Here is a 45,290-nt window from a genome sequence, read left to right as displayed (position 1 = left end):
GTCAAGATCGCCACCGTGATGTCGGTGACGCTGTCGACCGACCATCGTGCGGTTGACGGAGCGCTGGGGGCCGAACTCTTGGTCGCCTTCAAGAAGTTGATCGAGAACCCGATGGGCATGCTGGTCTGAACGGTTTTCCGCGCTGCCTTCGGAGTATGCCGGCAGCGGAAAGCGGGTTGACAGCAGGAGCCCGCCTCCCGCTCCGTTGAGGCTGTTCGTTGCGATGTGCCCGGGGCCTTCCCGGCCCCACTCGAGGCTGCCAGACAGCCTCTCTTTCCTGATGAATGCGATCTGATCCGGACGCTGACACTCAGTGTCATCCACCAGTCATATGGGCCGTGCAGGGAGAATATGGAAACCGGCCAGGATGCCGGTCGCTCATGCACAGACAGGATCAGGAGGTCTCATGAAGACGCTATTCATCAAGCTGCTGGCCAGCCAACTGGCGCTCGCCGCAACTTTGTTTGCCGGCGTGGCAAATGCCGAAACGCTGACGCTCTACACATCCCAACCCGAGGCGGACGCGGCCAAGACCGTGGATGCCTTCAAGAAGGCGCAGCCCGGCATCGACGTTACCATCTATCGCTCGGGAACCAGCGACATCCTGACCAAGATGGCGGCCGAATTCGCCGCGGGCAGCCCGCAGCCCGACGTGCTCCTGATCGCCGACGCGGTCTCGATGGAGCTGCTGAAGAAGGATGACCGGTTGATGGCCTATCCCGGGGCCAAGCTCGACGGTATCGATGCGGATGCCTATGACGCCGACAAGACCTATTTCGGCAGCAAGCTGATCACCACCGGCATCGTCTACAACACCGCGGCCGCGCAAAAGCCGGAGCATTGGGCAGACCTTGCCAAGCCGGCCTATGCCGACGGCCTGGTCATGCCGAGCCCGCTCTATTCGGGCGCTGCCGCCTACCTGCTTTCGGGCTTTGTCGGCGACGCTAACTATGGCTGGGATTTCTTCCGGAAGCTGAAGACCAACAGCACCGTCAGCGTGCGCGGCAATGGCGCGGTGCTGAAGTCGGTGGCATCGGGCGAGAAGCCCTATGGCATCCTCGTCGACTTCATGGCGATGAACGCCAAGAAGAAGGGCTCGCCGGTCGAGTTCGTTTTCCCCAGCGAAGGCGTGCCTGCCGTGACCGAGCCGGTCGCCATCATGAAGACCGCCAAGAACGTCGATGGCGCGAAAAAATTCGTCGACTTCATTTTGTCCGATGAAGGCCAGAAGCTGGCGCTGTCGATGGGCTATCTGCCGGCGCGCGCCTCGGTCGGCCGTCCCGACTGGCTGCCGGAAGGCGTCAAAATCAAGGTGATGCCGTTCGACACCAAGGCCATTGTTGCCAAGACTGACGCCGACAAGGCAAAGTTCTCGGAACTGTTCGGCGGCTGAGCCGACAGTCAGGCGAGATGCCGTTTCCACGGCATCTCGCCAGTTCCGGCGAAACGTGATCGAATCGATCGACCGATCCCAGGAAACCAATCATGTCGGCACGAATCAGGGAAAGCCGGGGCCAGGAAATGGCCCTGACGGCGGCGGTTGCCGTCGTCATTGTGCTGCTTTCGCTGCTGCCCATGCTGCGCCTCGTCAAGGAGATCGCGGCACCCGGCGGCGTCTTGACGACCGTGGCCGTGGAGGCCGGGCTGAGAAGCCCGGCAACCTGGATCGCGACCTGGCACACGCTGGTCGTCGGCATTGGCGGCACTCTTCTGGCTGTGCTGTCGGGCACGCTGGTGGCCGTGCTGGTCTCGCTGACCGACATACGTGGCCGAAGCGCCCTGGTGCTCTGCTACGTCATGCCGCTGCTGATCGCGCCGCAGGTGACGGCGCTGGCCTGGCTGCAACTGTTCGGCCCGGCGAGCCCGTTCCTAAAACTGTTCGGGGCAGCGCCGCCGCTCGGCACGAAGAACCTGCTCTATTCGACCTCGGGCATCATCCTGCTGCTTGGCGTCCAATACGGCCCGCTGGTCTTCCTGCTGGTGCGTGCCGGCCTGCGCAAGCTGCCGCGCGAACTGGTCGAGGCGGCGCGCGCCGGCGGCGCGAACTGGTTCACCGTACTGGTCACCATCGTGCTGCCCTTGATGACGCCGTCGATCATGGCGGCGGCCGCACTTGCCTTCGTCTCCTGTGTCGGCAATTTCGGCATTCCGGCGTTTCTCGGCATTCCCGCCAACTATCTCGTGCTGCCGACGCTCATCTATCAGAAGCTGGCCGGCGGCGGTCCGGCGGTGCTCGGCGAGACCGCGTTTCTGTCGGTGCTGATCGGCATCATCGCCATGGCCGGCATCCTCGCCCAGGAGGGGATGAGCCGTCGCCGCGACTACCGTATTTCCTCGACATCGCTGCCGTCCGAACCTTATGAGCTCGGCCGCTGGCGGCCGGTCGTCCAGGCCGGCATGTGGCTGCTCATCCTGCTGGTGCTGGTCCTGCCGCTGTTCGGGCTGGTGCTGACCTCGCTGGTGCCGGGCTACGGCATCGCGCTCACCGCCAAAACGGCGACGCTCGACAATTACCGTTTCGTGCTGTTCGAGCATGATGCCGCCAATCGCGCCTTCTTCAACAGTTTCTGGCTGTCGATCGTGGCTGCTTTCTTCGCGGTTATCGTTGCCGTGCCGGTCGGCTATCTCATCGCCTGGGGCAAGCAGCGCTGGGTGCGGCTGCTCAACCTGTCGGTCGAACTGCCCTATGCCTTGCCCGGCGTGGTGCTGGCGATCGCCTCGCTGCTGTTGTTTCTCAGGCCGATCCCGCTGACCGGCATCCAGCTCTACAACACCGTCTGGATTATCCTCTACGCTTATCTCGCCCGCTTCCTGGTGCTGGCGCTGCGGCCGACCATCAGCGGCTATCATCAGATCGACCGGGCGCTGGAGGAGGCCGCACAGGTGGCGGGCGCCGGCCTGTTCACGCGTATGCGCACCATCATCTTTCCGCTCGTCGCACCGGCGGCGATCGCCGGCGGCCTCCTGATCTTCATGACGGCGCTCAGCGAACTCACCGTCTCGGCGCTGCTGTGGTCATCGGGGGCCGAAACGATCGGCGTGGTGATGTTTTCCTTCGAGCAGGGCGGTGATTCCAACTACGCGGCGGCGATGTCCGTCATCACGGTCGCGGTCACCTTCGCGCTGATGCTGGTGACCAACCTGCTTGCCCCTCATCTTCCGAGCGGAGTTCTGCCATGGCGCGACTGACGCTGGACCATGTGACCAAGAGCTTCACCGATTTCGATGCCGTGAAGGATGTCTCGATCGATGTCGCTGACGGCCAGTTTCTGGCGGTGCTCGGACCTTCCGGCTGTGGCAAGACGACGTTGCTGCGGCTGGTCGCCGGTTTCGAGAAAGTGACTTCGGGCGAAATCCGCATCGGCGGCGAGGTCGTGTCGGGCAAGGGCGGCAGCGTCGCGCCGGAAAAGCGGCGTGTCGGCATCGTCTTCCAGAACTATGCGCTGTGGCCGCACATGAGCGTCGCCGAGAATATCGGCTATTCGCTGAAGGTGGCCAAGCTCGACAAGGCCGTCGCGCGTCAAAAAGTGGAAGACGCGCTCGCGCTGGTCAATCTGCAGGGCCTTGGCGAGCGCAGGCCGGCCAATCTCTCCGGCGGTCAGCGCCAGCGCGTGGCGTTGGCGCGTTGCCTTGTCGCCGCGCCGTCGCTGGTGCTGTTCGACGAGCCGCTCGCCAATCTCGACGTGCATCTGAGAGCCTCGATGGAGGACGAGTTCGCCGCCTTTCACAAGCGCACGGGCACGACCATCGTCTACATCACCCACGACCAGGCCGAGGCGATGGCGCTGGCCGACCGTATCGCGGTGATGGACCACGGACGCCTGGCGCAGCTTGCGACGCCGCGCGAACTCTATCATGAGCCGGCAAATGAGATGGTGGCCTCCTTCATCTCGCAAGGCATCCTGCTGCCAGCGGATGTGATGACGAGCGAAGACGGCGGCCGTTGCAAGGTCAGGGTTCTCGGAACCGAACTGGTGGTCCGCTGTCGGCCTGGCGAGCGGCCACGCGCCGGCGCCAGGATATGCTGCCGATCCGCTGATATCGAGCTTTCCGCCGATGCCTCGGGCTTCGACGGTCTCGTCAAGCGGGCGATCTACCAGGGAGGTGCCGCGCGCATAGAATTTACGCCTGCTGCCGGTCCCGACCTGACCTTGCGTTTCGAGCAGCCCGATCCGGTCGTGCTGGAGAACGGTGCGCAGGTCCGGCTGCGCATAAGATCCGGCTGGCTGATCCCTGCCGCGGGAGCCGCCGCATGACTTGCTCGGCGGGGTGAGTCGCGACTCGTAACGCAGGCCCGCGCGTGATCATCCTGATCACCAAGCTGTCAGCGACCAAATTGCGCCAATCCGATCCCTATGCTTGAAGCCGCCGCTATTTCATTCCACATCGGTCAGGATGAACGAGGCACGAGAACGGCGTCGGAATATGTTGTGGGGTATCCCCGCATCACTGATCCTGCACGTGCTTGTCGCGGCGCTCCTGGTGTATGGCGTGCCCCCACGTCCCCAACAGCCGCGAGAGGAACAGCCGGTCAATGTCGCGATCGTGCCTCCGCCCGATCAGCCGAAGCCGAAACCTGTTCCCCCACCGCCAAAGCAGCCCAAAGTCGAAAAGCCGCCGGAACCCAAGGTTCAAAAACCGCCCGAGCAGCCGCCCAAGCCGGTGAACATTCCGGTTCTGAAGCGCGTTTTTCAATATGGCGAAAAGGATACGGGGCCTGAGAAATCTCTCGACGGCGGCAGCGCTCAAGCCAATGCACCGCTGCCGGCCAAGGATGAGGCCGCGAAGCCGCCAGTCGAACCGAAACCCGCGCCGACCCAATCCGCCGCGCCTGCAAATCCCGAGCAACAGGCAGCCTCCAACAAGGCCGACGAGAAGCCGGCAACCGACGTGCCGGACGAAAAACCCGCGCAAAGCGAGAAAAAGGAGGAGACTGAAGACACCGACAAACAGCAGGCGACGCCGCAAGCCGGCGAAAAGCAAGCGGTCGTGGCGCCAAAGCCATTGGCTGCCGAGGCCGCCGACAAGCCGGCGCCTCCATCCTCGGAAGAAAAGGCAAAGCCTAAACCCGCAAAGCCGATGAAGTTCAAATCCGCAACAGCCTTCAAAGCCCCAGGCGGGAAGGCGGGAAGGTCAAATCCCACCAACACCGAGGCTGCGGGATCGCCGATCTACTCCGGCCTTCCGGGCGTCAGAAAGCTTTACTCGCAAGGCGCAACCGGCAATGCGCTGGCCACAAGCTCCATGGACAACGTGCCGCGCGATCAGCGCGTTGCCAACCTTTGCGGCAACGTTCTGGACCAGGAATTGCAAAGTGCTGATTATTCGCCCAAATGGGTGCCAACCATTCCGCTGAAGCTGGGCAACGTCCTTAACCCTCCGCATGCCGCCTTCAGCACCAGAACCCAATGGTACAGTCTGAACTTCCGGTGCGAGGTCGACGCTGATGCGACGAGGGTCCTGTCTTTCAACTTCCGTGTTGGGTCATTGATCCCGCCCGGCGAATGGGCCAGCCGTGGATTCACTAAGTATCCGCTAAATTAGGCCGGCACGCCGAGCCGGGGCAATCGCCGGTCATCCAGGTCGCCAAGCTGTCGGCGGTTAAATAGCGCCAATCCAGTGCCCGTGCTTGAAGCCGCCGCGATTTCATTCCACATCGAAGGTGATGAAGGACGAGGGACGAGAACGGCGTCGGAATCTGTTGTGGGGCGTGCCCGCATCGCTGATCCTGCACGTGCTCATCGCGGCGATCCTGATATATGGGCTGCCAATCCCTCCCCAACAGCTGCGGGAGGAGCAGCCGGTCAATGTCGCGCTCGTGCCTCCGCCCGATCAGCCAAAGCCGAAACCTGTTCCGCCTCCACCGGAACCAAAGGTAGAAAAACCGCCTGAGCAGAAGGTTGAGAAACAGCCTCCGTCGGAAAAGCAGGCGCAGAAGCCCCCGCCAGTGGAGGTCCTGAAGCCCGTTTTTCAGTTCGGCGACAAGGATACCGGCCCGAGGAAATCCCTGGATGGGACCAGCGCTCAAGACAGCTCGCCATTCCCGGCCAAGAATGAGCCTTCGAAGCCGCCGGTCGAACCGAAGCCGGCGGAAAACCAGCCTGCCACACCACCAGACTCCGATCCAGCCAAGGACGCGCAGAAGCAGGCAGCTTCAACCGAGGACGTGGATAAACAACAGGCAGCCAACCCGGAGGCAGAAAAGCAGGCGGGGCTCGAAGCCGCCAAGCAACAGGGCGCGCTATCAACGCCGTTGGCTGCCGATGGCGACGTCGAGCTTCCCACATCAGCCGAAGCGCCAAAGCCCAAACCAGCAAATGCGCCGAAACCCAAGGTCTCGAAGTCCGCATCGCAGCGCGACTCGGGCCTTCCGGGCGTTCGCAAACTCTACTCGCAGGGTGCCACTGACGATGCGTTGGCCACGACCTCGATGGGTGGTTTGCCGCGCAGTCAGCGGGGAGCCAAACTTTGTGCCAGTGTGTTGCAGCAGCAATTGCTGGACGCCTCTTACTTTCCCGACCTGATCCCAAGTGTCCCACTTAGAGCGGGCAATGTTGTTGACGGCTCGGATGTAGCCTTCCGCACCACAACTGCCTGGTATCATCTGGGCTTCCGGTGCGAGGTCGACACCAATGCGACGAGGGTCCTGTCCTTTAATTTCCGTGTGGGGCCAGTGATCCCGCGCGACCAATGGGCCCGCCTTAGGCTTTACTAGCTACGCCGGTACACCGAGCCCCGACAATTGCCGGCTCACTTCACTCCAGTCGGCGCAGACGAAATCGGCACCGGCGGCCATCAGCCGTGCGGCATGCTCCGCATAAGTATGTCCGCCACCTGTATAGCCGACCGCCGTCATGCCGGCGGCAACCGCGCCCTGGATGCCGAAAGGCGAATCCTCGATGACGACGCAGTCGGCCGGACTGGCGCCCATCGCCGCCGCGGCGAACAGGAAAATATCAGGCGCGGGCTTGCCGTTCTTGACCATCGAAGAGCTGTAGATCGCATCGCCGAAGAACCGCGCCAGCCCGGTGATGGCCAGGCTGTGGTTGATGCGTTCGACGGAGGACGACGAGGCAACGCAGCGGTCGCCGTCGAGCGTCTCCAGGAATGCGGCGATTCCCGGTGTCGGCTTCAATTCCTGCGAAAACAGGATCTTGGTCTCGGCCCAGATATCGCTGTCGGCGGCCGCGGGAAACTGATGGCCGGTCAATTCCTTGATCCTGACGATGATGTCGGCCTGTTTCATGCCGACGCACTGCGCGATGATGCCGCCGTGAACGCCCGGCATGCCATGCTTTTCATAGACGCGCTCGTAGGCCCTGGCGGCCAGGGGCTCGCTGTCGACGAGAACGCCGTCGCAATCGAAGATGATGGGCCTTGCTCGCGCCACGCGCTTGTCTCCTCAACTCAAATTTCGCACATCGCTATCGGCAAAAAGTCAGATGTTCAATAGCGCGGTGTTTTTTGGGGACATGCGAAAACCGGCGATGCTCAAAGCTGGCGCAACACGTCGCTGGCGCGGGAGGACCTCAGTGCCCGTTGCATGGCCTGCCGCGACTGCGCGCGGTCGGGCGTGATCCAGTTTGGCTCCGCGCCCAGGAAGCGGTCGAGGAACGCCACGGCATAGGCCGGGATTTCGGTGACGTTCTCGCGATAGGACCACCAGGTGCGCAGGTCGTCGGCGCATTTGTCGATACTGGGCGCCGAGCCGAACTCCTGCTCGTAGATGGCCGAAATCACCGAGACGCAGTAGTTGGTGTAGAGAAAGCCTTCCGGCCAGAAGCGGATGATGTCCAGCGTGCCGGCATTCTGATCCGTTTCGACGAGCTGGGTAAGACCGGAGATCTCCCTGGCCGGCGCCTGTTTTATCAGTTCGCGCAACACAAGGCCGGCGGCAAAGACGATGAAGTCGGCCCGGTCGATCGCGGCAAACCGCTTCTGCGCTTCCATGACCTCGACCCAGTCGAGAAAAGCCCGCGTCAGCTTCGCCTCGTCGATTTCGAAGCGTACGCCGAAAGTGTCCGAGACCACCTTGGCGCTGCCACGAAAGGTGGCGCGGAACCAGCGCAACTGCCGCAGCCGGTGGCGCAGGTCGGGCATGAGGGCCAATTCGTCCCTGAAGGGCAGTTCCATTGTATGCATCCCGTTTCACGACAGGCTAGCACAGCCGTGCCGCCGCCGAAATCGGCCGACGGCCCTGTGGATGACCGAGGTCGAGGTCAATATCATACATATTGACATTCGCGGAAACAAATGTTCTCACTTTGCTGTTGTTGCGTGCCGGTCCAAGGTGCGCCTCGACTGAGGCTTCGGGAGGAGAACCGAATGGCGATTTGGCAGTGGGGACTGCTTCTGCTGGTTATTGTGTGGGCGTTGCAGTCGCTCGGCGTCTGGCTGCAGATGCGGCACTATTCGGATGTCTTCCGGGGCGTCACTGACCAATACAAGGACGGCTTCGTCGGCGCAGGCAATTTTCGCGGCCGATTTGCCAAGGGGACCATCGCGCTGGTCGTGGTGACGCCTGACCTGATCGTGCGCCGGATGATGGTGATGAGCGGCCGTTCCGTGTTCACCAAATTCAAACGACATGAAGAATTCGAGGGTGTTCCCCTCGATCGACTCCGGTCCAACCCTGCGATCATGGGGGAGGGGGAACCCGGTGTGGCCGAGGCCGTGAAGCGGGCGATCGAACAGATCGACAAAGCACGGTCGGAGCCGGGGAAGAAGCCGGGCCTGGCCGGCTTGAACGTAGCAAGGGCATAGAGGAGGCCGTGCGCCGACTGGGACCACCCGGCGGGCCGGCATAAGGAGGAGAAATGTCTGTATTTTCGTTGTTGGCGCAGCATGCCGACATGGCCGTGCACAATCTGCATGTCGCGGGTGCCATGGTTTCGGATGCTGCTTTGCATGGTAAGCTCGCCGTCGAGCATGCTTCCGACCATCTCGTTGTCCTGGCGCAGGCCGACAGCGGGCCGATTACCGTCGATCAATTCAAGGAAAAGCTGAAGGACGTCCAGCAGGAAGAGCAGCTCGGCTGGCTGACCGCCATCGGCAAGTACTTCATCGGCATCTTCCAGAAGGGCGGCGAAGTGTTCGCCGGCTTCGTCACCGGTATCATCCCGACGCTTGTGGTGCTTATGACCGCCTTCTATGCCGTCACCGAACTGGTCGGCGAAGAGCGCGTGCATGGCCTGGCGCGCGGTGCCGGCAGGATCGCGCTGACGCGCTACACGCTGCTGCCGCTGCTGGCTGTGTTCTTCCTCACCAATCCGATGGCCTATACGTTCGGATCGTTTCTGGAAGAGAAGCACAAACCCGCCTTCTATGACGCGGCGGTCTCCTACGTGCATCCGCCGCTCGGCCTGTTCCCGCACATCAACCCCGGCGAATATTTCGTCTGGGGCGGCATTCTGGTCGCGCTGCTGGAGCTGGAAAAGAAGGGCGCCGTCGTCGCCGGTTACCACGTCAAGGTGGCGATCTGGTACGCCATCGTCGGCCTGGTCGTCATTCTGCTCAAGGGCATGCTGACCGAGCGCATCACCGCCATCATGGCACGCCGTCAGGGCGTCGAGCTGTAAGGGCGGGGAGGACATCATGGACAAGACATTCAAAGCCGTAAAGATCTCCCGGGGTAACACAGGCTGGGGCGGCCCGCTCGTCATCGAGCCGACCGCCCAGCGCGACAAGATCGTCTCCGTCACCGGCGGCGGCATCCATCCTGTCGCCCAACTTATCGCCGACATGACCGGCGCCACGGCCGTCGACGGCTTCAAGGCGCCGCCGATCGAAGGAGAGATGGCGGTCGTCGTCGTCGACTGCGGCGGCACCGCACGCTGCGGCGTCTATCCGCGCAAGCGCATCCCGACCGTCAATCTGACGCCGGTCGGACAGGCTGGGCCGCTCGCCCAGTTCATCACAGAGGATATCTACGTTTCGGGCGTGAAGCCGGCCAACGTCGCAATGGCGGACGGATCCGAAGCGGTCACCACTGCGGGGGGAGCAGCGCCGATGAGTTCAAACAACAGCACTTCAGCCGCCGCGCCACAGCCGCTGCCGAGCGAAGGCGGGCTTATCGGCCTGATCAGCTCGATCGGCCGCGTCATGGGCCGTGTGGTCGGCATCTTCTTCAATGCCGGCCGCCGCACGATCGACCAGGTGGTTCGCAACGTGCTGCCGTTCATGGCCTTCGTGACCATGCTGATCGGCCTGATCCTGTACACCGGCATCGGCGACGTGCTGGCGCAGCCGATGGGACCGCTGGCCAACAACATCGTCGGCCTGCTGATCATCTCGGCAATCTGCGGACTGCCGTTCCTGTCGCCCATCCTGGGACCAGGCGCCGTCATCGCGCAGGTCATCGGCGTGGCCATCATCGGCCCGCAGATCGCCAACGGCACGATTTCGCCGGCAATGGCGCTGCCGGCGCTGTTTGCCTACAACACCCAGGTGGGCTGCGACTTCGTCCCGGTCGGCCTGGCGCTCGGCGAAGCCAAGCCGAAAACCATCGAAATCGGCGTGCCTGCGGTGCTCATCAGCCGCCAGATCATGGGTCCGGTCTCGGTGCTGATCGCCTGGGTCGTCTCCCTGATCGTGTTCTAAACACCTGATAACGAGGTTCGCCATATGTCGGTTTTTCTCAAGACACGGGTCACGGCGATAGGACCCGAAGTGGCGGACCTTGCCGAAGGGGGCGTGGTCATCCTGTTCGCGGATGGCTCGCCGCCGGAGCTTGCCGAGGTCTCGGTGCTCCACAAGGCGGAGCTCGGACCCAGTGACGGCGCGCCTCAAAAGGGCGCGTCGATCACCCTTGGTCCGGTTACCGCCGTCATAACCGCCGTCGGCTCCAGCGCCTGGAGCAAGGTCCTCGAGATGGGCCACGTCGTCATCTCGTTCAACGGGGCCACCGAGGCCGAAAGGCCGGGCGAGATCTGCGCATCGCAGATCGATCGCCAAGCCCTCGTGGCCGCCCTGAAAACAGACGCGATCATCACCATCGCCGCCTGAAAGCATTCGCGCCCCGTCCAGTTTGGCTTTGGCGCCCAAAAAAGCAGAGTATTTGCCATGGAACGCTCGACCATCGTCAGAGTGCATGAAGGTTTGCACGCCCGCCCCGCCACACGCTTCGTGAAGCTCGCGAAGGGCTTCGAATCCGATGTCGAACTGGTCAAGGACGGCAAGGCGGTCAGCGCCAAGAGCTCGGTCAAGCTGATGCTGCTGGCGGTCAAGGAAAACCAGGAAGTCACCGTGCGGGCGAACGGCGCCGATGCCATCGAGGCGATCGAGGCGTTGATCGGCTATCTCGAGAACCCAACGGCCGGCCTCGACGACGAAGACACCCACGCTCCGGCGAATGACGCAGGCAAGGAAGCGGCGCCCGCGCCCCAATCCGCGCCGGCGGTATCAGGCGAGGCGAATGGTTTGCGCGGTGTCGCCGCAAGCGAAGGCGTCGCCATCGGACCCGCCTTCGCGCATTTCCCGCCTGATATCGCGGGACAGGGCCGCATGCTGCAGGCAGAAGAAATCGCCGGCGAAATCGACAGGTTCCGCGCCGCCGTCGCCGCCGTCCAGGCGCGCATGGACCGGGCGCTGGCGCAGGACAGTCTGTCGGCCGGTGACCGGGGCATCGTCGCGGCGCTCAGGGATATCGCCGCCGACGACAGCCTGACCGGCGAGGCCGAGAAGGCGATCAAGGGCGGCAATGACGCGGTGTCGGCCACGATCACCGCCGCTTCCACCATCGCCGCCGATTTCAGCGCCGTCGACGATCATTACCTCAATGCGCGGGCCGACGATGTCCAAGCGGTCGGACGGCAGATCTGCCTGGTGCTGCTGGGCCAAGACGACGTCAGCCTCGAAAATATCCCGCAGGGTGCGATCCTGATCGCCGATGATATCGGCGCCTGGGATCTGGCGCGCGCGCCGCTGAAACGCATCGGCGGCGTGGTGTGCGGCCATGGCGGCGCCACCTCGCACATCGCCATCATCGCCCGCTCGCACGGCATTCCGGCGGTGCTGGGCCTCGGCGACAAGATCAATGCCTTGCGCACGGCGCAAGAGGTGGCGCTCGACGGCAACAGCGGCCAGGTGATCATCGACCCCGATGCGGCCACACGCGCCGATTTCGCCGGCCGCGTCGAAGCGGCGGCCAAGGAGCGTGCCGGCCTGACCGCGTTCAAGACGGTGACGCCGAAGCTGGCGGACGGCAGGACTATCGAGGTCGCGGCCAATATCGGCTCGCTGGAGGAGATCGAGGCTGCGCAGGAAGCCGGCGCCATGGGTGTCGGCCTGTTCCGGACCGAGCTTCTGTTCATGCGCCATATGCACCTGCCGTCGGAAGACATGCAGGCCGAGACCTATGCGGCGCTGGCCAAAGCCTTCGCCCCCTATCCGGTCATCGTGCGCACGCTCGACATCGGCGGCGACAAGCCGATCGCCGGCATCGAGTTTCCCGACGAGGAAAATCCCTTCCTCGGCTGGCGCGGCATCCGCATGTGCCTCGACCGGCCCGATATCTTCAAGCGCCAGCTGAGGGCGCTGCTGAGGGCCGCCGTACACGGCAACATCAAGGTGATGCTGCCGATGGTGTCGGATATTTCCGAAGTGACGCGCAGCCGCGCACTGGTCGATGAATGCGCCGCCGAACTCAAGGCCGAAGGCGTGCCGCACGCCACGTTCGATCTCGGCGTGATGATCGAAACCCCGGCCGCGGTGCTGATCGCACCGGCACTGGCCAGGGAGGTGGCTTTCTTCTCGATCGGCACCAATGATCTCACCCAGTACATCATGGCCGCCGACAGGCTCAACCCGACCGTTGCGAAGCTTAACGACGTCACCAATCCGGCCGTGATGTCGGCGATCGAACTGACGGCCAGGGCCGGGGTCGCCGCCGGCATCATGGTGGGCATGTGCGGCGAGGCGGCAGGTCGGCCGGATCTCATTCCGGCCTTCCTGAAGATGGGCCTGACCGAGCTGTCGATGAGCCCGGCCTCGATCCAGCGCGCCAAGAAGACGATCACGGCGATGGCGGCCGGGGAGTAGTTCCTGCGACCGCTGCTGCTGGAGCTTACGGCAAGTGCGCAAGCAAGGTGGCGAAGACAGGTGTCAGTTCATCGACCGGGCTCGCCTTGGCGCAGGCCTGGACAATGCGCTCATGACGTATATCGGCGGCCAGCATCGCGATCTCCAGCATGTCTGGCTCCGGCGCGCCGTCGCGGCCGGTTGTCGCCAGGCCGCAAGCCAGGACGACCGGCGCCAGGCAGCGTATATCGAGCGCCCGGCCGCCAGCAGCATTCGATTCCGGCGCGGCTTCGCCAAAGCGGACCGGGCGCTGGTTGAGCAATTCGATCAAAAGCGCCGCGCAGGTGGCCGCGATTGCCTGCAGTCCGGCACCCGGCGCGGCCAGCGCGGCCAACAGATCGCCATGGCGCTTGCGCATGGCCGCGTGGACGGCGGCAAAACCGGCTTCATGGATACGGGCATTCTCGATCTTCAGCCCGGCAAGCACGGCCTTGCTCAGATAGTACATGTCGCGCCGGAACAGGCGCTCGGCGTTCAATTGCTGGTCTTCGTCCCCGGCCGGAAAATAGGTGCCGAGACCTTTGACGGTCGTTCCATCGACGCTTATCGGGCGTTCATGCGGGACGAAGGATTCGGCGATCGACAGCGCTTCGTCGACGGCGCTCGCGGCATGGCTGAGCAGGCCTTCGATGCCTTTGCCCGGAAACGGCGGAAGATGGCTGGTGGCTTCGCGCAGGGCGCTGGCGTCGCCGCTGCCGTCATGACGGCTCTGGCGGATGATGTCGCGGACTTCCCGCAGCCGGTCCTTGAGGTTGACGCGGACGTCTTCGGAGATTTGTCGGAGCATCGCGGTTTGCCTCGAATGTGCCGTGCGGGGCCAGCTGCAGTAGGGCGGCCACCGACTCTACATTGTTCCTATCGATTGGTAGATCAATAGGCGATACTAGACCAGCACGCAGAATCGGCGACGGCGCGCGTCCGCCGCCGCGGGGGAGGGATGATTTGGCCAGGGGACGACAAATCGAGGAAAAGGGGGTCGAGGAAAGGGGGGCCACCGAAAGGCGGGCAGGAGCCGAAGCGACCGAGCCGGTCATCAGCGAGAGCCGAACGGACCGCCTCAGGATCCGCGCCGCCTGGATGTATTTCGTCGAGCAGATGACGCAGAACGAGATCGCCGATGTGCTTGGCGTCGGCCGCGTCACCATCGTGCGCATGCTGGCGGAGGCGCGGTCGCGCAACGAGGTCAAGATCACCATCGAGAGCGAGCTTCTGGAGATCGTGCGGCTGGAGCGCGCGCTCGAAAGGACCTTCGGGCTGCAGCAGGCGCTGGTGGCGCCGTTGACCGCGGCCAATGCCGATCCGATCCCGGCGATCGCCGCCAAGACCGGCATGTTCCTGTCCGACGCGATGAAATCCGGCATGCAGGTCGGCGTCGGCTGGGGCAATACGCTGTTCCACACCTTGCCGTTCATCAGCGCCAAATCGCTGACCGATTTCAAGGTGATTTCGCTGCTTGGTGGCGTCGGCGTCGCGCGCCGGGTCAACCCGGCCGAGTTCGCGTGGCGCTTCGCCCAGATTTTCCAGGGCGATGGCTATCTGATGCCGACGCCGGCCGTCGTCGACAGCGTCGAGACCAAGATCGCGCTGGTCGAGCGCTGCGGCCTGCAGGAGGTTTTTGAGATGGCCGACGCGCTCGATGCCGTTCTGCTGAGTGTCGGCGGCATCGCTTCGGCCACCACCTTCTCGCGCGGCGGCTTCCTCAGGGAAGCGGACCGCGAGGCGCTGCTGGCGCGCGGCGCCGTCGGCGACCTTCTGTTCCATTTCTACGACCGCAATGGCGATCTGGTCGACCATCCCGTCAACAACCATGTGATGTCGGTGGATGTCGACCGGCTGCGCAAGGCGCCGATCCGCATTCTGACCTCCGGCGGCGCGGAGAAGACCGACGCGCTGCTCGGCGCCATGAATCTGATTGCGCCGACAATCCTGATCACCGACGAGGAAAGCGCAAGGCGCATGCTGGATGCGGTCAGCGAAAGCTGAACGATCCCGTGATGTAGTCCGGCCAGGCCTTGTGCTCGCCGAAAACAGCGGCGAGGTCAGGCGCGCCGGCCAGGATCCCACCCAATACCAACGCGGTGGCGATGCCGACACCATTGCCGCCTGCAATATCGTGTTCGACGCTGTCGCCGACGCAGACCACGCTGTGGCGGTCCGGCTCGCCTGCCAGTGCAAGTGCGGCATCGAAGATCGCCGGATAGGGCTTGCCGATGCGGGTGACGCCGCCGCCCAGGTTCTCGTAGAGATCGGCGATCTCGCCGGCGCCGAAGCGCGGTCCGACCGCCGTCAGCATGATCCTATCGGGATTGGTACAGAAGCACGGCACTTGCCGCGCCGCTGCCGGGCCCAGCAGCCGGCGATAGTGGTCGAGGTCGTGGCGGTCCCCCTCACTGGCCGAGATCAGCACCAGTTCGGCGTCCTCGCCGGCCTCTGTCAGCGCGAAGGGCAGGCCGTCGATCGCGCTGCGGTCGCCGTCGCGGCTGATCAACAGGCATTTCGTGCCGGACCGCAACACTCCTGCCGCCGCCATGTCATGGAAACGTCGCCACGCTACCTCGCCGGAAGACACAAAATGGTCCCAGCTGCCGACCTCGAAGCCGAGCTTCAGCAGGCGATCCTCGTTGGGCCGGGCGCGCTTGCCGGAATTGGAGATCAGCACCACGGTCTTGCCGGCGCGCTTCAGCGTGGACAATGCCTCCACCGCACCGGGATACGGAGCTTGGCCGTCATGCAGCACGCCGAACTGGTCGAGCAGGAAGACCTGGTAGCGTTGCGCCAGCTTCCCGATGCCGTCGAGACGTTCGACCTTTTTCATATTCATAGAAGCCCTGCCTCGCTGGCGCCTTTCAGCGCCAGCCGTGCCGTACCGGCGGCGGCCTCGTCCGACAATGCCGGCAGGAACGCGACGCCGAGCTTGCGCTGCCGGATCGCGCTCCATACCGGGTTGGCGGCGCCGCCGCCGACGCTGCGAATGGAGGTCAGGGCCGGCGCGCCGAGTTCGGCCAGCCTGCCGTAGCCAAGCGCTTCGATGGCCGCCATGCCCTCGAACATCGCCTTGAGGTAATCTGCATCGTCAGCAGGCCGTGGGGTGAGACGCGGCGGCAAGGCCGGATCGGCGATCGGGAACCGCTCGCCCGCCGTCCCAAGCGGATAGTAGTCGAGGCCGGTCTCGGTTGTGGGATCGATCATCGCGCTGAGTTCGATGATCCGCGTGAGCGGAAAATGCTGCGCCAGCACCTTGCCGCCGGAATTCGAGGCGCCGCCAGCCAGCCAGGTGTCGCCAAGACGATGGCTGTAGATGCCAAAGCGCGGCGCAGAGATCGGCCGGTCGGACAGGATCTTGATGGTCAGCGAGGACCCCAGTGCCGTGACGCCGTCGCCGGCCGCCGTGGCGCCTGTCGCCAGGAACGAGGCACAGCCGTCCGTGGTGCCGGCAACCACGACCACATCGCGCGGCAGGCCGAAAAGCGCGGCGGCGGCCGCGGTGAGCGTACCGATGACGTCGCCCGGCTCGACGACATCAGGCAGCAAATCCATGCGCATGCCGGTGGCTGCGATCCAATCCGGCCAGCGGCGCGCCTCGACGTCGTAACCGGTCTTGAGCGCATTGTTCTCGTCGCTGACGTCGAAGCCCCCGGACAGGTTGCCGGCGATCCAGTCGGCCTGGTGCAGCACGGCCGCTATGCCGGGCAGATGCTGGTACCGGAGCGCCTTGGCCAGGCCTGAAGTCGCCCCGTGGGCGGCGCTCGCTTCCGGCGCCGCGCGGGCGATCGCGGCCAGGATGTCGCCGTCATCGACCTTGTCGTTGTACATCAGCGGCTCGGCCAGAGGCCGCCCATCAGCGTCGACCGGCAGCAGGGTGCCCGATGTGCCGTCGATGGCGATGGCGCGGATCGCGGCGCGGTCGACGCCCGAAATCAGTTCCGTCAGCGCCGCCTGGACCGCCTGCCACCATGCCGAGGGGTCGCGTGGGTTCTGGCCGAATTTGTCGAGCCGGACAGCGGACTGGCCGGCAATGGAAAAATCCTGACGCATGGCGACGGCGCGGGCGCCGGAGGTGCCGATGTCGATGCCGACGACAAGTGGCGTCATGTCGTCCCTCGCTAGGCCGTGCCGGCCGCATTGAGCTTCTGGCGATACTGCTCGGCGTCCCAGTTGACCAGTTCGTCATTCTCGGCGGCGGTGAGATAGTTCAGCCGCGCCTTGCCATCGACGCGCGCGGTCACGTCGGCAAGGCAACGCTGCATGGCGTCGGCACCGGCGCCGGCGTCGCCGCGCATCAGCACGCCGGCGCCGGGAAACAGGATCGCCACGGGTGCCGCGCCGAGCCGCGCGGTGACGCCGGCCACGTTCTCGCCCGGCCTCGCAACCACCGAGCCCTGGCCTAGAAAGATGATGTGGTCCGGATAAAGGCTGCCGCCCTCGGCCATATCCAGGCTTTCCGAATCGAGCGCGACCGCATGCGCTTCGACATCCGCCGGCAATCGGTAGTCGCCGGCGAGCGCCGTCAAGGCGGCGATATCAGGCGGGGCGGTGGCGCGCGCCGGCCGCGCCAGCAGCGACCGGACGCGGTGCAGCAAAGCCTCCGCCTCGGCGACGGTTTCGGCAGCAACCACCAGCCCGTGATTGCCAAGGATCAGCACGTCGACCCCGGGCCGCAATTTCGCGGCAATGCCGCGGGCGAGCGGCAGACCCGGCCGGAAATAGGGCACCCAGGCCCATTCGATGCCATCCAGTCGCCTGGCCACCTCGGCCTCGCCATCTGCTTGCACGGCAAGCGAAATCGTGTCGACGCAATGGACATGCAGCACCACGCGTTGCGGCATCAAGGCATGCACGGTGGTCTCGATCGACGGGCGCAGGCCACGCGGATTGAGGTCTTCGATGGCGAAGGCCTGTGGCCTGTCGGCGGTTGGATCGCGCTGTTCGACGGCCTCGAGCAGCGGTGCCATCGCCACCGGCACCATGATGTCGGCGCTGAGCGCATCCTTCAGCCAGGTGCCCGAGGCCTTGATCCACAGCGTGTCGCCGGCCTTCAGCGAGGTGTTGCCGCCCGCCGCCTGCGTCATGTGCGGGTTCAGCCCGATGCTGGCCGAAAGCGCCCGCAAGGCGGCCAGTTCCTGTGCATCAGCTTGGGTTGCCACGGCGCCTTTCCTCCAACGTTTGCATGCGATCCCGTCACCGGGTTGCTGCTGGCGCTGATATCGCAGATATGAGCGATCTGCGTCAACAGTGATCTACTATCATCAAAACAAGCTTGCAATCCGGCTAGTGTTGATTAAGTTGCACCAATTGCCGTGGGAGATGGCGTCAGGGAGGAAGGGTTGAGCGACTTCGGCCGCCAGCGTCAGATCGTCGAACTGCTGCGGGACCGCCCGTTCGCCTCCGTGCGCGAGCTGCAGGAGCGGCTCGGGGTCTCGGCGGCGACGGTCCGGCGCGATATCGACCGGATCGACGAGGCCGGTGAAGCCCGCAAGGTCTATGGCGGCATTTCTGCACTCGACGGGGCTTCGCATGCGGGCGTCGCCTATGCCCGGCCCTATGACGAGAACCGTGACCTTGCCGTCGAGGCCAAGCGGCAGATCGCAGCCGCCGCCGCGACCATGGTGCGCGATGGCGATGCGGTCATCGTCCATGGCGGCTCGACCTGTTTCCATCTCGGCGTCAAGCTCGCCGACCGCAACATCCGGCTCTACACCAATTCGATGCCGCTCGCGGCCTATCTCAGCGACCATGGCCATTGCAGCCTGACCGTCGCCGGCGGTGACCTGCACCGCGAGCCCGGCATCATCCATTCACCGACCCAGGCGACGCCCTTCTATGCCTCGAAATTCTTTCTCGGGACGCAAGGCCTCAACCAGGAAGGGCTGCTGGAATCGCATCCGCTGCTGGTGCGCTCCATCGTCGATCTCAGCCTCTGCGCCGATCAGATCGTGGTGCTGGCCGACAGCCGCAAACTGTCGATCCACGCGCGCAATGTCGCGCTGCCGCTGTCGCGCATCGGCACGCTGGTGACCGATGACGGCCTCTCCGATGCCGATGCGCGCATGCTGGAGGACGCCGGCGTCATGGTGCGGATCGCTTCGACCTCGGGAGCCCTCGCGTGAACGTGGCGGTGCTCGACTTCGGCAAGACCAACTCGAAGCTGTTCGTCTTCGGCCAGGACGGGCGCATTCTCGACGAACGGCGGACGCAGCCGAAATGGGTGCAACAAGGCGGCTTCAGCGTACTCGACGAGGCAGCACTCCATGACTGGGCGTTCGGCGCCGTCACCGACGCGGTCGAAAACCATGGTGTGGAAGGGGTGATGGTGTCGGGTCATGGTTGCACCTTCGCCCTTGTCGACGGCAAGGCGCTGACCCATCCGATCCTCGACTACGAGCAGGAGCCGCCGGCCGAAATCGCGGTGCGGATCGACCGCCGCATCCCGGATTTCGCCGAAACCTTTTCTCCCCGCCTGCCGCTCGGCTTCAACTATGGCCGTCATATGCTGTGGCTGCAGCAGGTCGATCCCGACGCGTTTTCGAACGCGACATCAATTCTGGGCTATCCCCAGTACTGGAGCTGGCGCCTCGGCGGCAGGCCAGTCTCGGAAGTCTCCTATCTCGGCTGCCATTCGCATTTATGGGCGCCGCGCGAACGAGATTTCTCCTCGCTGGTCGACGCCGAGGGCTGGCGCGGCCAGATGCCGGCTTTCGAACGTGCTGGCGCCGTCATCGGCGAGCAGCGCTTCGGCAATACCGAGCGATCGATCGCCATCCACAATGGCGTCCACGACTCCAATGCGGCGCTGTACGCCTATCGCCGGCAAGGGCTTGGGCCGCTGACCGTCGTCTCGACCGGCACCTGGGTCGTCGTGCTCAATCCAGACTGTCCGCTCGAGGCGCTCGACCACGAGCGCGACATGCTGGTCAATGTCGACGTCGATGGCGGCCCGGTGCCGACCATACGATTCATGGGCGGGCGCGAGTTCGCCGTCATCAGCGGCGGCTGGCAAGGCGCGATCCCGCTAGGCTCGATACAGCAGGCGCTCGACGCCGGTCTCATGGCACTGCCGAGTTTCGCGCCGGGTGGACCGATATCGGACCGTAGCGGCGAAATCATAGGCGGTACGCCCAGCGCCGTGCAACGCGCGGCGGTGGCGTTGCTCTACGTTGCGCTGATGGTCGACCTTTGCCTCGATCTCATCCATTCCGATAACACGGTGATCGTCGATGGCGGGCTGAACACTGGCGGCCTGCTTGCCGGACTGCTGGCGCAACTGCGCCCCGGCCAGACCTTCCTGCAAGGCGCCTCGTTGGAAGGCAGCGCCACCGGTGCCGCGGCGCTCGCCTTCGAGAGCCTGGGACGCGACTTCGCCGCCGAGCCGCCGGAGCCGGTGCGGGCGACGCAATTCGGCGGTCTTGCCGGCTATCGCGAGGCCTGGCGCGACCGCTTTGCCGGGCACGGTGCCGCCGCCAAGGCAGCGGGTGGTGCGCGATGAGCGCGGCAGTCCAAATGCAGACGACACGCCAGCCGGTGCTGGAGATGCGCCACATCTCGAAGACCTTCGGCGCGATCCGCGCCCTGCAGGACGTCTCGCTCAGCGTCCACGCCGGCGAATTGCACGCGCTGATGGGCGAGAACGGCGCCGGCAAGTCGACGCTGATGAAGGTGCTGTCGGGCGCCTATCGGCCGGACCCCGGCGGCGAGATCCTGATCGATGGCGCGCCCGCCGCGACCGGCGATCCGATCAAGGCTCGCGCGGCCGGCATCGCGGTGATCTACCAGGAGCTGTCGCTGGCGCCGAACCTGACGGTGGCGCAGAACATCTTCCTCGGCAACGAGCCGCGGCGCTTCGGCGTCGTCGACCGGGACCAGTGCAACCGGCGCGCTGCCGAGATCGTCGACCGGCTCGGCGTCGCCTTCTCGGCGCGTGCCCTGGTTTCCAGCCTGTCGCTCGGCGAGCGCCAGCTGGTCGAGATCGCCCGGGCGCTGTCGACGAATGCGCGCATCATCGTCATGGACGAGCCGACCACGTCGCTGACCTCGCGCGAGACCGACCGGCTGTTCGAGGTGATCGCGACGCTGAAGGCGCAAGGCATCGCCATCATCTACATCAGCCATCGCATGGAAGAGGTCTACCAACTCGCCGACCGCGTCAGCGTGCTGCGCGACAGCGGCTATGTCGGTACGCTGGAGCGCGCCGACCTCAACGCCTCGCGGCTGGTGTCGATGATGGTCGGCCGCGATCTCTCCGCCTTCTACAAGAAGGATCATCGCCCGCCGGACGAGAAACGCGCCGTGGCGCTCTCGGTGCGCGGCATGTCCGACGCGCACTTGCTGAAGAACTGTTCGTTCGACCTCCACCACGGCGAGGTTCTGGCGCTGGCCGGCCTCGTCGGCTCGGGCCGCACGGAGCTTGCCAGGCTGATCTTCGGCGCCGACAAGCGCAGCGCCGGCACGATGGAACTCGACGGCAAGGCCGTGACCATCGGCTCGCCGCGCGAGGCGCTCGATGCCGGCATCGCCTACCTTACCGAGGACCGCAAGGAACTCGGCCTGTTCCTCGACATGTCGATTTCCGACAACATCAGCATGGGCGTGCTGGCCAGGGACGCACGAGCCGGCGGATTTCGCGATTTCACCGCCGCCGACAGGAGAGCGGCGAAGGCCATTGCCGACCTCTCCATCCGCACCGGCTCGGCACAGGCCAATGCCGGCTCGCTGTCGGGCGGCAACCAGCAGAAGGTGCTGCTCGCGCGCCTGCTGGAGACGGAGCCGAAGGTCGTCATCCTCGACGAGCCGACCCGCGGCGTCGATGTCGGCGCCAAGTCGGAAATCTACCGGCTGATCGACAACCTCGCCAACAAGGGCATCGCCATCCTGATGATCTCCAGCGAATTGCCCGAGGTGATCGGCGTCGCCGACCGCGTGCTGGTGATGCGCGATGGCGCGATCGCTGGCGAGGTGACGGCATCGGAAGGCAAGCCGCTTCGTCAGGAAGCGATCATGGAACTTGCGACGGGAGCGTCTCAGCGATGACAGACAGGACGACCGGGACGAAGAGTGTGGATCAAGCGGCGGTCAGGAGCCGGCGGCTGCGCACCGCGCTTGCGGCCCTTGGCATGCTGCCGGTGCTGGTGCTGCTGGCCGCTGGCTTCCAGTTCATCAATCCGCGCTTTCTGACCGGCACCAACCTGCTGATCGTCACGCAGCAATCGTCGATCAACATCGTGCTTGCCGCCGGCATGACCTTCGTCATCCTGACCGGCGGCATCGACCTGTCGGTCGGCTCCATCCTTGCCGCCTCCGCGATGGTGGCGGTGCTGGTGTCGCTGGTGCCGGACTGGGGCCTGCTCGGCGTGCCGGCGGCCATCCTGGTCGGCCTTGGCTTCGGGCTCATCAACGGGTTGCTGGTCGCCTATATCAGGCTGCCGCCGTTCATCGTGACGCTCGGTTCGCTGACCGCCGTGCGCGGCGTTGCCCGCCTGCTCGGGCAGGACACGACGGTGTTCAACTCCGACCTGCCGTTCGACTTCATCGGCAACGGTTCGGTGCTCGGTATCCCCTGGCTGGTCATCATCGCGCTGTCGGTGGTGGTGCTGTCCTGGCTGGTGCTCAAACGCACCGTGCTCGGCACCTGGATCTACGCCGTTGGCGGCAACGCCGAGGCTGCGCGGCTGACCGGCATCAAGGTGCCGTTGGTGCTGCTCTTCGTCTATGGCGTTTCCGGTCTGCTCGCCGGCCTTGGCGGCGCCATGTCGGCGGCCCGGCTCTACGCCGCCAACGGCCTGCAACTCGGACAAAGCTATGAACTCGACGCCATCGCCGCCGTCATCCTCGGCGGCACCAGTTTCGTCGGCGGCGTCGGCTCGATCTGGGGCACGCTGATCGGCGGGCTGATCATCGCGGTGCTCTCCAACGGGCTCATCTTGGCCGGTGTCTCGGACATCTGGCAGTACATCATCAAGGGATTGGTCATCATCGTGGCGGTCGCCCTCGACCGCTACCGGCTCCAGGCAGGGGCAAGAACGTGAGTGACCTGGTCGCCGGCATCAACGACCGGCTCGTGCAACGCACCGTGAGAGGCGCGGTGCATCGGAGGAAGTAAGCGTAATGAAGATCATCACCAGACTGCTCTGCGGCGCCGCTTTCGCGGCCGTCGCCATCGCGCCGGCATCGGCCAAGGACCTCAACAAGGTCGGCATCTCGGTCGGCCTGCTCGGCAACCCGTTCTTCGTCGCCACCATCAAGGGCATCGAGGATGCGGCCAAGAAGATCAATCCGAAGGTCGAGGTGACATCGGTATCGGCCGACTACGACCTCAACAAGCAGGTCTCGCAGGTCGATTCCTTCATCGCTGCCGGCGTCGACGTGATCATGCTCAACGCGGTCGATGCCAAGGCGATCGCACCGGCTGTGAAGAAGGCGCAGGCCGCCGGCATCATCGTCGCCGCCTTCGACGTTTCGGCGCCGGGCGCCGATGTCACCGTGATGACCAACAACGTCAAGGCCGGCGAGGAAGCCTGCCAGTACCTGGTAGACCACACGGGCGGCAAGGGCGACTACGTCATCCTCAATGGACCGGCGTCGTCGTCGATCCTGGAACGTGTGAAGGGCTGCAAGAACGTGCTTGCCCAGCATCCCGACATCAAGATCCTGTCCGACGACCAGAACGCCGAAGGTTCGCGCGACGGCGGCCTGAAAGTGTTCCAGTCGCTGCTGACCCGTTTCGACAAGATCGACGCGGTGTTCGCCATCAACGATCCGACGGCGATCGGCGCCGAGCTCGCCGCCAAGCAGCTCAATCGTTCGGAGTTCATCTTCACCGCGGTCGACGGCGCGCCGGATATCGAGAAGGAACTTTCTTCCGGCAAATCGATGATCAAGGCTTCGGCCTCACAGGATCCCTATGTGATGGCCGGCCAGTCGCTGACCATGGCGGCCGATCTGCTGGCTGGCAAGAAGCCGGCGGAGGCCACCGTGCTGCTCGACCCGAAGCTGATCACGGCCGAGAACCTGAAGGACTACAAGGGCTGGACCGCGGCCCGCTAAGCCTCCCAAGGCTGGTGCGGCCGGCGCGATCCGGCCGCACCCATTCTCCCACCTCAATGCCGGAGACGATCATGTCGCGCATCGGAATCCATTCTTTCGTCTGGTCGGCAGGCTCGGCGCAGCACGAACTCGAACGCACGCTGGCCAATACCAAGGAGGCCGGTTTCGACCTGATAGAATTCTCCTATCTCGACCCCGCCGACGTCGATATTGGCGGGCTTGCCAAACGCATCGCCGATCTTGATCTCGGCGTGGCGATCAGCATCGGGTTGCCTGGTGATGGCGACATATCGAGCGCCGACAAGGCGATCGCCGCGCGCGGCGTCGAGATCCTCAACCAGACCATCGCGTTGACGCGCGACCTTGGCGGCGGCAAGGTCGCCGGCATTCTGTCGGCCAGCCATGGGCTGCAGGTCGAGGCGCCGACACGCGATCAATGGAACCGCAGCGCCGCGGCGCTGGCCAAGGTTGCCGAGACGGCGAAGGCGGCCGGCGTCACGCTCAACCTGGAAATCGTCAACCGCTTCGAAAGCAATCTGCTCAACACCGCCGCGCAGGGCCTGGCGTTCATCGAGGACACCGGGTCGGATAACATCTTCCTGCATCTCGACACCTTCCATATGAACATCGAGGAGGCCGATGTCGGGCTCGCCATCCGTCACGCGGCAGCCAAGATCGGCTATGTCCATATCGGCGAAAGCCATCGCGGCTTCCTCGGCACCGGCAACATCGACTTTGCGGCGATTTTCGATGCGCTGACCGCAATCGGCTACGCCGACGATCTCAGCTTCGAATCCTTCTCCTCGGAGATCGTCGACGAGAACCTGTCGAAGAAGACCGCAATCTGGCGCAATCTGTGGACCGACAATATGGCGCTCGCCAAACACGCGCGCGCCTTCATCGGCCTCGGACTGGAGACGGCGCAACGCAAGGCTGAACTCGTCTCGGCGCCGCATAAACCGTAGCGACTCAAGGTCGGCACGGCAACGGGAGGCATGCCCGGATGCGCGGCCGCGCCTGTTTAGCATGGCGCGGCATTGCTCCCGTCATGTGCATCGGCTATCCGACCTCGAACATATGAAGCAAACGGAGCCCGGCATGACGAACAAGACCATTCTCAAATTCGGCGCGGTCGAGCACGCGGAAGCCGGCGATCTGCCTGGCTGGATCGCGGTCGAGGGCCAGCCGACCATGCAGACCGCCGTCCAGCACACGACCGCGGATGGCAAGGTGATATCGGGCACATGGCGGGCGTCGCCCGGCACCTATCATGCGACCTACACCGATTATGAGTTCGTGCACATGATCGCCGGCCGTATCATCATCACGCCCGACGGGGGCACGCCGATCGAAGTGGGCCCCGGCGACGCCTTCGTAGTGGAAGCCGATTTCAAGGGCACCTGGAAGATCATCGAGCCGGTGACCAAGCATTTCGTCGTCCGGGTCGGCTGAGCCGGCCTGATCGCATTCGCGCATGAAAAATCCCGCCATGGTTCGCCATGGCGGGATTTTCGTTTGCGGCATTGGTTTCGACGGGTTGTTCCCTCGTTCAATGACCAGATGCATCGTAATGGGCCAGCACGTCTGGCACGGCATTTGCTGCTGTGGCGAGGCGGCCACAAGGCCGTCCCCATCCAACGGTTGGCAACGATGCATTTTCGTCAGTTTCTCATCGGAATGACCGCAACGTCGGCGTCCGTCGCGCTCGCGGCCTATTTCAGGACGGGTTCGCCATGGGTCGCCCTTGCATGGGCCGCCGCCAGCGCAACCCTGCTGCAAGCCGGCTACTTCATGCTGATCGTCAGGGAGATCTGTCGGCCGGCCGTCCCGGAAAGAACAGCGGCAAACCAGGATGCACGCCAGCCCGAGGTTCGGCTGCCGGTGCGCCTGCTTACGCTCGTTGCGATCACCATGCTGGCCAGCGCGGCGATGACGCAGACGACCCTTGCCGATGACGATGACACTTACTTCGACTGCGTCATCGGCAAGGCCGAGGCGATCATGAAACGGCAAACGCACAGGGATGCCGAAGCAGCGCTGGTGAAGGCCTATGCGCTGTGCCAGCCGATGGAACCGTCCCAGGAAGCGTTCTTGTCGCCCGGACCTGCCGCAACTGGTTGAAGTCGTTGACAATCAATGAGGGTTGTTTGCAACACGGTGCGACGTGGTCACCGCGAAAATCCAACCCTCTGATTTCGTTGGTGATCCCGACAGGAATCGAACCTGTGACCTACAGATTAGGAATCTGCCGCTCTATCCTACTGAGCTACGGGACCACGCGGCCCGACACATAGCCGCTTCGGACCGTTTCGCCAAGAGGCCGGCCGAAGGCAATTCGGCCGGCGCTTTACATGCATCAGGCGGCTAGCGCCGTCTCCGCCAGTTTTACCCAATAGCTCATGCCGTGCGGGATGGCTTCGTCGTTGAAATCATAGGCCGGATTGTGGAGACCGGCGGTCTCGCCATTGCCGATGAAGATGAAGGCGCCCGGCCGGGCTTCCAGCATATAGGAGAAGTCCTCGCCGCCCATCACCGGCTGGATCGCGCGGTGCACCTGGGCATCGCCGGCCACGTCGGCGGCCACGTCGCTGGCGAACACCGTCTCATCCGCATGGTTGAACGTCACCGGGTAATTCGCGTCGTAGTCGACCTCGATCGTCGCGCCATAGGCGGTGGCCAGCCCCGCGCAGATCGCGCGGATACGCTCTTCCGATTTCTTGGCCACCTCCTTCTTCAGCGTGCGCACCGTGCCGGCGATCTCGGCCGATTCCGGGATGATGTTGTAGGCGTCGCCCGCGTGGAACTTGGTCACCGACACCACCACGGCCTCGACTGGATCGGTGCTGCGCGAGGCGATCGTCTGCAAGGCGCCGACCAGCTGGCTGGTGATGACGATCGGGTCGATCGTGCCGTGCGGCATCGCCGCATGGCCGCCCCGGCCTTTCACGGTGATGGTGAATTCGGCCGTCGCCGCCATGATCGGGCCTGGACGGATGGCGAACTGGCCGACCGGCAGGCCCGGCATGTTGTGCATGCCGAACACCTTCGCGATATCGAAGCGCTCCATCATGCCGTCCTTGACCATCTCGTTGCCGCCGCCGCCGCCTTCTTCCGCCGGCTGGAAGATGACCGCCACGGAGCCCGTGAAATTGCGCGTCTCGGCGAGATATTTCGCCGCACCGAGCAGCATCGCGGTGTGGCCGTCATGGCCGCAGGCATGCATCTTGCCCGGAACGGTCGACGCGTAGGGCTTGCCGGTGATCTCCTTGAGCGGCAGCGCGTCCATGTCGGCGCGCAGTCCGATTGTGGGGCCTTCCCCCTGACGGCCGCGGATGATGCCGACGACGCCCGTCTTGCCGAGGCCGGTCACCACATCGTCGCAGCCGAACTCTTTCAGCTTTTCGGTGACGAAGGCCGCCGTCTTGAAGACATCGAAGTTCAGTTCTGGCGTCTGGTGCAGATGCTGTCGCCATGCGGCGACTTCGTCCTGCATTTCGGCGGCGCGGTTCAAGATTGGCATGTTGGTTCCATTTCGTTGTTGGTGCAGCCGGCTTCAGCCCGATGTTTTGGAATCGTGATTGTCAGGCGCTTTGCCATGTTGGCGTCACATAGGGTAAATAGCACCGCAATAATGCGGTCCGGTTTTTGAGGGTCGGATCCTTATGCTGGCGGTCACGTAACGAAATCTTACGGAGCCAGGGGCAATCAGGGCAAGAGGCGATTTCGGATTCGATCATGCGGCACAGGCATTTCCTCAAACTATTCCCGGCTGGCGCAATCATGCTGTCGGTCCTGGCTGGGCCGGCGCTGGCCAATCCGGTGGTGGTCTTCGACCTCAAGAGCGGCCAGATCCTGCAGCATCAGGATGCGTTCAAGCGCTGGTATCCAGCCTCGCTCAGCAAGCTGATGACCGCCTATGTGACCTTCAGGGCGATCGCGGCCGGGGAAGTCCAGCTCGATTCGCCGATCAAGGTGACCAAACATTCCGCCGGGGAACCGCCGAGCAAGATGGGTTTCAAGCCCGGCTCGGTGATGCGGCTCGACAATGCGCTGAAGATGATGCTGGTCAAATCGGCCAATGACATCGCCATGGCGGTCGGCGAGAATGTCGGCGGGTCGCAGGCAGCCTTTGCCGAAAGGATGAACGCCGAGGCGGCCCGGCTCGGCATGAACGGCACCCATTTCGTCAACCCGAACGGGCTTTACTCGCCCGACCAGTATACGACGGCGCGCGATCTCTCGATCCTGGTGATGGCGATCCGCCGCGAGTTTCCGCAATATGCGCCGTGGTTCTCGATCGAGGGGCTCGCGGTCGGCAAGAAGGCCATTTCCAACTACAATCTCCTGATCGGCCGCTATCCCGGCGCCGACGGCATGAAGACCGGCTTTGTCTGCCCGTCCGGCTTCAACATGATCGGTTCGGCGACCCGCAACGGGCGTACGCTGGTGGCGGTGGTGCTTGGCGAGAAGTCGGCGATCAGCCGTGCCGAAACCGCGGCCAAACTGCTCGATCAAGGCTTTGACGCGCCTGCCGCCGGGTCGACCACCGTCACCACGCTGGCGCCCTACGGCGATCTGATCTCGCCCAACGACATGCATGACGAGGTCTGCAAGAAGAAGACGAAGGCGGAGCAGTCCGAGGCGCCGCCAGCCGTCGCCGCCAAGGACGTGCCGAAATCGCCCTATCGGGAGAAGCTCGACCATGTGCCGACACTGGTTGCCGTCGGCCTCGGCGGCGCCACCGGTCCGGCGCCGAAAGCGATCCTCGACGAGGGCGCGCAGGAATATGCCGACGTGCCGATTCCGCCTTGGCGGCCCGACAAACCCGTACCGGCCGGCACGGGTCCGAAAGTCGTGGGTGCCGCCGCGCAAGGCGACCAGCCGACCAAAGCCGCGAATTAACCCGATGAGCGGTTTCCCGATACCCGTCTCGGTGCTGACCGGCTTTCTCGGCGCCGGCAAGACGACATTGCTCAACCGGCTCCTGAAGGATCCGGCCTTGGCCGACACCGCGGTCATCATCAACGAGTATGGCGAGGTGGCGATCGACCACCTGCTGGTCGAGCAGGCCTCCGACGGCATCATCCAGCTTTCCGACGGCTGCCTGTGCTGCACGGTGCGCGGCGAACTTGTCGACACGCTGGCCGACCTGGTCGACCGGCTGCAGACCGGCCGTATTGCCCGGCTTGCCCGCGTCATCGTCGAGACCACGGGACTGGCCGACCCGGCGCCGGTGCTGCAGTCGATCATGGCCCATCCGGCGCTGGTCCAGGCTTTTCGGCTCGACGGCGTCATCACCCTGGTCGATGCGGTCAACGGTGGGGCGACACTCGATGCGCATGTCGAGGCGGTCAAGCAGGTTGCGGTGGCCGACCGTATCGTGCTCTCCAAGGCCGATCTGGTCGCTGATCCCGGCGATCTCGAAACGCTGCGGGCGCGCTTGCGCCAGATCAATCCCGGAGCTCAACTGCTCGATGTCGGGGAGACGAAGACCGGCGTGGCGGCGCTGTTCGACTGCGGCCTCTACAATCCTGCCACCAAGTCCGCCGACGTGCGGCGCTGGCTTGGTGAAGAGGCTGCGCATCACGACCATGTTGACCATCATGGCCATGATGATCACGAGCATGCCCATGCCCATGCCCATGCCCATCGCCACGATCAGCGCGTAAAAACCCATTCGCTGGTGCATGACGGCCCGGTGCCGTTTTCAGCCATCGAGATGTTTCTCGATCTCCTGCGTTCCACGCATGGCGATCACCTGTTGCGCATGAAGGGCGTCATCGAATTGCAGGAGGATTCGTCGCGGCCCTTGGTCGTGCATGGCGTGCAGAAGATCCTGCATCCGCCGGTGCGATTGCCGTCCTGGCCGGACAGCCAGCGCGGCACGCGGCTGGTGCTGATCACGCTCGACATGCCGGAAGACTATGTGCGCCGGCTGTTCGCCGCCTTCACCAACCGGCCGTCGGTCGATACGCCCGACCGCGCGGCGCTGGAAAACAACCCGTTGGCGATCGCCGGACTGTAAATCTTTCGATTATTGCTCGCCGCGCTCGACCAGAAAGCGATGGCCGCCTGAAACCGACGCTGTTTCGATCAGCTGGTGGCCGGCGTCCGAGCAGAAGGCGGGGATGTCGATGACGGCCAGCGGGTCGGTGGTTTCCAGCCAGAGCCGGCTGCCCGGCTGCATGCCGGCCAGCCGCTTCTTCGCCTTCAGAACGGGCAGAGGGCAATTCAGCCCCTTCAGATCATAGACGGTGTCGCTGGCCACGGCGATCAGCCGCCGAACATGCCGAGCAGCTTGTTCTTCAGCTTCGTCACCCGGCTTTCGTCCGCGCTGGCGGCCTGCGTTTCGGCCGGCTGGGCTTCCGTCGGAGCAGCAATGGTCGCAGTGGCGACGGGAGCTTCCTTGGCGGCCTTGGCCGCTTCCTTTGCAGCCACGGCTTGCGCCTTGGCGGCTTCCTTTTCTGCCAACGCCTGCGCCTTGGCGGCTTCCTTGGCCTGTTTGGCGGCCTCAATGGCAGCCAGCCTCTGCTCCTCGGCCTTCTTCTTGGCCGCGTTCTCGGCGTCGAGTGCGGCCATCTTGCGGCCGGCGGGCGAATCGATGCGGCCCATGCGCGCCGTCTCGGTCACCGAACCGTCGGTGTTGAGGGACGGCGGATCGATCGGCACGCGTTCTCCACGGGCCCGGCGCTTGGACCAATCGGAGACGATGCTGGCTTCTTTGATACCGGCAATGGTCGGTTTTGGTGGCGGCACGCTGGCCTTGAGCGCGCTGTTGAAGGCCGCGTCATACGTGCTTTGATAGGCGTTGTAGGCGCTCTTCAGCGAATCCGGTTGTGTGGTCGCCGGGCAGGCGCCGGTCGGATCGAAGGTCTGGCCGTCGGCGGCAACCTGGTTGAAGACGTAGCGCTTCTCGCAGACGTCGACCTTCGGCGGCACCTTGGTGACCTCGAAATTGTCGTAGCCGACCTTCAGCATCTTCCAGAACTCATAGTTCGGGTCGTTGCGGTAGCGCGCCATGTTGGCCGCGGTCATGCGGAACGGAAAGGCCTGGATCTGGAATTCGGTCTGTCCGCCCTGGAAGGCATCGCGGCCGAAGGCATAGATCTGTTCGATCTGCGCATCGGTCATCGAATAGCAGCCCGACGACGAGCAGGCGCCATGCACCATCAGGTTCTGGCCCGTGCGGCCATTGGCACGGTCATAGGCGTTGGGGAAGCCGATGTTGAAGGACAGATGGTAGTTCGAGCGCGGGTTCATCTGCGACGGCCGCACCGTATAGAAACCTTCCGGCGCCTGGCGGTCGCCCTCGGTGTATTTCGGCCCGAGCTTGCCCGACCATTTGCAGATATCGTAGCTCGCCACCATGTCGTAGCGACCATTGGTCTTGGCCTTCCAGATTTCGAGCTTGCCTTCTTCCTTGAAGATACGGGCCATTACCGACGAGGTGCGGATCATGCCCTTGGCCTTCATATCGGCCAGGATCTTGTCGGGCAGCGGCTTGTTGGCTTCCGGGGCAAAATCCTTCATCGACGAATCATTGCAGCCGGCAACGACTATCGAGGCAATGAGGATTCCGGTGCGGGCGAACTTGGCAAACATGGATACGGCTATGTCTTTTTCCTCGGGCCAAAGGCTTCGCAACAGCCGAGCCCGTATGCTGAACACCGACGGACCGTAAGCCCGTTAACCTTGAAAATTCCTTACCGCAAGCTTCGACAAACCCCTCACGGCAATTTCATTGAACCGAATCCGGCGGCATTTTTGTGGCGAAAGCGCTCATTGCCGCCACATTGCCGTGGGCACGGGGCTTCGATGGTCCCATTGTGCCGTCAGACGGTCAGAGGCTACGGCCCATCGCCAGGTATTTCTCGCGGCGCTGTTCACGGAAATCGGTGTTGGCGCCGGCGAATTCCTTCATCGTCTTGGCGATAAGGTCGCCGGTCGCGGCTATCACCGTTTCGGGCGCGCGCTGGGCGCCGCCCATCGGCTCGGGGATGATGGCATCGATGATCTTCAGTTCGAGAAGATCCTGCGCGGTGATCTTCATGTTGGTCGCCGCGTCCTTGGAGCGCGTCGTGTCGCGCCACAGGATGGAGGCGGCGCCTTCCGGCGAAATCACAGAATAGATGGCATGTTCGAGCATGTAGACGCGGTTGGCGGTGGCGATCGCGATGGCGCCGCCGGAACCGCCTTCGCCGATGACGACCGAGATCGACGGCACCTTGAGCGCCAGGCAGGCAGACGTCGAGCGGGCAATGGCTTCGGCCTGGCCGCGCTCCTCGGCGCCGACGCCGGGATAGGCGCCCGCCGTGTCGACCAGGGTCAAAAGCGGAATCTTGAAGCGGTCGGCGAGTTCCATCAGCCGCACCGCCTTGCGATACCCTTCAGGACGCACCGAGCCGAAATTGTGCTTCAGGCGGCTCGCCGTGTCGGAACCCTTTTCCTGGCCGAGGATCGCGACAGGTTCGCCGCGGAAACGGGCAAAGCCGCCGACGATCGCCTGATCCTCGCCAAAATTGCGGTCGCCGGCGAGCGGCGTGAAGTCGCTGAACAGGCCCTTGATGTAGTCGACGCAGTGCGGCCGGTCGGAATGGCGCGCCACTTGCACCTTCTGCCACGGCGTCAGTGCCTTGTAGAGTTCGCGCAGCGCGTCGCGCGAACGCTTCTCGAGCCTGGTGATCTCGTCGGCGACATCGACCGCCTCGCCGTTCTCGGCAAGCTTCTTGAGCTCGAGGATCTTGAGCTCAAGATCCTGCACCGGCTTTTCGAAATCGAGGTAATTGTACATGCTTGAGCGGACCGATGCGTCGGAAGGCAAGGACTGCGGAACCGTTGAAACCAAGGCTCCGGGCGGTGAAATGTCGTCCTCACATAGCGATATGAGGCCTAGTCGGCAAGCGGATGATGATCGTTGACCAGCCGCACCAGCCGCTCCTCAAGCACGTGGGTGTAGATCTGTGTCGTCGATATGTCGGCGTGGCCAAGCAGTTGCTGCACGGCCCTGAGATCGGCGCCGTTCTGCAGGAGGTGGCTGGCGAAAGCATGGCGCAGCACATGCGGCGATATTTTCGCCGAGACGATGCCGGCGCGCGCCGCCAGCCCTTTCAGGTCACGGGCAAAGACCTGGCGCGAGAGATAGCCGCTGTCGGATGCTGCCGGAAACAGGAACGGGCTGTCGCCGAAGGCAGGCACCTTGGCCCGGGCGTCAAGCCAGCTCCGCATCGCCGAGCGCGCCTTGGCCGACAGCGGCACCATGCGTTCCTTGTCGCCCTTGCCGCGCACCATGAAGAAACGGTCGTCGCGCTGCGCGACCGTGACCGGCAGGCCGACGAGTTCGGAAACGCGCAGACCCGTGGCGTAGAGCACTTCGACCAGCGCATGCAAGCGCAAGGCCGCCAACCTGTCGGCATGACCGAGCCCGGCATCGCCGGCTTCGTGCGCGGCGCGGTCGATCAGCCGGCCGGTTTCGGCCTCGCTCATCGTCTTGGGCAGCGGACGGCCCTTCTTAGGGCTGTCCAGCGTGCCGGTCGGGTCGTCGGCGCGCAGGCCTTCGGCATAAAGGAACTTGAAGAACTGGCGGATTGCCGACAGTTTGCGCGCCTGCGACGTCGGCGCGAAGCCGCGCCCGGCGATGTCGTCGAGATAGGCGCGGATGTCGGCGGCACCTGCGCGGGCAAGTCCGCCGTCGATCCCGTCGGAAGCATCCTCCAGATCGCGGCGATAGGAGGAAAGCGTGTTCTCGGCCGCTCCCCGCTCGGCGCTCATCATTTCCAGGAAGGCCTCGATACGGGCGGCGCTGTTCATTTCCTTGAGGCGGTTCCGAGACAGTTTTGCTGTTCAGTTTTTCTTGGGATTGAGCTTTTCGGGCGGAATACGCACGCTCATTTCCGCTCTTTTCGGCTCGACGAACATCACCAGCGCGAACATCGTACCATAGGCAATGCCGGCCAGAATCGCGAGGGTCACGACAAAGCGAAACAGTGTCGGCATCAATTCTCGCCCGTCTTTTTGTTCTGCGTTTCCAAACCCTGTGCCCTTATGGGACGCCAATCCGACCAATTCAAGGAGGAAGCGGGGGCGTGTTGGCAACTTCCGATGCGAGCGTCCCTCTGTCCATATCGAGCCCACGGCACTCGGCACGCTTGACGCAAACCGGCTTTTCATGTCGATACGCCGGCAAAGAGGGCCCAAGAAACAGCTGATGAACGCGCTACAGGCAAATCCTCCAGGCGAGACCCATGCCGCGCTGCTTGGCCGGCTGGGCGGCCGGTCCATTGTCTTTGTCGGCCTGATGGGCGCCGGCAAGACGGCGATCGGCCGCAAGGTGTCGACAATGCTTTCGCTGCCCTTCATCGACAGCGACCAGGAGATCGAGAGCGTGTCGCGGATGACCGTTCCGGAGCTGTTCGAGCGCTATGGCGAAACCGAGTTCAGGGCCCTGGAGCAGCGTGTCATCCTGCGCGTGCTTGAAAACGGTCCGCAGGTTCTGTCGACCGGCGGCGGCGCCTTCATGAATGCGCAGACGCGCGAGGCCATCGCCGCGCACGGGGTCTCGGTGTGGCTGAAGGCCGAGCTCGACCTTCTGATGGACCGCGTTTCCAAGAAGCAGAACCGGCCGCTTTTGAAAAGCGCCGATCCCCGCGCCGTGCTGGAGCGGCTGATCGGGGAACGCTATCCGGTCTATGCCACTTCCGACGTCACCGTGCCGACCCGCGACGACCGCAAGGAGATCATCGCCGCCGAGGTGCTTGAGGCGCTTTGCCGGCATTTCGGCATCGATACGATAGAAGCGACGGGCGAGGTCGAATCATGAGCGCGGATCACCCTGTCATCGTCGAAGTCGGTCTCGGTGACCGGGCCTACGACATATTGATCGGCGCCGGCCTGCTGTCGCGCGCCGGTGCTGAGATTTCGCGCCGGCTGCCGGGCACACGCGCCGCCGTCGTAACCGACGAGAACGTCGCCGCGGCGCATCTCGATACGCTGAAGGCCGGGCTCGAGAAGGGTGGCATCCAGCCCACCGTCATCACGATGCCGCCCGGCGAGAAGACCAAGAGCTTTGCCCATCTCGAAGAGGTGGTCGATGGCGTCCTGGCCGCCAGGCTGGAGCGCGGCGACGTCGTCATCGCGCTTGGCGGCGGCGTCATAGGCGATCTCACCGGTTTTGCCGCCGGCATCGTGCGGCGCGGCATGAATTTCGTGCAGGTTCCGACCTCGCTGCTGGCGCAGGTCGATTCCTCGGTCGGCGGCAAGACCGGCATCAACAGCCCGCGCGGCAAGAACCTCGTCGGCGTCTTCCTCCAGCCCAGGCTGGTGCTGGCCGACACCGAAGTGCTCGACACGCTGCCGATCCGCGAATTCCGCGCCGGCTATGCCGAGCTTGCCAAATACGGGCTGATCGACCGGCCGGAATTCTTCGCCTGGCTGGAAGCGAACTGGGAAAAGGTGTTCGCCGGCGGACCGGAGCGGGCCGAGGCCATTGCCGAGGCCTGCCGCGCCAAGGCCGACGTCGTTGCCCGCGACGAGTTCGAAACGGGCGACCGCGCCCTGCTCAATCTCGGCCACACCTTCGGACACGCGCTCGAAGCCGCCACGCAGTATGACGGCGCTCGGCTTGTCCATGGCGAGGGGGTCGCCATCGGCATGGCGCTGGCGCACCGGTTCTCGTCGCGGCTCAATCTCGCCAGCCCCGACGATGCGGCCCGCGTCGAGGCGCATCTGCGTGCCGTCGGGCTGCCGTGGCGGATGGCCGATATCCCGGGCGATTTGCCCGATGCGGATACCCTGCTTTCATTCATCACGCAGGACAAGAAGGTGTCGCGCGGCGCGCTGACCTTCATTCTGACGCGCGGCATCGGCCAGGCCTTCATCGCCAAGGATGTACCGGCCTCGGAAGTGCTGTCGTTCCTCAGGGAAAGCCATCCAGCCAGCCGGAAAGCCGGCTGAGATGGACAATGGCTGGACCGTCGTCGCCGTCCTTGCCATCATCGTCCTGCTGGTCGTTGCCGTGCGCAAGCGTCTCCTCGCCATGTTCGGCTATGAACTGTCGCGCATCGAGCCGCAGCGCTCGAGCCAGGACGAATTGCGCGGCGCGGTCGACGATTTCCGCCGTGACGGGCAGGTGGTGCGCGAGGACCGCGACCGCATCGGCGGCCTGTTCGACCTCGAAGAGCTCGAAGTTTCCGACGTCATGGTCCACCGCACGAATATGCGCTCGGTCAACGCCGACAATGCGCCGGAAGCGGTGGTGCGCGAGATCCTGCAGAGCCCGCACACCCGCATGCCGCTCTGGAAAGGCTCGCTCGACAACATCGTCGGCGTGCTGCACGCCAAGGATCTGCTGCGCGCGCTGAACGAAGTCGGCAACGATTTCTCGCAAATCGACGTGATGAAGATCGCCTCAAAACCCTGGTTCGTGCCCGACACCACGACCTTGCAGGAACAGCTCAACGCCTTCCTGCGCCGCAAGGCGCATTTCGCCGTCGTCGTCGACGAATATGGCGAGGTCGAGGGGCTGGTGACGCTGGAGGACATCATCGAGGAGATCGTCGGCGAGATCGCTGACGAGCACGATGTCGACATCCAGGGCGTCAAGCAGGAGGCAGACGGCTCCATCGTGGTCGATGGCACGGTGCCGATCCGCGACCTCAACCGGGCGCTCGACTGGAACCTGCCCGACGAGGAGGCGACCACCATTGCCGGCCTCGTCATCCACGAGGCGCAATCGATCCCCGAGGAGAAGCAGGCTTTTACGTTCCACGGCAAGCGCTTCGTCGTGATGAAGCGCGACAAGAACCGCATTGCCAGGGTCAGGATCCGGCCGGCCGGCGACGCCTGAAGCCTGTCTTTATGCTAGTTGCCCCAAGGCCGCTGCGCACTTTTTGATCGATATGCGCCGGGCCTGAGCCACGGCATCGGTGCAACAACCAAGCCTCATTCCGCGATCTGGCTCGTCGACCGTTCATGGACCGTCAGGCCCGTCTCAGCGTCGACGGCGGCCAGGCTGACCTCATAGCCCCAAAGCCTCCGGATGTGACGAAGCGTGGCGTCGCGGCTGGTGTCCTCAAGAAGGATGCCCTGTTTCACCTTGTGCTGCAGTCGCAAATGCCGATCGCCGAGCAGATCGACATCCACCACCTGGATGTCCGGTCGGTTCGCGCCGACGTCGTAGTTGTGAGCGAGCGCGGCGCGTATCTTTTCATAGCCGCGCTCGTTGTGGATCGAGGCGACCTCACAATGCGGCTGGTCGGCAGCGTCGCCGAGCACAAAAAACCGCCATTTCCGGATCAAGGCCGGGCTGAGGTACTGGCGGATAAAGGACTCGTCGCGGTGGTCTGCCCAGGCGTCGAGGAGGACCTCGCGCCAGTTGCCGTGGCCGGCGATGTCGGGAAACCAGTCTCGATCCTCGGCCGTCGGCTTGGTCGAAATGCGCCTGATGTCCTGCATCATGTCGAGGCCGAGAGCGTATGGATTGATGCCCGAAAAACGCGGATCATCGAACGCCGGCTGGAAGACCACGTTGGAATGATTGCGCAGGATTTCGAGCATGGCGCCCTCGCTGATCCGGCCGCGGTCGAACAGCGTGTTCATCACGGTGTAGTGCACGAAGGTGGCGCAGCCCTCGTTCATCACCTGTGTTTGCCGTTGCGGATAAAAATATTGCGCTATGACGCGAACGATCCTGATGATCTCGCGCTGCCAGGGCTCCAGGACCGGACTGTTCTTTTCCAGGAAATAAAGGAGGTTTTCTTCGGGCAGGTTGAGCGATTTCTTCCACTCCGGGTCCTGGACCTTGACGTCGGCCCTTTGCTGCGAATGCGGCAGTGTGCGCCACAGATCGTTATAGGAGCGCTCTTCGTATTCGAGACGCTCGCGAAGCCCTTCGCGCAGTCGCTCCGACGACAGCTTCGGCGGCCGCTGATAGCGGAACACGCCCTGTTCCATCAGCGCGTGGGCGGAATCGAGAACGGCCTCGACGGCAGCGAGACCGTGCCGCTCCTCGCAACGGACAATGTAGCTCTTGGCGAAGTCCAGGTAGCCGAGGATCGCCCCAGCGTCCGTCCACTGCTTGAACAGATGGTTATTCTTGAAGAAATGGTTGTGCCCGAGCGCGGCGTGGGCCGTCACCAAGGCCTGCAGGGCCATGGTGTTCTCCTCCATCAGATAGACGATGCAGGGATTGGAATTGATGACCAGTTCATAGGCAAGCCCGCGTCCGCCTTTGCGATAGAGCAGATCCTGGTGGAGGAAGTGTTTGCCGAAAGACCAATGTCGGTACATCAGCGGCATACCGACTGACGAGTAGGCGTCGAGCATCTGCTGGGAGGAGATGATCTCCATCTGCACGGGATAGATATCGAGATGGAGCTCTTCGACCGCGATCGCCTCGATCGCATCATAGACCCGCGACAATTTCGTAAAATCCCAGTCGGATCCGGAAAAAAGCAGTTCGGAATTAGCGGCTTGTGTGGCCATCAGCTCCCTCACGCTCTCTTAAGGAGAGTCGGCTGTCTGCCGAAGAGCTGGCGAAAGACCGGGTAGATATCGGCGGGCGTGGCGATGCGGCTCATCTGGAAGTTCGGCCATTTCAGGTCGATCGCGCTATAGGCACGCCATAGCGATGTCCCGTTCTCGGTCGTGCCGAATATATGGGCTTCGCGCTCGTCGATGATCTCGACATAGGCAAAATACTGGCACAGCCGCATGAGCTTGCCGTCGAGCAGGGCTATGCAGCGCTCGGAATCGGTGATGGAATTGTCTCCGTCCGAGGCCTGGGCGGCATAGATGTTCCACTGGCTGGCCGGATATCGCTGCTCGATGATGCGATGCATTTCCTCGAGCGCGGTGGAAACGACGGTACCGCCGCTTTGGGTGCAATTGAAGAATGTCTCCTCGTCAACCTCCTGCGCCTCGTGGGTATGGCGAATGAAGACGATTTCGATCCGGTCATAACGCCGTTTCAAAAACAGGTGCAGCAGCACGAAGAAGCGCTTGGCCAAATCCTTTTCGCGCTCACCCATGGACCCGGACACATCCATCAGACAGAACATGACGGCATTGGCGTTCGGCACGGGCTGGGGATCGAAGCGGTTGAATCGAATGTCGACAGGATCGACATAGGCAATTCGCCTGCGCCGCCGCTCCAATCGGTCCAGCTCCTCGCGCAATGCCGCAATGCGCTGGCGCGTTGCCGCGCTGGATTGCACCAACTCGAGCATGGCGATCTCCTCGAGGATCGCGTCCAGCTCGCCCTGCTTGGGGCGCCTCAGCGCAATACGCCGGCCATGACTGTTACGCATCGTGCGCCCAACATTGATGTTGGTGGGTGAGCCGGTAGCGGCGAAGCCAGCCCGGCGCGGCTTGAAGGCAAGGATTTCCTTGAGGTTGAGCTTGACCATATCCGGGAGTTCGAGATCCTCGAAAAAAAGATCGAGCACCTCTTCGCGTGACAGCACAAAACGAAAGTCGTCTTCAGACACGGTGTTTCCCGGGGACGACGCCCCGGCGCCGCCGCCCTGGCCGGGCTTGGGGATCAAATCTCCAGGAGAGAAATGCCTGTTGCCCGGCAGGATGTACTGGCGCCTGCCGCTGTTCCTGGCGTTGTTGAAGGTCGGCTCGCCCGTGCCTCTGTCGGGCATGGGCACTGCGTGCTCGGCATCCACGTCGGCGATCCTGCCGATGCGGATCTGATCGCGCAGGCTTCGCTTGAGTTCTTCCCGAGCGCGCCTGAGGAACCGCTGGCGATTGCCCAGGCTCTTGTCCTTCGGATTCAGGCGGCGGTCGATGAAAATAGGCATGGAACCATTCGGGCCTCTCTTAACCCGCCTTGTTCACCCGCATGTACCAGTCGACAAGCCGGCGCACCTGCCGCTCGGTGTAGCCGCGTTCCACCATGCGCTGCACGAATTCATTGTGCCGCTTTTCCGTGACGCTGTCCTGCTTGGAGCCGAAACTGATCACCGGCAAGAGGTCTTCGACCTGGCCGAACATCCGCTTCTCGATGACCTCGCGAAGTTTCTCATACCCTGTCCAGGACGGGTTGCGGCCGTGGTTTCGCGCCCGGGCACGCAACGTGAATTTGACCACTTCATTGCGGAAGTCCTTGGGATTGGCGATGCCGGCCGGTTTCTCGACCTGTGACAATTCCTTGTCCAATACCTCGCGATTGAGAATCTGGCCCGTGTCGGGATCCTTGTAGTCCTGGTCCTCAATCCAGGCATCGGCATAGGCGATGTAGCGGTCGAAGAGGTTCTGGCCATATTCGCTGTATGATTCCAGATAGGCTTTCTGAATCTCGTGGCCGATGAACTCGGCATAGCGCGTTGCCAGTTCCGACTTGATGAAGTCGAGATAGGCGCCTTCCGTTTCCTTTGGAAACTGCTCGCGCTTGATCGCCTCTTCCAGGATGTACATCAGGTGCACGGGATCGGCAGCCACCTCCTTGGTGTCGTAGTTGAATGTCTGGGACAAGATCTTGAAGGCGAAGCGTGTGCTTACGCCGGTCATGCCTTCGTCGACGCCGGCTGCATCGCGATATTCCTGGACCGACTTCGCCTTGGGATCGACTTCCTTGAGGTTCTCACCGTCATAGGCGCGCATCTTGGTGTAGAGCGGCGAATTATCGTGCTCGGCAAGGCGGGTCGAGACCGTGAATCGGCTGAGAATGTCCATCACTTCAGGTGCGCAGGGGCTTGCGGCCAGGTCGCTCTCGCGCAGCAGCTTTTCATAGATCTGCCGCTCTTCGGTGATCCGCAGGCAATACGGTACCTTGACCACGAGGATGCGGTCGAGAAAGGCCTCGTTGTTCTTGTTGTTTTTGAACTGTTGCCATTCCGATTCGTTGGAATGGGCAATGATGATGCCCTGGTAGGGAAAGGCCCCGAAATTCTCGGTACCGTTGTAGCTGCCTTCCTGGGTCGCCGTCAGCAACGGATGCAGGACCTTGATGGGTGCCTTGAACATCTCGACGAATTCGAGCAGGCCCTGCGTGGTCCGGTTCAGTCCGCCGCTGTAGGAATAGGCGTCCGGGTCGGATTGGCTGAAATTTTCCAGCTGTCTGATGTCGACCTTGCCGACCAGGGCCGAGACATCCTGATTGTTTTCGTCGCCAGGCTCTGTCTTGGCAATGCCGATCTGGCGCAGCCGGGAAGGCATCAACTTGACCACGCTGAATTTGGAAATGTCGCCGGACAGTTCGTCGAGTCGCTTGGCCGCCCATGGCGAGATGAGCCCATGCAGCCGGCGTCGGGCTATGCCGTATTTATCCTCCAGCAGGTCGCCCATGCGATCGGGGTTGAAAAGGCCAAGTGGCGATTCGAAAACCGGGCTGATCTGGTTGCCGACCTTCAGCGTGTAGATCGGGCGCTGTTCCATCAATTTCTTCAGCCGTTCGGCCAGGGAGGATTTGCCGCCGCCGACAGGGCCGAGGAGGTAGAGGATTTGCTTGCGCTCCTCGAGTCCCTGGGAGGCATAGCGAAAATAGCCGGCGATACGCTCGATCGTTTCCTCCATGCCGTAGAAGTCGGAGAAGGAGGGATAGATTTTAAGGGTGCGGTTCGAAAAGATGCGGCCGAGCCGTTCGTCCTTGCTGGTGTCGACCAGGTCGGGTTCGCCGATCGCCTCGACCATCCGTTCAGGCGCCGAGGCATACATTGATTTGTCCTCTCGGCAGGCAAGGAGATACTGCTGGAGGCTGGTTTCTTCCTGGGCGGCGTTGGCATAAATCTCCGAAAAAAGGTCGAAGACGTCGGACTGATTGTCGCGCATAGTGCTTTGCCCTCAGAGCCGTGCTGGCTACCTAATGGCTCATCACATATTCAACTGCCGGAACGCATGGTGGTTCCCTTTATTAGGAGCGCGCGTGCATTTGGCATTGAAACCCGAGACGCCAGCCATCTGGCCGAAATGCTTACCCAATACTTAGGTGGTGATGGCCAGACGAGGTCGTCAAGGGGCAGATATTGATTTCGTGATCTGCACGGTATTGAAGCGCGTTGATGCGGCCTGAGGCGGCGAGAGTTGCGACCCGGTTCGAGTTCGACGAAGCCTGGTGGCCGCGCCAGACGGTCGGTTGACCCAGCCGATTGTCACTTGCCCATTCTGTGGCTGGATCATGCCAAAAGCGTCGGCGGAATATTGCGGCGCGGACATGCGCGGGTGCAATTGCTCCTCGTTAACGGGAGAAAATTTGCATGAATGGCGCCGATGTCCTGTGCGACGTGCTGCTGGCCAATGATGTGACGGTGTGCTTCGCCAACCCCGGCACATCCGAAATGCATTTCGTCGCCGCGCTCGACCGCAAGCCGCGGATGCGTTGTGTGCTTGGCCTGTTCGAGGGCGTGGTGACCGGTGCGGCCGACGGCTATGCGCGCATGACCGATCGCCCCGCCGCGACGCTGCTGCATACCGGGCCGGGGCTGGCCAACGGTCTTGCCAACATGCACAACGCAAGGCGCGCCAGGAGCCCGATGATCAACATCGTCGGCGACCATGCCTCATACCATCTGCCGCTCGACGCGCCCCTGACCAGCGATATCGAAGGCCTGGCGGCGCCGATGTCGAACTGGGTGCGCCGCATCGAAGGGCCTGCCGATGTCCAGCCGGCCACGGAGGCGGCCTTTCGCGCCTCGCTGACGCCGCCGGGCGTCACGACGCTGATCCTGCCGGCGGACGCGGCCTGGGGGGAGGCTGACGCGGTTTCGCCCAGCAAGGTTATCCTTTCACCGCCGCCGGCCGTCGACGTGGATGCGGTGCGTAAGGTTGCCGCGGCGATCCGCTCCGCGCCCGGCCGTGTTGGCATGATCGTTCGCGGGCGGGCGGCGCGCGCCGATGCGCTCGAGATCGCCGGCCAGATTTCGGCGGCCTGCGATGTCAGGCTGTTCAGCGAGGTCCTGATCGCCAGGATGCAGCGCGGGCGCGGACGTGTCGCGCCGACGCGCATTCCCTATCCTGTCGACGCGGCGACGGCAGCGCTCAGGGATATCGATGTTCTGGTGCTGGTCGGCGGAAAGGAGCCGGTCGCCTTCTTTGCCTATCCGGGAAAGCCGGGACGGCTTGTCCGTGACGACTGCCAGGTGCTGACGCTCGCCGGCCACGGCCAGGACTTGCATGCGGCGCTGGAAGCGCTTCGCGGTGAACTTGGCGTCAAGCCATCGCAACGGACGGCGGTTGCCAGCGCGTTTCCCGACGAGGCGACGCCGAACGGCCCGCTGACGGAAGACGCCATTGCACTGTCTGTCGCGAGAAAGCTGCCGGCCGACGCGATCGTCTGCGACGAGGCCGTCACCTCGGCGCGGCGTTTTTTCGCGCTGTCGGCCTTTGCCGCGCCCCACGATTACATGATGGGCACGGGCGGGTCGATCGGCGGCGGCATTCCGCTGGCGACGGGTGCGGCGATCGCCTGTCCCGGCCGCAAGGTGGTCAATCTGGAGGCCGACGGCAGCGGCATGTACACGGTGCAGGGCCTGTGGACTCAGGCGCGGGAACATCTCGACGTGGTGACGATCGTCTTTTCCAACCGCGCCTATGCGATCCTGCATGGCGAGATGAAGAATGTCGGCGTGAACGCGATCGGTGAGAATGCGCGGCGCATGCTCGATCTCGACCATCCGGCGCTGGACTGGGTTTCGCTGGCCAAAGGCATGGGCGTGGAGGCTGCGCGTGCGGATACCTGCGAGCGGTTCGACGCGCTGCTCGACGCTGCCTTGTCTCGCCCGGGGCCGTTTCTGATCGAAGCGGTAATCTGACCGGTTCTTACCAGCGCGTCTGTTCGCCGGGCGCCGCCGGCTCGATCGCCAGCGCGTGCACGCCGGCCTTCAACTCGTCGGCCAGCAGTTCGTTGACGGCGCGGTGACGGTCGATGCGGCTCATGCCGGCGAAATTCGGCGAGACGATGCGGACACGGAAGTGCGTCTCGCCGGTGCCGTCGAACTCGGCGTGATGGCCGGATTCCACGTGATGATGGCCGGCGTGCAGATGGCTTTCGTTGAGGATGACCAGCCGGTCCGGCGAAAATGCCTTGTTGAGCTTGTCTTCCATGGTCGCCTGTATGGACATCGTTTTCTCCCTTCACCACATATGGTTGGCGCTGCCGTGAAAACCGGAAATCGGTCTCACCAGGCCGCTGGCGCGCAACAAAATCGGTCATTCGCCTGCTTTAAGCCGCGATTCAGCGGTTAGGGCGATGATCGCGAAAATGTCAATTCTTGTTTCGCATCTGCGAACGCCCCATAAATGGGTGAGATGAAGCCGTATCCCAAATATTTCGAGAAGATTCGCGTTCGCCCCGACAAGGACGCGGAGGTGAAGTCGCACGCGCCGATCTGCCAGTGGGATGGCTGCAAGGAGGCGGGCACGCATCGCGCGCCGGTCGGGCGCATGAAGGAGGGCGAGTATTTCCGCTTCTGCTTCGACCACGTGCGCGAGTACAACAAGGGCTTCAACTACTTCTCCGGCGTGCCGGACACCGAGGTCGCGCGCTTCCAGAAGGAAGCCATGACCGGCCACCGGCCGACCTGGAAGATGGGCGTCAACGGCGCCTCGACACGCTCCTCGCCCGATATGGCGCAGATGCGCTCCGGCCGCGCCGGCTACTACAACCGCATGCGCGACCCGTTCGACCTGTTCAAGGGGCCGAAGGATCCGCGCGAGGCGCGCGAGCGCAAGGCGAAGCCCCTTGAGGCCAAGGCGCTGGAAACGCTTGGCCTTGATACAAAGGCGACTGGCAAGGACATCAAGGCGCGCTATAAGGAACTGGTGAAGCGTCACCATCCGGATGCGAATGGCGGCGACAGAGGTTCGGAAGACCGGTTCCGCGATGTGCTTCAGGCCTATCGCGTGCTCAAACAGGCGGGCCTGTGCTGAGCGACCCTACGGTTCGTGTCGTTTTCCAACTTTCATAAGGTTGGAAAAGGCTTTAAGACCGCCCCCGAACAAAATCGATTGCCGGCGAAACGCGACGTTTCGCTTGTGGAGACGTTGAGAGATATGAACAAGGTCGATCGCGATATCGCCAACCTGCCCGACACGACGGTGTCGGTGAAGGAGAAATTCGGCTTCGAGTCCAAGATGGTGGTGCCGGCCTATTCGGTGACATCAGAGCATGTGCCCGACATTGATCCCGACTATCTGTTCGACAAGGCGACGACCTTGGCGATCCTCGCCGGCTTTGCCTA

44 protein-coding genes and 1 tRNA gene (1 of these 45 running past the window's edge) are annotated in these 45,290 nt (G+C 63.7%); 28 read left to right on the top strand and 17 right to left on the bottom strand.

Going from position 1 to position 45,290, the window contains the following annotated elements; all coding sequences use genetic code 11:
- The 6 genes from EN861_RS32270 to EN861_RS32245 all read left to right on the top strand — a co-directional run.
- On the top strand, positions 1–129 hold a 129-nt coding region (locus EN861_RS32270; protein ID WP_135864863.1), incomplete at its 5' end, for a 2-oxo acid dehydrogenase subunit E2.
- A gap of 277 nt (positions 130–406) precedes the next feature.
- Positions 407–1,393: an ABC transporter substrate-binding protein gene (locus EN861_RS32265; RefSeq protein WP_127872175.1), complete on the top strand. Its 987-nt coding sequence runs from the start codon at positions 407–409 to the stop codon at positions 1,391–1,393.
- 92 nt (positions 1,394–1,485) lie between these two features.
- The gene (locus tag EN861_RS32260) at positions 1,486–3,189 is read left to right on the top strand and encodes an iron ABC transporter permease (RefSeq protein WP_135867584.1); all 1,704 of its coding nucleotides are present in this window, start codon (positions 1,486–1,488) and stop codon (positions 3,187–3,189) included.
- Positions 3,177–4,256: an ABC transporter ATP-binding protein gene (locus EN861_RS32255; RefSeq protein ID WP_127279232.1), complete on the top strand. Its 1,080-nt coding sequence runs from the start codon at positions 3,177–3,179 to the stop codon at positions 4,254–4,256. The genes EN861_RS32260 and EN861_RS32255 overlap by 13 nt, the downstream gene beginning before the upstream one ends.
- 139 nt (positions 4,257–4,395) lie before the next feature.
- Entirely contained in the window at positions 4,396–5,544 is a 1,149-nt protein-coding gene (locus tag EN861_RS32250; RefSeq protein ID WP_135867588.1) for a DUF930 domain-containing protein, read from the top strand.
- Between the two features lie 121 nt (positions 5,545–5,665).
- Positions 5,666–6,715, top strand: a complete 1,050-nt coding sequence (locus tag EN861_RS32245; RefSeq protein ID WP_135867583.1) for a DUF930 domain-containing protein — start codon at positions 5,666–5,668, stop codon at positions 6,713–6,715.
- Here the strand turns inward: EN861_RS32245 and EN861_RS32240 are convergent, their stop codons facing one another.
- A complete protein-coding gene (locus tag EN861_RS32240) occupies positions 6,716–7,390 on the bottom strand; it encodes an HAD family phosphatase (RefSeq protein WP_127279230.1) in 675 nt (224 codons plus the stop codon).
- A 101-nt stretch (positions 7,391–7,491) separates the two neighbouring features.
- Positions 7,492–8,133 carry a hypothetical protein gene (locus EN861_RS32235; protein ID WP_127279229.1) on the bottom strand — a complete coding sequence of 214 codons (642 nt, stop codon included), beginning with the start codon at positions 8,131–8,133 and terminating at the stop codon, positions 7,492–7,494.
- Between the two features lie 192 nt (positions 8,134–8,325).
- Between EN861_RS32235 and EN861_RS32230 the strand changes: the two genes are divergently transcribed.
- The 5 genes from EN861_RS32230 to ptsP are packed head-to-tail and all read left to right on the top strand — an operon-like array spanning position 8,326 to position 13,038.
- Positions 8,326–8,763 (top strand): transcriptional regulator GutM, encoded by a 438-nt coding sequence (locus tag EN861_RS32230; protein ID WP_015315467.1) that lies wholly within the window; start codon positions 8,326–8,328, stop codon positions 8,761–8,763.
- A 53-nt stretch (positions 8,764–8,816) separates the two neighbouring features.
- The gene (locus tag EN861_RS32225) at positions 8,817–9,578 is read left to right on the top strand and encodes a PTS glucitol/sorbitol transporter subunit IIC (RefSeq protein WP_127279228.1); all 762 of its coding nucleotides are present in this window, start codon (positions 8,817–8,819) and stop codon (positions 9,576–9,578) included.
- A gap of 16 nt (positions 9,579–9,594) precedes the next feature.
- Positions 9,595–10,599: a PTS glucitol/sorbitol transporter subunit IIB gene (locus tag EN861_RS32220; RefSeq protein WP_135867582.1), complete on the top strand. Its 1,005-nt coding sequence runs from the start codon at positions 9,595–9,597 to the stop codon at positions 10,597–10,599.
- A 24-nt stretch (positions 10,600–10,623) separates the two neighbouring features.
- The gene (locus EN861_RS32215) at positions 10,624–11,004 is read left to right on the top strand and encodes a PTS glucitol/sorbitol transporter subunit IIA (protein ID WP_135867581.1); all 381 of its coding nucleotides are present in this window, start codon (positions 10,624–10,626) and stop codon (positions 11,002–11,004) included.
- A 57-nt stretch (positions 11,005–11,061) separates the two neighbouring features.
- Positions 11,062–13,038, top strand: a complete 1,977-nt coding sequence (gene ptsP, locus EN861_RS32210; RefSeq protein ID WP_135867580.1) for a phosphoenolpyruvate--protein phosphotransferase — start codon at positions 11,062–11,064, stop codon at positions 13,036–13,038.
- A gap of 25 nt (positions 13,039–13,063) precedes the next feature.
- On the opposite strand, the gene EN861_RS32205 is transcribed toward ptsP, so the two are convergent.
- Positions 13,064–13,864: a hypothetical protein gene (locus EN861_RS32205; RefSeq protein WP_135867579.1), complete on the bottom strand. Its 801-nt coding sequence runs from the start codon at positions 13,862–13,864 to the stop codon at positions 13,064–13,066.
- Between the two features lie 155 nt (positions 13,865–14,019).
- Here EN861_RS32205 and EN861_RS32200 point away from each other — a divergent pair, with 155 nt between their 5' ends.
- Positions 14,020–15,060, top strand: a complete 1,041-nt coding sequence (locus EN861_RS32200; protein ID WP_245511776.1) for a sugar-binding transcriptional regulator — start codon at positions 14,020–14,022, stop codon at positions 15,058–15,060.
- Here the strand turns inward: EN861_RS32200 and EN861_RS32195 are convergent.
- The 3 genes from EN861_RS32195 to EN861_RS32185 are packed head-to-tail and all read right to left on the bottom strand — an operon-like array spanning position 15,047 to position 18,221.
- Positions 15,047–15,898 (bottom strand): TIGR01459 family HAD-type hydrolase, encoded by an 852-nt coding sequence (locus EN861_RS32195; protein WP_135867578.1) that lies wholly within the window; start codon positions 15,896–15,898, stop codon positions 15,047–15,049. The genes EN861_RS32200 and EN861_RS32195 overlap by 14 nt on opposite strands.
- Complete coding sequence (locus tag EN861_RS32190) at positions 15,895–17,169, bottom strand: FGGY-family carbohydrate kinase (protein WP_135867577.1); 1,275 nt, start codon at positions 17,167–17,169, stop codon at positions 15,895–15,897. Before EN861_RS32190 ends, EN861_RS32195 begins: the two co-directional genes overlap by 4 nt.
- An 11-nt stretch (positions 17,170–17,180) precedes the next feature.
- Complete coding sequence (locus EN861_RS32185; RefSeq protein WP_135867576.1) at positions 17,181–18,221, bottom strand: class II aldolase/adducin family protein; 1,041 nt, start codon at positions 18,219–18,221, stop codon at positions 17,181–17,183.
- A gap of 180 nt (positions 18,222–18,401) precedes the next feature.
- Between EN861_RS32185 and EN861_RS32180 the strand changes: the two genes are divergently transcribed.
- From EN861_RS32180 to EN861_RS32145, 8 genes are all read left to right on the top strand, one after another.
- Positions 18,402–19,184, top strand: a complete 783-nt coding sequence (locus EN861_RS32180) for a DeoR/GlpR family DNA-binding transcription regulator (protein ID WP_127279097.1) — start codon at positions 18,402–18,404, stop codon at positions 19,182–19,184.
- On the top strand, positions 19,181–20,560 hold the full coding sequence (locus tag EN861_RS32175; RefSeq protein WP_135867575.1) for a carbohydrate kinase: 1,380 nt from the start codon (positions 19,181–19,183) through the stop codon (positions 20,558–20,560). Before EN861_RS32180 ends, EN861_RS32175 begins: the two co-directional genes overlap by 4 nt.
- On the top strand, positions 20,557–22,101 hold the full coding sequence (locus EN861_RS32170; RefSeq protein ID WP_127279099.1) for a sugar ABC transporter ATP-binding protein: 1,545 nt from the start codon (positions 20,557–20,559) through the stop codon (positions 22,099–22,101). The genes EN861_RS32175 and EN861_RS32170 overlap by 4 nt, the downstream gene beginning before the upstream one ends.
- Complete coding sequence (locus EN861_RS32165) at positions 22,098–23,096, top strand: ribose ABC transporter permease (RefSeq protein WP_127279100.1); 999 nt, start codon at positions 22,098–22,100, stop codon at positions 23,094–23,096. The genes EN861_RS32170 and EN861_RS32165 overlap by 4 nt, the downstream gene beginning before the upstream one ends.
- 79 nt (positions 23,097–23,175) lie before the next feature.
- A complete protein-coding gene (locus EN861_RS32160) occupies positions 23,176–24,114 on the top strand; it encodes an ABC transporter substrate-binding protein (RefSeq protein WP_127872188.1) in 939 nt (312 codons plus the stop codon).
- A gap of 71 nt (positions 24,115–24,185) precedes the next feature.
- Entirely contained in the window at positions 24,186–25,079 is an 894-nt protein-coding gene (locus tag EN861_RS32155) for a sugar phosphate isomerase/epimerase (RefSeq protein WP_135867574.1), read from the top strand.
- 133 nt (positions 25,080–25,212) lie between these two features.
- Entirely contained in the window at positions 25,213–25,566 is a 354-nt protein-coding gene (locus EN861_RS32150; RefSeq protein WP_127279584.1) for a cupin domain-containing protein, read from the top strand.
- 198 nt (positions 25,567–25,764) lie between these two features.
- Positions 25,765–26,235 (top strand): hypothetical protein, encoded by a 471-nt coding sequence (locus EN861_RS32145; protein ID WP_245464445.1) that lies wholly within the window; start codon positions 25,765–25,767, stop codon positions 26,233–26,235.
- A gap of 78 nt (positions 26,236–26,313) precedes the next feature.
- Here EN861_RS32145 and EN861_RS32140 read toward each other — a convergent pair.
- Positions 26,314–26,390 (bottom strand) — tRNA-Arg (locus EN861_RS32140).
- An 80-nt stretch (positions 26,391–26,470) separates the two neighbouring features.
- Positions 26,471–27,634, bottom strand: a complete 1,164-nt coding sequence (locus EN861_RS32135; RefSeq protein WP_127279582.1) for a M20 aminoacylase family protein — start codon at positions 27,632–27,634, stop codon at positions 26,471–26,473.
- A gap of 215 nt (positions 27,635–27,849) precedes the next feature.
- On the opposite strand from EN861_RS32135, the gene EN861_RS32130 reads away from it, so the two are divergent.
- Entirely contained in the window at positions 27,850–29,016 is a 1,167-nt protein-coding gene (locus EN861_RS32130) for a D-alanyl-D-alanine carboxypeptidase family protein (RefSeq protein WP_127279581.1), read from the top strand.
- A 4-nt stretch (positions 29,017–29,020) separates the two neighbouring features.
- Positions 29,021–30,139, top strand: a complete 1,119-nt coding sequence (locus EN861_RS32125) for a GTP-binding protein (protein WP_127279580.1) — start codon at positions 29,021–29,023, stop codon at positions 30,137–30,139.
- Positions 30,140–30,148: 9 nt separating this feature from the next.
- Here EN861_RS32125 and EN861_RS32120 read toward each other — a convergent pair whose 3' ends face one another.
- From EN861_RS32120 to EN861_RS32100, 5 genes are all read right to left on the bottom strand, one after another.
- Complete coding sequence (locus EN861_RS32120) at positions 30,149–30,382, bottom strand: sulfurtransferase TusA family protein (RefSeq protein WP_167531493.1); 234 nt, start codon at positions 30,380–30,382, stop codon at positions 30,149–30,151.
- 5 nt (positions 30,383–30,387) lie between these two features.
- Positions 30,388–31,716: a murein L,D-transpeptidase family protein gene (locus EN861_RS32115; protein ID WP_135867572.1), complete on the bottom strand. Its 1,329-nt coding sequence runs from the start codon at positions 31,714–31,716 to the stop codon at positions 30,388–30,390.
- Positions 31,717–31,954: 238 nt separating this feature from the next.
- Positions 31,955–32,905: an acetyl-CoA carboxylase carboxyltransferase subunit alpha gene (locus tag EN861_RS32110; protein ID WP_127280199.1), complete on the bottom strand. Its 951-nt coding sequence runs from the start codon at positions 32,903–32,905 to the stop codon at positions 31,955–31,957.
- 98 nt (positions 32,906–33,003) lie between these two features.
- Positions 33,004–33,921 (bottom strand): site-specific tyrosine recombinase XerD, encoded by a 918-nt coding sequence (locus EN861_RS32105; RefSeq protein WP_135867571.1) that lies wholly within the window; start codon positions 33,919–33,921, stop codon positions 33,004–33,006.
- Between the two features lie 33 nt (positions 33,922–33,954).
- Entirely contained in the window at positions 33,955–34,107 is a 153-nt protein-coding gene (locus tag EN861_RS32100) for a histidine kinase (RefSeq protein ID WP_127280197.1), read from the bottom strand.
- A gap of 211 nt (positions 34,108–34,318) precedes the next feature.
- Here EN861_RS32100 and EN861_RS32095 point away from each other — a divergent pair, with 211 nt between their 5' ends.
- From EN861_RS32095 to EN861_RS32085, 3 genes are read left to right on the top strand one after another with little or no spacing between them, the layout of a single operon-like run.
- Positions 34,319–34,930, top strand: a complete 612-nt coding sequence (locus tag EN861_RS32095; RefSeq protein WP_135867570.1) for a shikimate kinase — start codon at positions 34,319–34,321, stop codon at positions 34,928–34,930.
- Positions 34,927–36,063, top strand: a complete 1,137-nt coding sequence (gene aroB / locus EN861_RS32090; protein WP_135867569.1) for a 3-dehydroquinate synthase — start codon at positions 34,927–34,929, stop codon at positions 36,061–36,063. The genes EN861_RS32095 and aroB overlap by 4 nt, the downstream gene beginning before the upstream one ends.
- A gap of 1 nt (position 36,064) precedes the next feature.
- Complete coding sequence (locus EN861_RS32085; RefSeq protein ID WP_135867568.1) at positions 36,065–36,955, top strand: HlyC/CorC family transporter; 891 nt, start codon at positions 36,065–36,067, stop codon at positions 36,953–36,955.
- 95 nt (positions 36,956–37,050) lie between these two features.
- On the opposite strand, the gene EN861_RS32080 is transcribed toward EN861_RS32085, so the two are convergent.
- The 3 genes from EN861_RS32080 to EN861_RS32070 are packed head-to-tail and all read right to left on the bottom strand — an operon-like array spanning position 37,051 to position 41,883.
- Positions 37,051–38,592 carry a SpoVR family protein gene (locus EN861_RS32080; RefSeq protein ID WP_135867567.1) on the bottom strand — a complete coding sequence of 514 codons (1,542 nt, stop codon included), beginning with the start codon at positions 38,590–38,592 and terminating at the stop codon, positions 37,051–37,053.
- Positions 38,593–38,600: 8 nt separating this feature from the next.
- Positions 38,601–39,914: a YeaH/YhbH family protein gene (locus EN861_RS32075; protein WP_135867566.1), complete on the bottom strand. Its 1,314-nt coding sequence runs from the start codon at positions 39,912–39,914 to the stop codon at positions 38,601–38,603.
- Between the two features lie 19 nt (positions 39,915–39,933).
- On the bottom strand, positions 39,934–41,883 hold the full coding sequence (locus EN861_RS32070; protein WP_127276018.1) for a PrkA family serine protein kinase: 1,950 nt from the start codon (positions 41,881–41,883) through the stop codon (positions 39,934–39,936).
- A 425-nt stretch (positions 41,884–42,308) separates the two neighbouring features.
- On the opposite strand from EN861_RS32070, the gene EN861_RS32065 reads away from it, so the two are divergent.
- Positions 42,309–43,862, top strand: coding sequence for an acetolactate synthase large subunit (locus tag EN861_RS32065; protein WP_135867565.1), 1,554 nt, complete (start codon positions 42,309–42,311; stop codon positions 43,860–43,862).
- Between the two features lie 7 nt (positions 43,863–43,869).
- Here the strand turns inward: EN861_RS32065 and EN861_RS32060 are convergent, their stop codons facing one another.
- Positions 43,870–44,172 (bottom strand): BolA family protein, encoded by a 303-nt coding sequence (locus EN861_RS32060; protein WP_127276016.1) that lies wholly within the window; start codon positions 44,170–44,172, stop codon positions 43,870–43,872.
- Between the two features lie 177 nt (positions 44,173–44,349).
- Between EN861_RS32060 and EN861_RS32055 the strand changes: the two genes are divergently transcribed.
- Both EN861_RS32055 and cobS read left to right on the top strand, forming a co-directional pair.
- On the top strand, positions 44,350–44,979 hold the full coding sequence (locus EN861_RS32055) for a J domain-containing protein (RefSeq protein ID WP_127276015.1): 630 nt from the start codon (positions 44,350–44,352) through the stop codon (positions 44,977–44,979).
- A 123-nt stretch (positions 44,980–45,102) separates the two neighbouring features.
- On the top strand, positions 45,103–45,290 hold the 5' portion of the coding sequence (gene cobS, locus EN861_RS32050) for a cobaltochelatase subunit CobS (RefSeq protein WP_127276014.1). 799 nt of this gene lie beyond the right edge of the window; only the first 188 of its 987 coding nucleotides appear in the window; it begins with the start codon at positions 45,103–45,105; the stop codon falls past the right edge of the window.

This window comes from Mesorhizobium sp. M8A.F.Ca.ET.218.01.1.1 (assembly GCF_004791165.1).
In the GTDB taxonomy this organism is placed as follows: Bacteria; Pseudomonadota; Alphaproteobacteria; order Rhizobiales; family Rhizobiaceae; genus Mesorhizobium.
This window is presented reverse-complemented; position numbering and strand designations above follow the sequence as displayed.

Excerpts from the sequence above, each read along its gene's own strand:
- EN861_RS32150 (WP_127279584.1), top strand. The coding sequence starts at position 25,213 with ATGACGAACAAGACCATTCTCAAATTCGGCGCGGTCGAGCACGCGGAA.
- EN861_RS32260 (WP_135867584.1), top strand. The coding sequence starts at position 1,486 with ATGTCGGCACGAATCAGGGAAAGCCGGGGCCAGGAAATGGCCCTGACG.
- EN861_RS32135 (WP_127279582.1), bottom strand. The coding sequence starts at position 27,634 with ATGCCAATCTTGAACCGCGCCGCCGAAATGCAGGACGAAGTCGCCGCA.
- aroB (WP_135867569.1), top strand. The coding sequence starts at position 34,927 with ATGAGCGCGGATCACCCTGTCATCGTCGAAGTCGGTCTCGGTGACCGG.
- EN861_RS32075 (WP_135867566.1), bottom strand. The coding sequence starts at position 39,914 with ATGCCTATTTTCATCGACCGCCGCCTGAATCCGAAGGACAAGAGCCTG.
- EN861_RS32230 (WP_015315467.1), top strand. The coding sequence starts at position 8,326 with ATGGCGATTTGGCAGTGGGGACTGCTTCTGCTGGTTATTGTGTGGGCG.
- EN861_RS32055 (WP_127276015.1), top strand. The coding sequence starts at position 44,350 with ATGGGTGAGATGAAGCCGTATCCCAAATATTTCGAGAAGATTCGCGTT.
- EN861_RS32265 (WP_127872175.1), top strand. The coding sequence starts at position 407 with ATGAAGACGCTATTCATCAAGCTGCTGGCCAGCCAACTGGCGCTCGCC.
- EN861_RS32250 (WP_135867588.1), top strand. The coding sequence starts at position 4,396 with ATGAACGAGGCACGAGAACGGCGTCGGAATATGTTGTGGGGTATCCCC.
- EN861_RS32220 (WP_135867582.1), top strand. The coding sequence starts at position 9,595 with ATGGACAAGACATTCAAAGCCGTAAAGATCTCCCGGGGTAACACAGGC.
- EN861_RS32130 (WP_127279581.1), top strand. The coding sequence starts at position 27,850 with ATGCGGCACAGGCATTTCCTCAAACTATTCCCGGCTGGCGCAATCATG.
- EN861_RS32165 (WP_127279100.1), top strand. The coding sequence starts at position 22,098 with ATGACAGACAGGACGACCGGGACGAAGAGTGTGGATCAAGCGGCGGTC.
- EN861_RS32225 (WP_127279228.1), top strand. The coding sequence starts at position 8,817 with ATGTCTGTATTTTCGTTGTTGGCGCAGCATGCCGACATGGCCGTGCAC.
- EN861_RS32170 (WP_127279099.1), top strand. The coding sequence starts at position 20,557 with ATGAGCGCGGCAGTCCAAATGCAGACGACACGCCAGCCGGTGCTGGAG.
- EN861_RS32080 (WP_135867567.1), bottom strand. The coding sequence starts at position 38,592 with ATGGCCACACAAGCCGCTAATTCCGAACTGCTTTTTTCCGGATCCGAC.
- EN861_RS32190 (WP_135867577.1), bottom strand. The coding sequence starts at position 17,169 with ATGACGCCACTTGTCGTCGGCATCGACATCGGCACCTCCGGCGCCCGC.
- EN861_RS32155 (WP_135867574.1), top strand. The coding sequence starts at position 24,186 with ATGTCGCGCATCGGAATCCATTCTTTCGTCTGGTCGGCAGGCTCGGCG.
- EN861_RS32095 (WP_135867570.1), top strand. The coding sequence starts at position 34,319 with ATGAACGCGCTACAGGCAAATCCTCCAGGCGAGACCCATGCCGCGCTG.
- EN861_RS32145 (WP_245464445.1), top strand. The coding sequence starts at position 25,765 with ATGCATTTTCGTCAGTTTCTCATCGGAATGACCGCAACGTCGGCGTCC.
- EN861_RS32160 (WP_127872188.1), top strand. The coding sequence starts at position 23,176 with ATGAAGATCATCACCAGACTGCTCTGCGGCGCCGCTTTCGCGGCCGTC.
- EN861_RS32105 (WP_135867571.1), bottom strand. The coding sequence starts at position 33,921 with ATGAACAGCGCCGCCCGTATCGAGGCCTTCCTGGAAATGATGAGCGCC.
- EN861_RS32065 (WP_135867565.1), top strand. The coding sequence starts at position 42,309 with ATGAATGGCGCCGATGTCCTGTGCGACGTGCTGCTGGCCAATGATGTG.
- EN861_RS32205 (WP_135867579.1), bottom strand. The coding sequence starts at position 13,864 with ATGCTCCGACAAATCTCCGAAGACGTCCGCGTCAACCTCAAGGACCGG.
- EN861_RS32235 (WP_127279229.1), bottom strand. The coding sequence starts at position 8,133 with ATGGAACTGCCCTTCAGGGACGAATTGGCCCTCATGCCCGACCTGCGC.
- EN861_RS32195 (WP_135867578.1), bottom strand. The coding sequence starts at position 15,898 with ATGAATATGAAAAAGGTCGAACGTCTCGACGGCATCGGGAAGCTGGCG.
- ptsP (WP_135867580.1), top strand. The coding sequence starts at position 11,062 with ATGGAACGCTCGACCATCGTCAGAGTGCATGAAGGTTTGCACGCCCGC.
- EN861_RS32085 (WP_135867568.1), top strand. The coding sequence starts at position 36,065 with ATGGACAATGGCTGGACCGTCGTCGCCGTCCTTGCCATCATCGTCCTG.
- EN861_RS32060 (WP_127276016.1), bottom strand. The coding sequence starts at position 44,172 with ATGTCCATACAGGCGACCATGGAAGACAAGCTCAACAAGGCATTTTCG.
- EN861_RS32110 (WP_127280199.1), bottom strand. The coding sequence starts at position 32,905 with ATGTACAATTACCTCGATTTCGAAAAGCCGGTGCAGGATCTTGAGCTC.
- EN861_RS32215 (WP_135867581.1), top strand. The coding sequence starts at position 10,624 with ATGTCGGTTTTTCTCAAGACACGGGTCACGGCGATAGGACCCGAAGTG.
- EN861_RS32100 (WP_127280197.1), bottom strand. The coding sequence starts at position 34,107 with ATGCCGACACTGTTTCGCTTTGTCGTGACCCTCGCGATTCTGGCCGGC.
- EN861_RS32070 (WP_127276018.1), bottom strand. The coding sequence starts at position 41,883 with ATGCGCGACAATCAGTCCGACGTCTTCGACCTTTTTTCGGAGATTTAT.
- EN861_RS32125 (WP_127279580.1), top strand. The coding sequence starts at position 29,021 with ATGAGCGGTTTCCCGATACCCGTCTCGGTGCTGACCGGCTTTCTCGGC.
- EN861_RS32255 (WP_127279232.1), top strand. The coding sequence starts at position 3,177 with ATGGCGCGACTGACGCTGGACCATGTGACCAAGAGCTTCACCGATTTC.
- EN861_RS32245 (WP_135867583.1), top strand. The coding sequence starts at position 5,666 with ATGAAGGACGAGGGACGAGAACGGCGTCGGAATCTGTTGTGGGGCGTG.
- EN861_RS32115 (WP_135867572.1), bottom strand. The coding sequence starts at position 31,716 with ATGTTTGCCAAGTTCGCCCGCACCGGAATCCTCATTGCCTCGATAGTC.